The organism is candidate division KSB1 bacterium (genome assembly GCA_024655945.1).
In the GTDB taxonomy this organism is placed as follows: Bacteria; Zhuqueibacterota; Zhuqueibacteria; order JANLFK01; family Oleimicrobiaceae; genus Oleimicrobium.
The window spans coordinates 245712-301994 of sequence record JANLFK010000004.1; the positions used below are offsets into that span (position 1 = coordinate 245712).

General features: G+C 61.4%; 66 protein-coding genes (1 of these 66 cut by a window edge). 54 read left to right on the top strand and 12 right to left on the bottom strand.

The annotated features are described in order from the left end of the window. The 54 genes from rplP to NUW13_07825 all read left to right on the top strand — a co-directional run. Positions 1–206, top strand: the 3' portion of a protein-coding gene (rplP, locus tag NUW13_07560; GenBank protein MCR4438880.1) for a 50S ribosomal protein L16. 214 nt of this gene lie to the left of the window's left edge; 206 of the gene's 420 nt are visible here — the last part of the coding sequence; its start codon lies off the left edge, out of view; the stop codon is at positions 204–206. Positions 207–209: 3 nt separating this feature from the next. Beyond that, the gene (gene rpmC, locus NUW13_07565) at positions 210–419 is read left to right on the top strand and encodes a 50S ribosomal protein L29 (GenBank protein MCR4438881.1); all 210 of its coding nucleotides are present in this window, start codon (positions 210–212) and stop codon (positions 417–419) included. Between the two features lie 19 nt (positions 420–438). After that, the gene (gene rpsQ / locus NUW13_07570; protein MCR4438882.1) at positions 439–726 is read left to right on the top strand and encodes a 30S ribosomal protein S17; all 288 of its coding nucleotides are present in this window, start codon (positions 439–441) and stop codon (positions 724–726) included. A 40-nt stretch (positions 727–766) separates the two neighbouring features. Further along, on the top strand, positions 767–1135 hold the full coding sequence (rplN, locus tag NUW13_07575) for a 50S ribosomal protein L14 (GenBank protein ID MCR4438883.1): 369 nt from the start codon (positions 767–769) through the stop codon (positions 1133–1135). A 39-nt stretch (positions 1136–1174) separates the two neighbouring features. After that, entirely contained in the window at positions 1175–1510 is a 336-nt protein-coding gene (gene rplX, locus NUW13_07580) for a 50S ribosomal protein L24 (protein MCR4438884.1), read from the top strand. Positions 1511–1536: 26 nt separating this feature from the next. Next, positions 1537–2097 (top strand): 50S ribosomal protein L5, encoded by a 561-nt coding sequence (rplE, locus tag NUW13_07585; protein ID MCR4438885.1) that lies wholly within the window; start codon positions 1537–1539, stop codon positions 2095–2097. A 27-nt stretch (positions 2098–2124) separates the two neighbouring features. Next, positions 2125–2310: a type Z 30S ribosomal protein S14 gene (locus tag NUW13_07590; protein ID MCR4438886.1), complete on the top strand. Its 186-nt coding sequence runs from the start codon at positions 2125–2127 to the stop codon at positions 2308–2310. A 32-nt stretch (positions 2311–2342) separates the two neighbouring features. Next, positions 2343–2741 (top strand): 30S ribosomal protein S8, encoded by a 399-nt coding sequence (rpsH, locus tag NUW13_07595; protein MCR4438887.1) that lies wholly within the window; start codon positions 2343–2345, stop codon positions 2739–2741. 25 nt (positions 2742–2766) lie between these two features. Then, positions 2767–3306 (top strand): 50S ribosomal protein L6, encoded by a 540-nt coding sequence (gene rplF, locus NUW13_07600; protein ID MCR4438888.1) that lies wholly within the window; start codon positions 2767–2769, stop codon positions 3304–3306. Positions 3307–3352: 46 nt separating this feature from the next. Further along, a complete protein-coding gene (gene rplR / locus NUW13_07605; protein MCR4438889.1) occupies positions 3353–3724 on the top strand; it encodes a 50S ribosomal protein L18 in 372 nt (123 codons plus the stop codon). Positions 3725–3779: 55 nt separating this feature from the next. Then, positions 3780–4313 carry a 30S ribosomal protein S5 gene (gene rpsE / locus NUW13_07610; protein MCR4438890.1) on the top strand — a complete coding sequence of 178 codons (534 nt, stop codon included), beginning with the start codon at positions 3780–3782 and terminating at the stop codon, positions 4311–4313. 17 nt (positions 4314–4330) lie between these two features. Continuing rightward, positions 4331–4522 (top strand): 50S ribosomal protein L30, encoded by a 192-nt coding sequence (rpmD, locus tag NUW13_07615; GenBank protein MCR4438891.1) that lies wholly within the window; start codon positions 4331–4333, stop codon positions 4520–4522. A 58-nt stretch (positions 4523–4580) separates the two neighbouring features. Then, positions 4581–5021: a 50S ribosomal protein L15 gene (gene rplO, locus NUW13_07620; GenBank protein MCR4438892.1), complete on the top strand. Its 441-nt coding sequence runs from the start codon at positions 4581–4583 to the stop codon at positions 5019–5021. Continuing rightward, entirely contained in the window at positions 5018–6391 is a 1374-nt protein-coding gene (gene secY / locus NUW13_07625; GenBank protein ID MCR4438893.1) for a preprotein translocase subunit SecY, read from the top strand. Before rplO ends, secY begins: the two co-directional genes overlap by 4 nt. Positions 6392–6423: 32 nt before the next feature. After that, a complete protein-coding gene (locus NUW13_07630; protein ID MCR4438894.1) occupies positions 6424–7092 on the top strand; it encodes an adenylate kinase in 669 nt (222 codons plus the stop codon). Between the two features lie 23 nt (positions 7093–7115). After that, positions 7116–7838: a type I methionyl aminopeptidase gene (gene map / locus NUW13_07635; GenBank protein MCR4438895.1), complete on the top strand. Its 723-nt coding sequence runs from the start codon at positions 7116–7118 to the stop codon at positions 7836–7838. Positions 7839–7845: 7 nt separating this feature from the next. Further along, positions 7846–8064 (top strand): translation initiation factor IF-1, encoded by a 219-nt coding sequence (gene infA, locus NUW13_07640; GenBank protein MCR4438896.1) that lies wholly within the window; start codon positions 7846–7848, stop codon positions 8062–8064. A 108-nt stretch (positions 8065–8172) separates the two neighbouring features. Then, positions 8173–8286, top strand: coding sequence for a 50S ribosomal protein L36 (gene rpmJ, locus NUW13_07645; GenBank protein ID MCR4438897.1), 114 nt, complete (start codon positions 8173–8175; stop codon positions 8284–8286). A gap of 32 nt (positions 8287–8318) precedes the next feature. After that, positions 8319–8687, top strand: a complete 369-nt coding sequence (rpsM, locus tag NUW13_07650; GenBank protein ID MCR4438898.1) for a 30S ribosomal protein S13 — start codon at positions 8319–8321, stop codon at positions 8685–8687. Between the two features lie 46 nt (positions 8688–8733). Further along, a complete protein-coding gene (rpsK, locus tag NUW13_07655; GenBank protein ID MCR4438899.1) occupies positions 8734–9111 on the top strand; it encodes a 30S ribosomal protein S11 in 378 nt (125 codons plus the stop codon). Between the two features lie 55 nt (positions 9112–9166). Then, complete coding sequence (rpsD, locus tag NUW13_07660) at positions 9167–9796, top strand: 30S ribosomal protein S4 (protein ID MCR4438900.1); 630 nt, start codon at positions 9167–9169, stop codon at positions 9794–9796. Positions 9797–9854: 58 nt separating this feature from the next. After that, positions 9855–10841 (top strand): DNA-directed RNA polymerase subunit alpha, encoded by a 987-nt coding sequence (locus NUW13_07665; GenBank protein ID MCR4438901.1) that lies wholly within the window; start codon positions 9855–9857, stop codon positions 10839–10841. Positions 10842–10871: 30 nt separating this feature from the next. Next, on the top strand, positions 10872–11348 hold the full coding sequence (gene rplQ / locus NUW13_07670; protein MCR4438902.1) for a 50S ribosomal protein L17: 477 nt from the start codon (positions 10872–10874) through the stop codon (positions 11346–11348). 143 nt (positions 11349–11491) lie between these two features. Continuing rightward, positions 11492–13159: a urocanate hydratase gene (hutU, locus tag NUW13_07675; protein MCR4438903.1), complete on the top strand. Its 1668-nt coding sequence runs from the start codon at positions 11492–11494 to the stop codon at positions 13157–13159. Between the two features lie 2 nt (positions 13160–13161). Further along, positions 13162–14454 (top strand): imidazolonepropionase, encoded by a 1293-nt coding sequence (gene hutI / locus NUW13_07680; protein MCR4438904.1) that lies wholly within the window; start codon positions 13162–13164, stop codon positions 14452–14454. Then, positions 14451–15611, top strand: a complete 1161-nt coding sequence (locus NUW13_07685) for a DNRLRE domain-containing protein (protein ID MCR4438905.1) — start codon at positions 14451–14453, stop codon at positions 15609–15611. Before hutI ends, NUW13_07685 begins: the two co-directional genes overlap by 4 nt. A gap of 31 nt (positions 15612–15642) precedes the next feature. Next, positions 15643–16854: a hypothetical protein gene (locus NUW13_07690; protein MCR4438906.1), complete on the top strand. Its 1212-nt coding sequence runs from the start codon at positions 15643–15645 to the stop codon at positions 16852–16854. 122 nt (positions 16855–16976) lie between these two features. Beyond that, complete coding sequence (locus tag NUW13_07695) at positions 16977–18269, top strand: tetratricopeptide repeat protein (protein MCR4438907.1); 1293 nt, start codon at positions 16977–16979, stop codon at positions 18267–18269. 69 nt (positions 18270–18338) lie between these two features. Beyond that, entirely contained in the window at positions 18339–19646 is a 1308-nt protein-coding gene (locus NUW13_07700; protein ID MCR4438908.1) for a serine hydroxymethyltransferase, read from the top strand. Between the two features lie 15 nt (positions 19647–19661). Further along, positions 19662–20114, top strand: coding sequence for a transcriptional regulator NrdR (gene nrdR / locus NUW13_07705; GenBank protein MCR4438909.1), 453 nt, complete (start codon positions 19662–19664; stop codon positions 20112–20114). A gap of 128 nt (positions 20115–20242) precedes the next feature. Next, the gene (gene rsxC / locus NUW13_07710) at positions 20243–21583 is read left to right on the top strand and encodes an electron transport complex subunit RsxC (protein ID MCR4438910.1); all 1341 of its coding nucleotides are present in this window, start codon (positions 20243–20245) and stop codon (positions 21581–21583) included. A gap of 51 nt (positions 21584–21634) precedes the next feature. Next, positions 21635–22693 (top strand): RnfABCDGE type electron transport complex subunit D, encoded by a 1059-nt coding sequence (locus NUW13_07715; protein ID MCR4438911.1) that lies wholly within the window; start codon positions 21635–21637, stop codon positions 22691–22693. Continuing rightward, a complete protein-coding gene (locus NUW13_07720; protein ID MCR4438912.1) occupies positions 22690–23325 on the top strand; it encodes an RnfABCDGE type electron transport complex subunit G in 636 nt (211 codons plus the stop codon). Before NUW13_07715 ends, NUW13_07720 begins: the two co-directional genes overlap by 4 nt. Before the next feature lie 21 nt (positions 23326–23346). After that, positions 23347–23946, top strand: a complete 600-nt coding sequence (locus tag NUW13_07725) for an electron transport complex subunit E (protein ID MCR4438913.1) — start codon at positions 23347–23349, stop codon at positions 23944–23946. 34 nt (positions 23947–23980) lie between these two features. Continuing rightward, positions 23981–24610, top strand: coding sequence for an electron transport complex subunit RsxA (rsxA, locus tag NUW13_07730; protein MCR4438914.1), 630 nt, complete (start codon positions 23981–23983; stop codon positions 24608–24610). A gap of 148 nt (positions 24611–24758) precedes the next feature. Beyond that, positions 24759–25481, top strand: coding sequence for a twin-arginine translocase subunit TatC (tatC, locus tag NUW13_07735; protein MCR4438915.1), 723 nt, complete (start codon positions 24759–24761; stop codon positions 25479–25481). 65 nt (positions 25482–25546) lie between these two features. Next, complete coding sequence (gene nadA, locus NUW13_07740) at positions 25547–26614, top strand: quinolinate synthase NadA (protein MCR4438916.1); 1068 nt, start codon at positions 25547–25549, stop codon at positions 26612–26614. A 55-nt stretch (positions 26615–26669) separates the two neighbouring features. Next, complete coding sequence (locus NUW13_07745; GenBank protein MCR4438917.1) at positions 26670–27485, top strand: PHP domain-containing protein; 816 nt, start codon at positions 26670–26672, stop codon at positions 27483–27485. A gap of 74 nt (positions 27486–27559) precedes the next feature. After that, positions 27560–29371, top strand: a complete 1812-nt coding sequence (locus tag NUW13_07750) for an ASKHA domain-containing protein (protein MCR4438918.1) — start codon at positions 27560–27562, stop codon at positions 29369–29371. Positions 29372–29414: 43 nt separating this feature from the next. Further along, entirely contained in the window at positions 29415–30602 is a 1188-nt protein-coding gene (locus tag NUW13_07755; GenBank protein ID MCR4438919.1) for a Xaa-Pro peptidase family protein, read from the top strand. A gap of 36 nt (positions 30603–30638) precedes the next feature. Next, a complete protein-coding gene (locus NUW13_07760; protein MCR4438920.1) occupies positions 30639–31538 on the top strand; it encodes an ROK family protein in 900 nt (299 codons plus the stop codon). Beyond that, positions 31535–32152 carry an MBL fold metallo-hydrolase gene (locus NUW13_07765; GenBank protein ID MCR4438921.1) on the top strand — a complete coding sequence of 206 codons (618 nt, stop codon included), beginning with the start codon at positions 31535–31537 and terminating at the stop codon, positions 32150–32152. Before NUW13_07760 ends, NUW13_07765 begins: the two co-directional genes overlap by 4 nt. A gap of 239 nt (positions 32153–32391) precedes the next feature. Continuing rightward, positions 32392–32658 (top strand): 4Fe-4S dicluster domain-containing protein, encoded by a 267-nt coding sequence (locus NUW13_07770; GenBank protein ID MCR4438922.1) that lies wholly within the window; start codon positions 32392–32394, stop codon positions 32656–32658. Then, positions 32651–33700: a 3-methyl-2-oxobutanoate dehydrogenase subunit VorB gene (locus NUW13_07775; GenBank protein ID MCR4438923.1), complete on the top strand. Its 1050-nt coding sequence runs from the start codon at positions 32651–32653 to the stop codon at positions 33698–33700. Before NUW13_07770 ends, NUW13_07775 begins: the two co-directional genes overlap by 8 nt. 2 nt (positions 33701–33702) lie before the next feature. After that, positions 33703–35145, top strand: a complete 1443-nt coding sequence (locus tag NUW13_07780) for a 2-oxoacid:acceptor oxidoreductase family protein (protein ID MCR4438924.1) — start codon at positions 33703–33705, stop codon at positions 35143–35145. Between the two features lie 136 nt (positions 35146–35281). Further along, positions 35282–37891 (top strand): TIGR03960 family B12-binding radical SAM protein, encoded by a 2610-nt coding sequence (locus tag NUW13_07785; protein ID MCR4438925.1) that lies wholly within the window; start codon positions 35282–35284, stop codon positions 37889–37891. Between the two features lie 51 nt (positions 37892–37942). After that, positions 37943–39463 (top strand): Rne/Rng family ribonuclease, encoded by a 1521-nt coding sequence (locus NUW13_07790; protein ID MCR4438926.1) that lies wholly within the window; start codon positions 37943–37945, stop codon positions 39461–39463. A 70-nt stretch (positions 39464–39533) separates the two neighbouring features. Next, positions 39534–39848: a 50S ribosomal protein L21 gene (gene rplU / locus NUW13_07795; GenBank protein MCR4438927.1), complete on the top strand. Its 315-nt coding sequence runs from the start codon at positions 39534–39536 to the stop codon at positions 39846–39848. A gap of 30 nt (positions 39849–39878) precedes the next feature. Next, a complete protein-coding gene (gene rpmA / locus NUW13_07800) occupies positions 39879–40130 on the top strand; it encodes a 50S ribosomal protein L27 (GenBank protein MCR4438928.1) in 252 nt (83 codons plus the stop codon). A 99-nt stretch (positions 40131–40229) separates the two neighbouring features. Beyond that, entirely contained in the window at positions 40230–40892 is a 663-nt protein-coding gene (locus tag NUW13_07805) for an MBL fold metallo-hydrolase (protein ID MCR4438929.1), read from the top strand. After that, complete coding sequence (locus NUW13_07810) at positions 40889–41731, top strand: fumarate hydratase (GenBank protein MCR4438930.1); 843 nt, start codon at positions 40889–40891, stop codon at positions 41729–41731. Before NUW13_07805 ends, NUW13_07810 begins: the two co-directional genes overlap by 4 nt. 41 nt (positions 41732–41772) lie before the next feature. Further along, positions 41773–42330 (top strand): Fe-S-containing hydro-lyase, encoded by a 558-nt coding sequence (locus NUW13_07815; protein ID MCR4438931.1) that lies wholly within the window; start codon positions 41773–41775, stop codon positions 42328–42330. Between the two features lie 102 nt (positions 42331–42432). Next, positions 42433–43005 (top strand): winged helix-turn-helix domain-containing protein, encoded by a 573-nt coding sequence (locus NUW13_07820; GenBank protein MCR4438932.1) that lies wholly within the window; start codon positions 42433–42435, stop codon positions 43003–43005. A gap of 92 nt (positions 43006–43097) precedes the next feature. Further along, positions 43098–44480, top strand: a complete 1383-nt coding sequence (locus tag NUW13_07825) for an AAA family ATPase (GenBank protein ID MCR4438933.1) — start codon at positions 43098–43100, stop codon at positions 44478–44480. Positions 44481–44590: 110 nt separating this feature from the next. Here the strand turns inward: NUW13_07825 and NUW13_07830 are convergent, their stop codons facing one another. The 12 genes from NUW13_07830 to NUW13_07885 all read right to left on the bottom strand — a co-directional run bounded on the left by NUW13_07830 (position 44591) and on the right by NUW13_07885 (position 55981). Next, positions 44591–45466 carry a metallophosphoesterase family protein gene (locus tag NUW13_07830; protein ID MCR4438934.1) on the bottom strand — a complete coding sequence of 292 codons (876 nt, stop codon included), beginning with the start codon at positions 45464–45466 and terminating at the stop codon, positions 44591–44593. A gap of 16 nt (positions 45467–45482) precedes the next feature. After that, on the bottom strand, positions 45483–45839 hold the full coding sequence (locus NUW13_07835; protein MCR4438935.1) for a sulfite exporter TauE/SafE family protein: 357 nt from the start codon (positions 45837–45839) through the stop codon (positions 45483–45485). Between the two features lie 16 nt (positions 45840–45855). Then, entirely contained in the window at positions 45856–48288 is a 2433-nt protein-coding gene (locus tag NUW13_07840; protein MCR4438936.1) for an AAA family ATPase, read from the bottom strand. Positions 48289–48412: 124 nt separating this feature from the next. Further along, complete coding sequence (locus NUW13_07845) at positions 48413–49669, bottom strand: hypothetical protein (GenBank protein MCR4438937.1); 1257 nt, start codon at positions 49667–49669, stop codon at positions 48413–48415. Positions 49670–49796: 127 nt separating this feature from the next. Continuing rightward, on the bottom strand, positions 49797–50321 hold the full coding sequence (locus NUW13_07850) for an adenine phosphoribosyltransferase (protein ID MCR4438938.1): 525 nt from the start codon (positions 50319–50321) through the stop codon (positions 49797–49799). A gap of 151 nt (positions 50322–50472) precedes the next feature. Then, entirely contained in the window at positions 50473–50748 is a 276-nt protein-coding gene (locus NUW13_07855) for an acylphosphatase (GenBank protein ID MCR4438939.1), read from the bottom strand. Then, positions 50745–51221 (bottom strand): TIGR00725 family protein, encoded by a 477-nt coding sequence (locus NUW13_07860; protein MCR4438940.1) that lies wholly within the window; start codon positions 51219–51221, stop codon positions 50745–50747. The genes NUW13_07855 and NUW13_07860 overlap by 4 nt, the downstream gene beginning before the upstream one ends. An 8-nt stretch (positions 51222–51229) precedes the next feature. Further along, a complete protein-coding gene (gene asnS, locus NUW13_07865) occupies positions 51230–52525 on the bottom strand; it encodes an asparagine--tRNA ligase (protein MCR4438941.1) in 1296 nt (431 codons plus the stop codon). A 36-nt stretch (positions 52526–52561) separates the two neighbouring features. Next, a complete protein-coding gene (locus tag NUW13_07870) occupies positions 52562–53398 on the bottom strand; it encodes a universal stress protein (protein ID MCR4438942.1) in 837 nt (278 codons plus the stop codon). A 25-nt stretch (positions 53399–53423) separates the two neighbouring features. Next, the gene (locus NUW13_07875; protein ID MCR4438943.1) at positions 53424–54455 is read right to left on the bottom strand and encodes an NAD(P)H-dependent glycerol-3-phosphate dehydrogenase; all 1032 of its coding nucleotides are present in this window, start codon (positions 54453–54455) and stop codon (positions 53424–53426) included. Between the two features lie 6 nt (positions 54456–54461). Then, on the bottom strand, positions 54462–55475 hold the full coding sequence (purM, locus tag NUW13_07880; GenBank protein MCR4438944.1) for a phosphoribosylformylglycinamidine cyclo-ligase: 1014 nt from the start codon (positions 55473–55475) through the stop codon (positions 54462–54464). After that, on the bottom strand, positions 55472–55981 hold the full coding sequence (locus NUW13_07885; GenBank protein MCR4438945.1) for a DUF4416 family protein: 510 nt from the start codon (positions 55979–55981) through the stop codon (positions 55472–55474). Before NUW13_07885 ends, purM begins: the two co-directional genes overlap by 4 nt. Positions 55982–56283 lie beyond the last annotated feature (302 nt).

The window sequence follows — 56283 nt, forward strand, 5'->3', positions numbered from 1 at the left end:
AACCGGTGACCAAGAAGCCGGCCGAGACCCGCATGGGCAAGGGTAAGGGTGCCCCCGAATACTGGGTAGCTGTCGTCAAGCCGGGCCGCGTCCTCTTTGAGCTGGAAGGGGTTTCTGAGGAGCTGGCGCGCGAGGCGTTGCGCTTGGCCGCGCATAAGCTCCCCATTCGCACAAAGTTCGTTGCCAGAGCCGAGTACGGAGCATAGGCCATGAAGATGGAGGAGATCAAGCAGCTGCCCGTCGAGGAGCTGAAGCTGCGCCTGGAGGAGGCGGTGGATGAGTTGCACAACCTCCGTTTTCAGCACGCGACGCATCAGCTGGACAATCCTTTGAAGATCCGCCTGCTGCGCAAAGACATCGCGCGCCTGAAGACGGTGCTGCGCGAATATGAACTGGGCATCAGGAAGGCGAAGCAATAGCCTTGTCATGGGAAGGACCATGGAAAATACACAATCAGCAGGATCCAAGGTGGCACAGCGAGGTAGACGCAAGACCAAGGTCGGGGTCGTCGTTTCCGACAAGATGAACAAGAGCCGCGTGGTGGCAGTTACCCGGCGCGTGAAGCACCCGCAGTACGAAAAATATGTGAGGCGCACCTCTACCTTCATGTGCCACGACGAGGGCAACGAAAGCCACGTGGGCGACAAGGTGTTGATCATGGAAACTCGTCCCCTTAGCCGTCGCAAGCGCTGGCGGCTGGTGGAGATCATCGAGAAGGCGAAGTAGTGGGAACTGCAGAGATGCTGAGTACAGGAAAGCGTGAGCAATGATCCAGACCTACACACGACTCAATGTTGCCGACAACACCGGCGCCAAGCGCGTCATGTGCATCAGAATTTTGGGAGGTAGCAAGCGTCGCTATGCGACGGTGGGGGACGTGATTGTCGTTACCGTCAAGTCGGCGCTGCCCGGCGGGAGCGTGAAGAAGGGTGACTTGAGCAAGGCGGTCATCGTGCGCACCAAGAAGGAGACCCGCCGGCCGGATGGTTCCTACATCCGCTTCGACGAGAACGCGGCCGTGCTCATCAACGACGCGGGCGAGCCGAAAGGGACGCGTATCTTTGGGCCGGTGGCCCGCGAGCTGCGCGAGAAGCAGTTTCTCAAGATCGTATCCTTAGCGTCCGAAGTGCTGTGAAGAGGCAGCACCGACGGAGAAGCAGAGGCAAGGCAGGAGATGAACGTACGAAAAGATGACATGGTGGTGGTAATCTCCGGCGACGACCGCGGCAAGCGGGGCCGGGTGTTGAAAGTGTTCCCGGAAAAGAACCGCGTCATCGTCGAGGGAGTCAACTTCATCAAGCGCCACACCAGACCGTCGCAGCAGAACCCCCAGGGTGGCATAGTCGAGAAGGAGGCCCCCATTCATGCCTCCAATGTCATGGTTATTTGCCCCAAGTGCAACGAGACGACAAAGGTGGGCGTGAAGGTCATTAGCGACAGCCGCACCGGCCGGGCAACCCGCGTGCGCTACTGCAACAGCTGCGGCGAGATGTTGGTGAAAGGCTTATAGTCTGGGAAAGGCGGACACAAGGCCCTATGGACTACAAACCACGACTTTTGGAACAGTATCGCGCTGAGATCGTGCCCTACTTGATGAAGCGCTTCGGCTACAAGAATGTCATGCAGGTGCCACGCCTGGAGAAGATTGTCCTCAACATGGGTGTGGGCGATGCATTGGCAAATCGCAAGCTGCTGGACATGGCCATGGATGAGATGGCGGTCATTGCCGGACAGCGGCCGGCCATCAGTAGGGCGCGCAAGGCGATTTCTAACTTCAGGCTGCGCGCTGGCAACCCCATCGGCTGCCATGTGACCCTGCGAGGTTGGCGCATGTATGAGTTCCTCGATCGCTTGATCAGCATTGCCTTGCCGCGGGTGCGTGACTTCCGCGGACTGTCGGACCGCTCGTTTGATGGGCGGGGCAACTACTCCTTAGGCATCAAGGAACAGATCATTTTCCCGGAGATAAACTACGACAAGGTAGAGAAAATCCGGGGCATGGATGTGACCATTGTGACCACAGCAAAGACTGACGAGGAAGCTTACGAGCTTCTGGCGGCATTTGGCATGCCATTTATGCGCAGAGAGGGCGCGTGACCGGAGACTAAACGCGGAGAGTAGAGCTTGGCCAGGACATCGTGCATCGCGAAGATGAAGAAGCCACAGAAGTTTGCCGTACGCCACCGCAATCGCTGCAGCCGCTGTGGACGGCCGCGCGGGCATTTGCGGAAGTTTGGCTTGTGTCGCATCTGCTTCCGGGAGCTTGCGGGGCAAGGCATGATCCCGGGTGTGGTCAAGTCCAGCTGGTGACCAGCGGCATCTTCGGCAAGAGGAGATGATAGATGTCAATGACCGATCCCATCGCTGATTATTTGACCAGGATCCGCAATGCGCTGCGTGCCGGTCACAAGAAGGTGGATATTCCTGCTTCGCGTTTGAAGACCGATATCACCCGCATTCTGCAGGAACAGCACTACATCCACAGCTTCGTGTTGGTGGAGGACGGCAAGCAGGGCATGTTGAGGATCTACTTGCGCTACGACGAGAACGAGGAGCCGGTGATCTCAGGCCTGGAGCGGGTTAGCAAACCAGGACAGCGGAAGTATGTGGGTGTGGACGAGATCCCGCGGGTCCTTAACAATTTGGGTGTCGCTATTCTGTCAACGCCGAAAGGGGTGATGACTGGTCAGCAGGCACGCAAGGCTGGCGTCGGTGGCGAGGTGCTTTGCTACGTGTGGTGATGAGTGCTCAGTGTAGGAGACTGCTGTGTCACGAGTAGGAAAAGTTCCCATTGTGGTGCCCGGGGGCGTCGCGGTGACTGTTGCCGATAAGCGGGTCTCGGCCAAAGGACCGAAGGGCGAGCTGTCACTGGATTTGCCCTCGCCTTTGACCTGCACGGTGCAAGATGGGCAGGTGGTGGTGGCTGCGGATCCAAGTGCACCGCAGGCCAAGTCGCTTCATGGGCTGTTCCGCACCCTGATTGCCAACATGATCCTGGGCGTGACCGAGGGGTTCCAGAAGCGCTTGGAGGTGGTGGGGGTGGGTTACCGCGCGGAGGTGGTGAACAACCGCCTGAAGTTGCAGCTGGGCTATTCCCACCCCATCGTTTTTGTTCCGCCGGCAGGGATCACCTTCGAGACGCCGACTCCGACTAATATTGTCGTCAAAGGGATCGACAAGGCGTTGGTGGGGCAGGTGGCTGCCAAGGTGCGCTCCTTCAAGCCACCGGAACCCTACAAGGGTAAGGGAATTCGCTACGAAGGGGAGCAGGTGCGGAAGAAGGAAGGCAAGAGCGCCGGACGATGACGGTGAGCTGGCAGACAGCGAACAGCAGAAGAAACGCAAGTGAGCGATGAAGAACTCGACTTTCAAAGTAGAGGCGCGGGCACGCAAGAAAAAGCGCATTCGTAAGCGGGTGCATGGTACCGGTGAACGGCCGCGCTTGGTAGTCTTTCGCAGTAACCGACACATCTACGCGCAGTTGGTGGATGACACCACCCACCGCGTGCTGACGGGTGTGTCCAGCCTGACAGAGGCTCTTCGACCGGCGGTGAAGGAGGCCAAGAGCAAGGTTGAGGTCGCCAAAGTGGTCGGCAAGGGCATCGCCGAGAAGGCCAAGGAGCTCAAGATTAGCAAGGTAGTCTTTGACCGAGGCGGGTACTTGTACCACGGCCGGGTGAAGGCGCTGGCCGACGGCGCGCGCGAGGGCGGACTACAGTTCTGAGGCCGGACAGAGTCGGCGCACGTGATGGCGAAATCGCAAACAGCAGGAGCAGAGCTTGGAGCGTATCAACCCAAGTGAATTGGAACTGAAAGAACAGGTAGTGCACGTCAACCGCGTGGCCAAAGTGGTCAAGGGTGGACGGCGCTTTAGCTTCAACGCCATCGTCGTCGTGGGCGATGGCAAAGGACACGTGGGCGTGGGACTGGGCAAGGCCAATGAGGTGACCGACGCCATTTCCAAAGGATCAGAGGCGGCCAAGAAGAACATCATGCGCGTGCCATTGGTGGGAAGCACCATCCCGCATCTGGTCAGTGGCAAGTACGGCGCCGGTAAGGTGCTCCTTCGCCCGGCCTCGCCTGGAACCGGGGTCATTGCTGGCGGTGCGGTGCGCGCCATCATGGAGGCGGCAGGCGTGCGGGACGTGTTGACCAAGTCGCTGGGCTCCGCCAACCCGCATAATGTGGTCAAAGCAACTGTGGTTGCCCTCAGCAAATTGGTGGATGCCCGGACAATGGCCAAGAAGCGAGACATGAGCCTCCGCCAGCTCTTCGGGCTGGAGGAAACCCCGGCCAAGGCAGAAAACGACTGATCGAGACGGATGCAGCGATGGCAAAGAAGACGCGAAAACTTCGGGTGACCTTGGTGCGCAGCACCATTGGCCGCCACTGGCGGCAGAAACTGACGGTGCGGGCCCTCGGTCTGCGCAAGCTCCACCAGAGCGTGGAGCACGCCGACACACCGCAGATCAGGGGGATGATTGCCAAGGTCGGCCACTTAGTGAATGTGGAAGAGCTGTAGCGGCACGCCTGAATACGCCGCTGAGCAAGTGTGTGCGACAAGCAAGCCTTGAGGAACGATGAATCTATCGCAGCTGAAACCACCTGCAGGGTCAAAAAAGCAGCGCAAACGCCTGGGCAGAGGCGATGCCTCTGGACACGGCGGCACCTCGACGCGGGGCCACAAGGGACAGCATTCCCGCTCTGGCGCCAAGCATCGGGCCTGGTTCGAGGGCGGGCAGATGCCCTTACAACGGCGAGTGCCCAAGCGGGGTTTCACTAGCCCCTTCAAGAAAGAATACCAGGTCGTCAACGTCTGCGACCTGGAACGCCTGGAGTCGGTGACAAGCGTCGACCCCGCCGTGCTTCGCGAGAAGGGGCTCATCAGGAAGAAAGGGCTCCCTGTCAAGATACTTGGTTCGGGGCAGCTGAGTCGTGCTCTGCAGGTATCGGCGCACGCGTTCAGCAAGTCCGCCAAGGAGAAGATTGAGAGCGCAGGCGGGAAGGTGACGGTGCTATGATCAGGGAATTCCAGAGCGCCTTCAAGATCCCAGAGCTGAAGCGGAAGATTCTCTTTACGCTCGGCATTCTGGTTGTCTATCGTGTTGGCGGCCACGTGCCCATCCCCATGGTCAGCGGACCGGCACTGACTGCCTATATCGACTCGGCAATGGGCGGCGGTGGCCTCCTCGGGCTCTACGACCTCTTCGCCGGGGGCGCCCTGAAGCGAGCCACCGTCTTCGCGCTGGGCATCATGCCCTACATCTCCGCCTCGATCATCTTGCAACTGCTCGGGGCGGTGGTGCCCTATTTCCAGAAGTTGCAAAAGGAAGGCGAGGCGGGACGCAAGAAAATCGCCCAGTACACGCGATACGGCACGGTGCTCATCTCCGCCTTCCAGGCTTACGGCGTGTCGGTTTTTCTGCGCTCGATTCCGCCCGTGGAGACTGTCACCAAGACGGGCGAGCGTATCCTGTTGCGGGTTGTGTCGGCCGATACCACCGGGCAGATCATTCTCTTTACGTTCCTGACGATGTTAACCCTGGCAGCGGGGACGGTGCTGATCATGTGGCTGGGGGAACAGATCACCGAGCGCGGCATCGGCAACGGCATTTCTCTGATCATTTTCATCGGCATCATTGCCAGGTTCCCGAACTCCATCTTCAACGAGCTGCAGCAGGCGCTCACCGGGAATCGTGGTCTGCTGACAGAGATCCTGCTGATCGCAGTCTTTGTGGGCACGGTGGCGGCGACGGTGGTCCTCACGCAGGGCACCCGCAAGATCCCCGTGCAGTACGCCAAGCGCATCATCGGCCGGAAGATCTACGGTGGGCAGAGCACCCATTTGCCGCTGCGAGTCAACACGGCGGGGGTGATGCCCATTATTTTCGCTCAGTCGATTCTCTTTGTGCCGCAGACGATCCAGACCTTTCTGCCCAAGAGCGGGTTCGTCGAGTCGTTGAACAACATGTTTTCCGCCACCTCGGTGGTCTACTGGCTGATCTACGGGATCTTGATTGTCTTCTTCACGTACTTCTACACGGCGATTGCCTTCAACCCCGTCGACGTGGCGGACAATATGAAGAAGTACGGGGGCTTCATCCCCGGTGTGCGCCCGGGCGCAAAGACAAGCGAGTTCATCGACCACATTCTGACGCGCATCATGCTCCCTGGGTCGATAGCCCTGGCGATTGTGGCCATTTTCCCGTACTTCCTGACCAAGGTGTCCAACGTCTCCTACGATTTTGCTTCGTTCTACGGCGGCACGTCGTTGTTGATCGTGGTGGGTGTGGTGTTGGACACCTTGCAGCAGGTCGAGTCGCACCTGCTGATGCGGCATTACGACGGATTCTTGAAGACCGGCAAGATTAGAGGGCGCAGGCGGATGTAGTGCGCCGCCTGGTCAGGGAACGGACCCAGCCCATGCGCCTGATCATACTCGGAGCGCCCGGCACCGGCAAGGGGACGCAGGCCAGTCTGCTGGCCAACCATCTGCGGGTGGCGCATATCTCCACTGGCGACATGCTCCGCGAGGCGGTGGCGCAACGCACCCCACTCGGGCAAAAGGTGGAAGGAATCATGGCGGAGGGCAAGCTGGTGCCGGACCGCCTCATGATTGCGGTGGTCTCCGAGCGGTTGCGGGCGGCGGATTGTCAGAGCGGGTTCATTCTCGATGGCTTCCCCAGGACCCTGGCGCAGGCTAAGGCGCTTGACCGGCTGCTGGAGAGGCAGGGGAAGGCCATCGACTTGGTGTTGATGCTGGAGGTGCCGGACGCCGAGATCGTGCGGCGGCTGAGTAGCAGGCGGGTCTGTGCGGCGTGTGGGGCTGTCTACAACCTCGCCACCGACGAGGCAGCACGTACGGGCATTTGCCCTGCGTGTGGCGGGCAGCTCGTCCAGCGTCCGGATGATAGAGAAGAGACCGTGCGCGAGCGGCTGCGCGTCTACGCGCGGCAGACACTACCCCTACGGCGTTACTATGAGCAGCAGGGGAAGTTGCGCGTCATCCCGGGCGATAGATCGATTCCTGAGGTGCAGCAGGTTGTGCAGGAGGCGGTGCAGCGACTAAGTACCACGACAACAGCCCGCTGAAGGGGCAGCGTGAAATCGAGCTGATGCGCGCCAGTTGCCGTCTCGTCGCCGAGGCACTGGCGCTGGCCGAGTCGCTGATCAGGCCGGGACTGAACACAGAGGTACTTGACCGAGAGGTCGCAAGCTTTCTTAGGGCACGCGGCGCGCGCGCAGCGTTCAAGAACTACATGGGTTTCCCGGCGCACATCTGCGTGTCGGTGGATGAGGAAGTCGTGCACGGCCTGCCCGGATGCAGAGTGCTGCGCGAAGGGGACATCGTTGGGGTCGATATCGGCGTGGAGATGGCGGGGTACTACGGAGATGGGTGCAAGACGTTCCCGGTAGGGCAGATCTCCCCGGAGAAGGAGCGCCTGCTTGCGGCAACGAAACAGGCCCTTTACGCGGGCATCGCCCAGGCACGCGTGGGCAATCGATTGTCCGACATCTCGCACGCCATTCAGACGACGGTGGAAAACGAAGGCTTCTCCGTCGTGAGGGCCTTGGTGGGGCATGGCATTGGTCGCAGCCTGCACGAGCCTCCGCAGGTGCCGAATTTCGGCGCACCGCATCGTGGCGTGCGGCTGCGCGCCGGGATGGTGTTGGCCATCGAGCCGATGGTGAACATGGGCTCGCACGAGGTCCTCACCTTGGCCGATGGCTGGACGGTGGTGACCAAAGACCGGCTGCCTTCCGCCCATTTTGAGCACACGGTGGCCATCACTGACGGGGAGCCGGTGATCCTTACCGAGGATGTGACGGTAGCATAGGAGGCCCATGGCTAAGGAACAACCGATACGAGCTGACGGCACGATTATCGAAACGTTGCCCAACGCCGCGTTCCGCGTGGAGCTGGAGAACGGCCACAAAGTGCTCGCCCACATCTCGGGCAAGATGCGCATGCATTTTATCCGCATTCTGCCGGGCGACAAGGTGACCGTGGAGCTGTCTCCCTACGACTTGACGCGCGGGCGCATCACGTATCGGTACAAGTAGCTTGCCTCTGTGCAAGCAACAGCGCTGCGCTGTGCGTAGCCGTCTGGCAGAGGTGGGAGGCCAGAAACTTCCCATCAGTGAAGAAGATTGTGCCGATTGGGAGTAGGTATGAAAGTACGGTCGTCGGTGAAGAAGATTTGCGAGAGCTGCAAGATCGTCAAACGCAAGGGCGTGGTGATGGTCATTTGCAAGAACCCGCGCCACAAGCAGCGGCAGGGTTAGCAGCCATTTGACTTTTCTTCAAGGAGGCGGTTTTGGCACGCATTGCTGGTATCGATTTGCCAAAAGAGAAGCGCATCGAGGTGGCGTTGACCTACATCTACGGCATCGGCCTCACCTCGTCGCGGAAGATCCTGGCGAAAGCGGGTGTAAACCCTGACATCCGCGTCAAGGACCTTTCGGCCGATGATGCGGCGAAGATTCGCAACATCATCGCTGCGGAGTACAAGGTGGAGGGTGCGCTCCGTGCGGAAGAGACGATGAACATCAAGCGGCTGATGGATATCGGCTGCTATCGCGGGCTTCGTCATCGCCGCAACCTGCCGGTGCGCGGTCAACGCACGCACACCAACGCGCGTACGCGGCGTGGCAGGCGCCGCATTGTGAGCGTGAAGAAGAAATAGCTGGCACGGACACTCATTTGCGAGGTGGAGGTAGAGTTTGAGCGCAATGCGAAGACGCGCGCGCAAGCGCGAGCGAGTCGAGGCCAACGGGGTGGCACATATCAAGGCCACCTTCAACAACACTATCGTCACGCTGACCGATAGCTATGGCAATGTGATTTCATGGGCGTCTGCCGGTAGGATTGGGTTCAAGGGCTCGCGCAAGAGCACCCCCTTTGCGGCGCAATTGGCTGCCGAGGCGGCCGCCAAGGAGGCCTTGGAACTGGGTCTGCGTCGTGTGGAGGTGATGCTCAAGGGCCCAGGCGCGGGCCGCGAGGCGGCAGTGCGATCGCTGCAGGCGGCCGGTCTGCAGGTGGTGGCGATCAAGGACGTCACCCCCATCCCGCATAATGGCTGCCGCCCGCCCAAGCGGCGCAGGGTGTGAGCAACCGATAGGCAGCGTCCCAACAGAGAACGCGAGTTCTGGAGGCAGTTTCCTTATGGCAAGATATACTGGACCGGACTGCAAACTGTGCCGTCGCGAAGGGCAGAAGCTGTTTCTCAAGGGCGTCAAGTGCGACGCCGCCAAGTGTCCGTTCGAAAAGCGCGGCTATGCCCCTGGCCAACATGGGCGCACCAGGAGGTTCAGGCAGTCCCAATACGGCTTGCAACTGCGCGAGAAGCAGAAGGTGCGGCGCATCTACGGAGTGCTGGAGGCGCAGTTCCGCAACTACTTCGAGAAGGCGGTGCGACAGCCAGGCATCACTGGCGAGAATCTGCTTCGCTTGCTGGAGACCCGGCTGGACAATGTCGTCTACCGGCTCGGACTCGCTCCGTCGCGCAAGGCCGCGCGCCAGTTGGTGCGACACCGGCACTTCCTGGTGAACAATCGCATCGTCGATATTCCGTCGTACCGCTTGAAGCCAGGCGATGAGGTGAAAGTGAGGGCCAAGAGCCGCCAGCTGGAAGTCTTCCACGCCTCGATGCGCCGCATGCGCGAGGGGCGGCAGTTGCCGTGGCTGGCGTTGGACAAGGCAAACATGTCCGGGACGCTCCTGGAAGTCCCCAGCCGCGCCGATATTCCGCTGCCCGTGAACGAAAGCCTCGTTGTGGAGCTCTACTCCAAGTAGCGGCCCACGTTTGGAGGCTGGCCATGTGGCACAAGACACATTTGTGGAGTGAACATACATGAGCTTACCAAACTTTCAAATGCCGGAGACCATCGAACTCGATGAGTTGGTCTACAGCAACACCCACGGCCGGTTCATCGTGCAGCCCCTGGAGAAGGGCTTTGGCGTGACCATAGGCAATGCGCTGCGCCGGGTGCTGCTCTCGTCGCTCCCCGGGGCGGCCATCACCATGGTGCGCATCGACAAGGTGCAGCACGAGTTCTCGACGATCCCCGGCGTCAAGGAGGATGTCGCCGAGATCGTCATGAACCTCAAAGAGGTGCGCCTCAAGCTCATCAACCGCAAGCCGGACAAGGTGGTCCTCCACCTAAAAGGGCCGCGGGAGTTCAAGGCGGGCGACATCCAGGTCAATCCGGGCGAATTCGAAGTCCTGAACCCCGAACACCACATTGCCACGCTCAACGAGAAGGCCGACTTTAAGATGGAGCTCCGCATAGGGCGAGGCCGTGGCTATGTCCCCGCGGAGGAAAACCGGCTGCCTGACATGCCCATCGGGTCGATTCCGATCGATGCCATTTACACGCCCATCAAGAACGTGCGCTACACGGTGGAGAATACCCGCGTGGGGCAGCGTACCGACTATGAGCGGTTGATCTTGGAGATCGATACTGACGGAAGCATCACCCCAGACGATGCTCTGACCTACGCCGGGCAGATTCTTCAGGACCACATTCGGCTGTTCATCAACTTCGAAGTGGAGCCTGAGGAAGAAGAGCCCGTGGAAGTGGACGAAGAGGCGGTGCGCATTCGGAGGCTCCTGAAGATGAGCGTCGAGGAGCTGGAACTGTCGGTACGCGCCTCCAACTGCTTACGGGCGGCCGACATTCAGACCATCGCGGACTTGGTGCGGCGGGATGAGCAAGAGATGCTGCGCTTCCGCAACTTCGGCCGCAAGTCACTCCAGGAGCTCAACAGGATCCTTGAGTCCAGGGGCCTGCACTTCGGGATGGATGTGGACAAATATCTGCAGGAAGAAGCAAAGTAGCCAAGATCACGACAGCTAAGGCGAGAGTCGATGCGACACAACAAGAAAGTGAAGAAACTGGGCCGAACGGCCAGCCATCGCCGTGCGTTACTGACTAATCTGGTGACTGCGCTCTTTGAACATCTGAGCATCAAGACGACCTTGGCCAAGGCGAAGGAAGCGCGCCGGCTCGCGGACCGCCTCATCAACATCGCCAAACGCAACGACTTGCACTCCAGGCGGCTTGTACTGACAACCGTGCGCGACAAGGCGGTCGTGCGCAAGCTCTTTTCCGACATTGCCCCGCGCTATGCGGACCGCAAAGGAGGTTACACGCGCGTGGTGAGCCTCGGGCATCGCTACGGGGATGGGGCAGAGCTGGCTATCTTAGAGCTGGTCGGCTACGAAGGGGTGCAAAAGGCGCGCATCGAGGCACAACGCGAGAAACGCGAGGCCAAGAAGAAGGAGAAGGAGAAAGAAAAGGCTGCGGAGAAAGCGCCGGTTGCCCAAGCCGAGAAAGAGGACTGACGGGGCAAAGCACCTTGGCCTTGGCGAGCAAGCTATGGAGCAGGTCGCACAGTGCAGTTGGGCGCAGCAGGCAACCCCGGGGTTGCCTTTTGCTTTTCTGGCCAGTGCGGCCCTGAGCGATGTCATTGGCAAGAGGTGAGGCCATGACTGACCAACAGAGAGGAACCATCAGAGCACCGCGAGGCCCGGTGCTGACCTGCAAAGGGTGGCATCAGGAAGCTGCGCTGCGCATGTTGATGAACAACCTCGAGCAGGGGGCAGACCCGGCGCACCTCATCATCTACGGCGGCAGCGGCAAGGCGGCGCGCAACTGGGAAGCCTACGATGCCATCGTCGCCTGCCTGAAAGGCCTGGAGAACGACGAGACCCTCCTCATTCAGTCGGGCAAGCCGGTGGGCATCTTCAGGACGCATACCTATGCGCCCCGCGTGCTCATTGCTAATTCCCTCATCGTGCCTCAGTGGGATAACGATGCCTATTTTGACGAGCTGGATGCCAAAGGCCTGATCATGTACGGCCAGATGACCGCTGGGAGTTGGATCTTCATCGGCCAACAAGGGATCCTGCAGGGTACCTACGAGACCTTTGCCGCGGCGGCTAAGAAGCACTTTGGCGGCTCCTTGCGCGGCAAGTTCTTGCTGACTGGCGGCCTCGGCAACATGGGAGGGGCCCAGGCGCTGGCCGCCAAGATGAACGGCGCCGCGTTCTTGGGGGTGGAATTCCGGAGGGAGGTCATCGAACGGGTGATTCGCGAGGGCCTTTGCGACCGCCTGTGCGAAAGCCTCGATGAGGCCCTGGACCTGGTGCTGGCGGCCAAGGCGCGGGGCGAAGCCCTGTCGGTGGGTCTCCTGGGCAACACCGCCGAAACGCACCCGGAGATTCTGCGCCGAGGTATCATTCCGGATGTTGTCACCGATCAGACCTCGGCGCACGAGCCCAAGAAGTACTGGCCCAAGGGACTCTCGCGCCAGCAGGCCGAGCGGCTGCTGAGCGAAGACCCGCGCACCTACGTGGAACTGGCGAAGGAGTCAATGGCCGAGCACGTCAGAGCCATGTTAGGGTTCAAGAGGGAGAGGGCGGTCGTGTTCGATTACGGGAACGGAATTCGCCAATATGCGTACGAGAAGGGAGTGACCGACGCCTTCGACATTAAGGGGTTTGTTCTGGAGTACATCCGGCCCCTCTTTTGCGAGGGACGCGGTCCGTTTCGCTGGGCAGCTCTTTCCGGCGAGCCCGAGGACATATTCAAGATCGACCAGGTGATTCTCTCGGAATTTTCCCACGACGGCGTGCTGACCAATTGGATCACTTTGGCGCAGAAGCACTTGGACTTCGGCAAGCTGCCGGGGCTGCCAGCCAGGGTATGCTGGTTGGGATATGGCGATCGAGCCAGGCTCGGGGTGCGCATCAACGAGATGGTAGGGCGGGGTGAGCTCAAGGCGCCGGTCGTCATCGGGCGCGACCACTTGGACTGCGGCTCGGTGGCTTCGCCTTTGCGCGAGACAGAAGGAATGCGCGACGGTTCTGACGCAGTGGCCGACTGGCCAATTCTCAACGCGTTGCTCAATGCGGTTTCTGGCGCAAGCTGGGTGGCGGTGCACGACGGTGGCGGAGTGGGGCACGGCAAGGCCATTCATGCCGGCCAGGTCATTGTGGCCGACGGCACGCCCGAGATGGCGGTGCGCCTGGAGCGCGCCCTGACCAATGACCCAGGGATCGGCATCGCCCGCCACGTGGACGCCGGGTATCCCGAGGCGATTGCCACTGCGCGCGCCAAAGGGGTTAAGATCCCCATGCTGCCCAAGGGGTAGGCGTGCGCGTTGACCTCCTCATCGTCCATGCGGCGCAGGTGGTGACCCCTCTGGCGGAGGGTGATGGGCAGAGCCGCTTGCAGGTGGTGAACGACGGTGCCGTTGCCATCGCCGGCGAGAAGGTCGTGGCCGTGGGCTCTTCAGGCGAGGTCCTCGCTACGGTGGCCCGCCAGGAAGGGACCGAGGTCATCGAGGCGCGGGGCAAGACGGTGACCCCAGGGCTGGTGGATGCCCACACCCACCTCGTGTTTGCCGGCAGCAGGGTGGAGGAGTTCGAATGGCGCACGCAGGGGAGGAGCTACGAGCAGATAGCTGCCGCCGGAGGAGGCATTCGCGCCAGCGTGCGCCAGTTGCGGCGTGCGACCATGGAGGAGTTGATCGAGGCCGCACTGCCGAGGCTGGACCGCTTCCTGGCCAACGGCGTAACTACCGTGGAGGCGAAAAGCGGCTACGGACTGAGCCTCGTGGACGAGCTCAAGTCACTTCGGGTCATCGCCGAGCTGGCTCGGCTCCATCCGGTGGAGCTTGTGCCCACGCTCCTGGCAGCTCATGAGGTGCCCGACGAGTACCGGGATCGGCGTAACGATTATCTTGACTTGTCCGTCGAGCACATCATCCCGCAGGTGGCGGAGCAGGAGCTTGCCGAGTTCTGCGATGTCTTTTGCGAACGTGGGGTCTTCTCCGTGGAGGAAGCGCGCCGCGTGCTGCTGGCTGGCAAAGCCCATGGCCGCAAGCCGAAGATCCACGCGGAGCAGTTCAGCAGGTCTGGCGGGGCGCAGCTCGCGGCAGAGGTGGGTGCCACTTCCGCGGACCACTTGGACTATGTCGACGAAGCGGACGTCACCGCATTGCGAAAGGCGGGGGTCGTGCCGGTGCTCTTGCCTGGCGCGGTCTTTTTCCTCGGCAAGAGCCGCTTTGCGCCGGCGCGGATGATGCTGGCAGCAGGGCTGCCGGTTGCCCTGGCGACTGACTTCAACCCCGGAACGTGCATGAGCGAGTCGTTGCCCTTGATGATGACCTTGGCCTGCACTCAAATGCAGATGACGCCGGCGGAGGTGTTGATTGCCACCACGCTCAACGCCGCCCGCGCCATCGATCGCGCTTCCACACTGGGACAGCTGCGGGCCGGCGCGCAGGCCGATTGCGTCATTTGGGATGTGCCGGACTATCGCTGCATCCCGTACCACTTTGGCGTGGAGTTAGCTCAGACGGTGATCAAGCGCGGAAGCGTCGTCTATGAGCGCGCCAAAGGGACCGCGGTCGGCGCCATCAAAACTGACGAGGAACACGCATGAGATACTCCTGGGCGGCACCGGGTCTTGTCCTTCTGGCCCTGACGGTCGGCTGTAGCAAGAATGAGAAGCTGCCTTACGGCCTTGGCCTTGTGGATCGCATCGATACCGGGAGCGTCAAGGTGGTGGAGATTGCGCCTCCCGTGGCCGAGGCCAGCTACGAACGGGGCCGGGTGACCACGGGCAAGAGCCCCTATCTCCTCGCTGGCGAAGCAGATGGCTACCGCGCTGCCATCGTCATCAGGTTCAGCGCGCTTCCGGATAGCTCGGTGGTCGACGGCGCCACGCTCTGGTTGTCGCCAGCCTCTTACCGTGGTATACCCGCGCCGCTGGCCCTCAGTGCCCAACAGGTCACTGCCGCGTGGAGCGAAGATTCGGTCACGTGGGCAAACTTCACCGGCGACGGGGGTCCCCAGGTGGGCTGGGCAAGCATGCTGGCTGGCGATTCAGTACGCGTCGGCATTCCCATTGAGCCTTGGCTGGTCGGAGGCTGGATCGATAGCTCGCTGGCCAACTATGGCTTATACATCACCGTCAGCGGCCCGGCTCTCCAGGAGTTCCACTCCTCGCAGGCAACCGACACCACCCGCTACCCGAGACTCGAGATTAGCTACATGCGCAAAGGGGGTGCCGACACCGCCCTGCTCAAGCCAAGTGCAGACGCGTTTCTGGTCACCTATGCCGGCTCGCTTCCCCCTGGCAGGTTGCTGATTGCCAACGCCACAGGCTGGCGGGTGCTGGTCAAGTTTGCTCTGGATTCCATACCGTCCGATGCGACCATCAACCGCGCGCGGCTGGAATTGTGGATAGACCAAAGCCTGACGAAGCTCCGCGACACAGGCATGGCCATCGCCGGGCGCCCAATTGTGAGTGAGCCGTGGAACCCGCCGGACCTGGCGGTGGACACCACGATGAGCGTGCCCGTCGCTGTCATTGTCAAGGCAAGCGAGAAGCTCACCTTCTCGGTCTCCAGCGAGATTGCCGATTTCACGGCTATCGTGCAGGCCTGGACCTCAGGCAGGCTACCCAACCGCGGCCTGATGCTCTACTCCACGGGGGAAGGCCTGGATGCTTCCGAGGCGGTGTTGTTCTCTTCCGGCGCAGGCGAGGGTACGATGCCGCGCTTGCTGGTGGAGTACACCGTCCCGCCGCGGCCGTGAGAGACGGGCTCAATCAACCCAGGAGGAAATCGTGAGTCACCTTCGCCGCCATCGCATGTGGTTGCCCGCCGTGGGCGCTACACTCATCCTGGCCTCTCAGTTCTGTGGGGCCGGTTCACTCTACAGCTCCAAGGGGATTGGCTTGTGGCGCATCTACCCCAGCGGTCAAGGAGCGGGCATGGGTGGGGTTGGTATTGCCCTCATGGACAATCTCACCATCAACCTGTGCAATCCGGCGGCGCGCTACCCTGCCGGCGTCACACGGGTGGCCACCGACGTGAGGTTCGACTTTTCTACAACTACTTCCGCAAGCGGCAGTGCCGGGGGGCACTATGGACAGGCGGGCGGCTTTGCCATGCTGATTCCTCTTGGCAAGCGGGCAACGTTTTCCGCAGCGCTGGGGCCGGTGAGCGATGTGCGCTATGCGGCGGCGCATGAGGACACCTTGCCCGGCTATCAGTTCTCCCGTCAGGTGACCGGCGAAGGGGGATTGAACCAGGGCGAGTTCTCCTTCTTTCTCATGCCCGTGCGGTATCTCTACGTGGGCGCCTCTGCCCATCTCTACTTCGGCGGCATTCGGGAGACGTGGGAAACGAGCTTTTCGTCCACGGACTTTGTCAGCAGCAAAGACCGCTTTTCCACTCACCTCGAAGGATTTGGCGGCACGTTCGGCGTTGTCCTGCGCCCGGCAGCGCGCTGGAATATCGGCGCCGTCGTCTCGCCGCCTGCAGAGCTGAAGGTTGCCACGGACATCAAGCACGCCTTCCGGGGCAGCGATTCGACCCTCGACAAGGAAACGCGCCTTCCCCTGAGGTGGGGCATAGGTGTCACCTATCAGTGGCCTTTTGGCCTCACGGTGGGCGGCGACTACTACCGGCAGCAGTGGAAAGACGTGGTCCCCATTTGGGAAGCGCGCTACGCCTACGCCAACAGCGCATACCTCATGATTGGCTCGGAGTTTGTGCCCAGCCGCAGGCTCACTGACCCGTACCTCAAGAAGGTCGCGTATCGCGCCGGTTTTCGCTACGGCCGCCTGCCGCTGCTCACGGGCGATGGGAGGCAACTCCGGGAATACGTCTTCACCATTGGCTGCGGGTTGCCGTTTTTCTCTTTTCTCGGGCGAGTGGACGTGGCCTACGAGTGGGCCTTCAGAGGCTCGTTACCTCAGGATCCGGTCGAAGAGAGGATGCACCGCCTCCTCATCAGTGTTGCCGGTGCCGAGCGCTGGTTCCAGCGACAATAGAGCGATGCTATCCGAGCGCGTGGTTGACACCAAATATTGCTTGCTTTTGTTGCCGATTTTTCGCAAATTCCACACCTGAGTTGGGGAGAAAAGGGAAGATTTAGTTGGAGGAGGACTTGGCAGTGAAGAGAACACCCCTTGTGCGCAGCATTGGGGCCGCGGTTGCTTCGGCAGCCCTCGTCGGTTGGGTATGCAGCCTGGCGCTCTGGTTCGGATGCGCGGCTACTGGTCCGAAAGTCTCGCCGGAAGAGGAGGCGGCCCGCCGCAAGGCCATCCAAGATTCGATCCGAGCCGCACAGCGCCTGGAAATCCTCAAGAAGTGGAGCCTGGGCTACGAACACTACAAGAACAAGAGCTACCGCGACGCCATCCCCCATCTGTGGAAGGTCATCGAGCTTGACACCGCTCAGCACGAGATGAAAGAGGTGTACACCGTGCTCGGCGATGCCTACATTAAGCTCAATGTTCCGGACAGCGCTCTGCTCGTCTATGAGCAGGGCGTGCGCGTATTTCCCCAAAATGCCCACCTCCACCGCAGCCTCGGCTATCTCTACGCGGTCATTGGCAGGGTTCCCGAGGCGATCCGGCAATACGAAGAGGCCTTGGAGATTGAACCTGATGCCATCAACGACCGCAGGGCGTTGGCCGCTCTGTACGTGAAGGGCGAGAACGTCGAAGGCGCCATTCTGCAGTTGGAAAAGGTCCTGCAGCAAGATCCCAGTGACAAGCAGAGCCAGGAAACCTTGAGCTCGCTCTACCGCGCCAGCGGCGACGAGATGGGTTATGTGCAGGCCTTGGAGAAGGCGCATCAGCTAGATCCGGAGAACACGGAGACCATGCTCAAGCTGGGGAAGGCCTATTACGACCGCAACGAGAACCAGAAAGCGGTGGCCATTTTCCAGAAGCTCTTGCAGAAGACCCCCGATGACACCTACGTGATGGAGCTGCAAGCGGGGGCGTTGCAGAACATGAAGAAGTTCAAAGAGGCCATCGCGGTGTACGACAAGATCCTCGCCTTGCGGCCAGACAACAAGCGCGCCTACTGTGAACAGGCCTCCTGCTACAAGGAGCTGGGCCAATTCACCAAGGCACGGACCTTGGCGCGCAGGGCGTCATCGCTGGATCCCAACTATGGTTACGCCTACTTCGTGGTGGGCGAGATCTACGAGGCTGCGGTGGACGCGTGCATGACCCAGCGCGGTGAACGGAGCCCCAAGTTCGACGACAAGCTCGTCTACTGGTTCGCCTACGAAGAATATCGTAAGGCGCTCCAGGATTTGGAGATGCGCGACTATGCCCAGCGGCGCATGGACTACCTGAAGAACCTCATCCCAACCGAGGACGACATCTTTTTCCACAAAGAGGAGTGGACGAAGAAGCGCACGCGCATCGACTGCTATCAGTGGATCTACTAAGGGGAGCGGAACGGCCAGCCGAACGGGCGGTCGTGGGAGCGGGCGCGGTGCATTTGGCAGAGTGAAACCGTGGAAGAGCTACGGCAAACCGACCCTGAGGTCTACCAGGCCATCGTCGATGAGGTGGCCAGGCAGAACGACAAGCTGGAGCTCATTGCCTCCGAGAACTTTGTCAGCCTGGCGGTCCTGCAAGCGATGGGCCAGGTGATGACCAACAAATACGCCGAGGGTTATCCCGGCAAGCGCTACTACGGCGGCTGCGAGCACGTGGACGTGGTAGAGGAGCTGGCCAGGGAGCGCGTGAAGAAGCTGTTTGGCGCCGAACATGCCAACGTGCAGCCGCACTCAGGCTCGCAGGCTAACATGGCCGCCTACTTTTCCTTTGTCAACCCGGGCGACACGGTAATGGGCATGAATCTGGCGCATGGCGGCCACCTGACGCACGGCAGCCCGGTGAACTTTTCCGGTCGTTTCTTGCGGGTGGTCTTCTACGGTGTGGACCGGAACGGCTACATCGACATGGCAGAGGTGGAAGCGGTTGCCCGCCGCGAACGCCCCAAGCTGATCATCACCGGGGCAAGTGCCTACTCGCGCGCCATCGATTATGCCGCTTTCCGCCGGATTGCCGACAGCGTCGGCGCCAAGCTCATCGCCGATATCGCTCACCCGGCGGGCCTTATCGCCGCGGGGCTGCTGCCCAGCCCCCTGCCGCATTGCCACGTGGTCACCTCCACCACGCACAAGACCCTGCGTGGGCCGCGCGGGGGGCTTATCCTCATCGGCAAGGACCAGGAGAACGACATGGGGCTCACCACCCCCAAGGGCCGGTTGAAGATGATCTCCGAGATTGTCGACTCTAATGTCTTCCCCGGCTTTCAGGGTGGGCCCTTGATGCACGTCATTGCCGCCAAGGCAGTGGCGTTCAAGGAGGCTTTGGAACCGGAGTTCAAGACCTACTCTGCCCAGGTCATCGCCAATGCCAAGGCATTGGCAAATGCCCTGATGGAACGCGGCTACCACATCGTCTCCGGCGGCACGGATAGCCATCTCATGCTGGTTGACCTGCGCAACAAGGGGCTCACCGGCCGGGACGCGGAGAAGGCGTTGGAGCAGGCTGGCATTACCGTCAACAAGAACATGGTCCCCTTCGACGAGCAGAGCCCATTTGTCACCAGTGGGATCAGATTGGGGTCGCCAGCCCTGACCACGCGAGGGATGAAGGAGTCGGAGATGGTGGACATCGCCGAGCTCATCGATCGGGTGTTGTCACACATGGGCGACGAGAAGGTTTATGGCCAGGTGAAGGGTGCGGTGCGCGAACTGTGCGCGCGCTTCCCTCTGTATACCTTCGTGGAGGCGCACGTGCCGTCGCGGTAGCTAGGCGAGGGCGGTATGAAGTGCCCGTTCTGTGGTCATCCTGATACGCACGTCATCGACTCCCGCACGCGTGGTGATGGACAGTTTGTGCGCCGCCGCCGCGAATGTCTGGCCTGCGGCAAGCGCTTCACCACCAAGGAGTATCTTGATGCGGGGCCACTCCTGGTCATCAAGGCAGACGGACGTCGCGAGCCATTTGACCGGGAGAAGGTGCTGCGCGGCGTCCAACTCGCCTGCACCAAGCGGCCGATCTCGGCACAGGCAATGGAAGAGTTGGTGGCTGGTGTTGAGGCCGAACTCCGCGAGTTGGGGGTCGAGGAGGTGGAGTCCAAACTCATCGGCGAGAAGGTCACTGCGCGCCTCAAAGAGCTGGATGACGTAGCTTACGTGCGCTTTGCCTCGGTCTATCGCAAGTTCCAGACCAAGGAAGGGTTCTTGGAAGAGCTGCGGCGGCTGAAAGGGGAGTAACCCTCGCAGTCGCCATTGTCATAGGACAAATTCACATGCGCTGCACAGGAGGGCTGGCCACGCCACGATGAGGGACGTGGTCATGCCCTTCCGTATGTGTATCCATTCTGACGGAGTCGATATTGCGGATGCTACGGAAGCGGGCTTTTTCTGGAGGTGTGCATCCTCCTCAAAGCAAGATCACCGCCCACCTTCCCATCGAAGAGGTACCCCTGCCACCGCAGGTGGTCATCCCCCTCCAGCAGCACTTAGGTGCTCCTGCTGAACCGCTTTGCAAGGCTGGTGACACGGTCAAGATCGGCGATAAGATCGGCGAGGCCAAAGGGTTTGTGTCCGTCCCTTGTCACGCCTCCGTCTCCGGCACGGTGAAGGCGGTGGAGCCACGCCTCCACCCCTTGGGAGGCAGGGTTCTGTCCGTGGTCATTGACAGCGACGGTAAGGGAGAAGTTGCTTCCTCCGTCATGCCTGATCCTGACTACATGCAGCGCTCCGCTGAGGAGCTGCGCGCGCGTGTGCGCGAAGCAGGCCTTGCCGGCATGGGCGGCGCCGCCTTTCCGACGCACGTCAAGCTTTCACCGCCGCCGACCAAGCCGATCGATACGCTGCTCATCAACGGTGCCGAGTGTGAGCCCTACCTGACCGCAGACCATCGCCTCATGCTCGAACAGCCGCGTGAGATTCTGGCCGGGGTGCAGGTCATCCAGAAGATCTTGGGGTGCAAACGGGTGGTCATTGCTATCGAGGACAATAAGCCGGACGCCATTGCCACCATGCGCAAGGCGGTCGCCGACACGGGGGAACGCTACGAAGTGATGTCGTTCCAGGCGAAGTACCCGCAGGGGGCAGAAAAGCAACTGATCAAGGCTGCTACCGGCCGGGAGGTGCCTCGCGGCGGCCTGCCCATGGACGTGGGGTGTCTGGTGCACAACGTAGGCACGGCAAAGGCCATCTACGAGGCGGTGGCTCTGCGCAAGCCTTTGGTCGAGCGGGTGGTGACGGTCACCGGCCCAGGCGTCAGGACACCGAAGAACTTGCGCGTGCCTTTGGGGACATCTTTCGCGCACCTCTTTGCGCATTGCGGCGGGCTGACTGAAGATGCCGGGAAGATCATTATGGGCGGGCCGCTGATGGGTATCGCCCAGTTCAGCGACGAAGTGCCGGTGATCAAAGGGACCTCGGGCATCGTGGTCCTCACCCAGACGGAAAGCAGGCTGTCCGATCCTTTGGTGTGCATAGGCTGCGCGCGCTGCGTGGATGCCTGCCCCATGAAGCTTGTCCCAACCCACATCCAGACACTGGTGAGACACGAGCGCTTTGCAGCCGCCAAAGAGTATGGCTTGTTAGATTGCATTGAGTGTGGATGCTGTGCCTTTGTCTGTCCTGCAAAAATCCCCTTTGTGCACCTAATGAAATACGGCAAGCTGAAGGTGTACCAGCTCGAGAGGGCGGCCGGGCCCAAGAGTGCCTGAGCGCTAAGTGTACGGAGCTGACCATAGAGGGCAACCTGAGGCGGACGGAGAATGGAGAAGGAGCGTCTTGTTTCGGCATCGCCGCACTTGAGCGACGCTGAATCGATACCGAAAATCATGTACGGCGTGGTGCTGTCGTTGCTGCCGGCGGCAGTGGGCGCGGTCTATTTCTTTGGGCTCAAGGCCTTGTGGATCATGCTCATTGCCTCGGCGGCGGCAATGGCCAGCGAGGCGGCAGTGCAAGCCATTCTGCGCAAGAGGATTACCGTGGCTGATGGGAGCGCCCTGGTGACAGGCATCCTGCTTGCCTTCAACGTGCCGGCTTCCGTCCCCCTCTGGCTGCCGGCCGTGGGAGCAGTCTTTGGCATTGTGGTGGGCAAACATGCCTTCGGCGGTTTGGGGTACAACCCCATGAACCCCGCCTTGCTTGGCCGTGCCTTCATGTTGGCCTCCTGGCCCACGTCCATGACGGTGTTCACTGTGGCCCCCAGGGGCGGTTCCCTGTGTGGCATTGACCCAGCCACCATCAGCGCCTTGCAGATTGACGCGGTCACTCAGGCAACTCCGCTGAAGTTGCTCAAGGTGGCGCGCGGCGTGCTGGCCAACCCCTCGGCCGCCGATGCTTCTTCGTACGCCAGTTACGCCAAGGCTGTGGGAGCGCTCTACGACTCCTACGGGAACCTCTTCTGGGGCAAAGTCGGGGGCTGCATAGGAGAGACCTCCACCTTCTTGCTGCTCGTTGGAGCGCTATTCCTGTTGTACAAGCGCTACATCGGCTGGAAGATCCCGTTCAGCTTCTTGGGCACTGTCGCCCTACTGTCCTGGGCTTTTGCGGGCACAGATGGTCTTCTTTCGGGAAAACCGCTCTTTCACCTCTTGTCAGGTGGGGTGATGCTCGGTGCCTTCTACATGGCTACCGATATGGTGACCTCGCCGGTGACTTTTCGTGGGAGGCTGCTCTTCGGTGTTGGTTGTGGGGTGATAACCATGGTCATTAGGCTCATTGGCGGGTATCCGGAAGGAGTGTGCTACTCAATTTTGCTCATGAACCTCACGGTTCCCCTTTTGGACCGCTACACGAGGCCAAGGATCTTGGGAGAGAAGAAGTGAAGGAGATTGGCAAGTTCAGCGGCACGTTGCTGCTGGTCACGGTGGTGGCTGCAGGTGCCCTTTCGGCAGTGAACAGTGTTACCAAGCCGCGCATCGAGCGGCAGCAGCAGCTGAAGACCTTGGAAGCCTTGGGCGTCGCCCTGCCCGGTGCGCCCGCCGACGCCATCGAACCGGTGCGGCGCGACGGGCGCATCCTCTACTACGTCGGCTACGAGGCACCCGGGTCGAAGCGGGGGGTCGGCTACGGGGTCACCGCAAGGGGCAAAGGGTACGCCGGTGATGTCGAGACGCTGGTGGGGGTGGATACGTCGTTCACCATCGTGGGCATTCGGGTGCTGGCGCAGCGCGAAACGCCGGGCCTGGGGACCAAAATTGTCGAAACGCGGCCTGGTGAGACAGTGCCCTATTTTCAGGCCCAGTTCGTTGGGCGCACTGCGGCGCAGTGCAAGGTGGACAAAGACGGCGGGCCCATCGTCAGTATCACCGGTGCGACAATCTCCTCGCGCGCCGTCGCCAACGCGGTCGCCGCCGCGATCGATTCCCTGCGACTGTGGCTGAGCAGTGCCGAGGGGAGCGAGGCTGCTCCTCCAGCAGGCTCCACCAAATCACTTTCGCCTCTGATGACCCAGTAGGAGAACGAGGGAAGAGAAGGGATGTCCGCACGACGAGAGCTGGTTAAGGGGATTTATGAGCAGAACCCGGTGTTCCGGCAGGTGCTGGGACTTTGCCCCACCCTTGCTGTGTCTACGTCTATCGAAAATGCAATCGGCATGGGGGCGGCCGCCACGTTCGTGCTCTGCTGCTCGAACGTGATTATCTCCCTGATTCGCAGGGGGGTGCCGCCCAAGATTCGTATCCCCATCTACATCGTGGTGATTGCCACTTTTGTGACCATCGTCGATATGGTCATGGCCGCGTTCACGCCTGCGCTGTACAAGGCGCTGGGCATTTTCGTGCCACTCATCGTGGTCAACTGCATCATTTTGGGGCGCGCAGAGGCGTTCGCCGGCAAGAACTCCGTGGGCTTGTCCCTGCTGGACGGAATTGGCATGGGACTGGGCTTCACCTTTGGCCTCTTGTCACTGGCCATCATCCGCGAACTGTTGGGGGCGGGCACAATCATGGGACACCCGCTCTTCGGCGAGCGCTTTGAGCCGGTGCTCCTGATGATCATGGCGCCGGGAGGTTTTCTCACCGTCGGGTACCTGCTGGGTTTGTTCAACTGGATCGATCGCAAGCGGGCAAGGTCCTGAAGGCCGCACGAACCGAAGCAAGAGAAGGTCACCTATGGACGTTCGGAGCCTACTGATTATCGCTGTCGGCGCAATCTTCATCAACAACTTCGTGCTGATGCGCTTCCTCGGCATCTGTCCCTACATCGGCGTGTCCAAGTCCTTGGATTCGGCCGTGGGCATGGGGAGCGCGGTGATATTCGTGATGACCCTGGCGTCGGTGGTCACTTTCCTGGTGGAGAAGTACATCCTGCTCCCTGATGCCAGCGTCTTCAGGCTGATTTTTGCCGGTCACCAAGCGCCGGACCTCCGCTTCTTGAGGACCATTGCCTACATCCTCACCATAGCCAGTCTCGTGCAGTTCGTAGAGATGGTGATCCAGAAGAGCAGTCCGGCTCTGTACAAGTCCCTTGGCATCTATCTTCCCCTCATTACTACCAATTGCGCCGTACTGGGCGTGGCCCTGCTGAATCAGGTGGAGCACTTTGACTTCATCCAGAGCGCGGTGAATGGGTTCTCTGCGGGGGTAGGCTTTACGCTGGCATTGGTGCTCATGTCCAGCATTCGGGAGAAGTTGGAACTGGCGGATGTGCCGGAGGCGTTGCGGGGCGTGCCCATTGCCTTCATCATGGCCGGGCTGATGTCCATCGCCTTTCTCGGCTTTTCGGGGCTCACGCTGAAATAGCGGTATCCTCCAGCGCATCCCAGGCGCTCACTGTAAAGCAAGCCCCTCTCCGCTCCTTGCCCGAACGAGGGGCTTGTTTATCTTGTCGAGCGAGGCGCTTGGAAATCCGATTGGTGAGATGGTGACCAAGGCCAAAAGAGAACGCAAGGTGCGGGACGAGAAGCGCATGCCATTCCTGGACCACCTCGAGGAGTTGCGGTGGCGGCTCATCAAGTGTCTTGTTGCCGTCGCCGTGGCCAGCCTTCTCTGCTATGCGGTGGCCGGCAAGTTGATGAGCTTCCTGACCAGGCCTTACCCAAAGCAACTGGTGTTTCTCTCTCCGGCCGAAGGTTTCATGGTCACGCTCAAGGTCTCGCTGTTCGGCGGACTGGTGCTGGCTCTGCCGGTGGTCTTCTACCAGCTCTGGCAGTTTGTTGCCCCGGGGCTGCTGGAGAAGGAGCGCCGGTACGTGCCTGTGGTAGTGATTGTCTCCACGGTGTCGTTTGTCGTGGGGGCCGTGTTTGCCTACTGGGTGATGAACCCCTTGGCGCTACGTTTCTTCTTAGGCTTCGAAAGCTCCACGCTGGTGGCCACCATCCGCGTGAGCGAGTACTTGGGCTTTGTCACCAACATGATGTTGGTCTTCGGCGTCGTCTTTGAGATGCCCCTGTTGAGCTTCTTTCTGGCGCGGATCGGTGTGCTGACTCCGCGCCTCTTGCGCTCGAAGCGGCCTTACAGCGTGGTGGCCATTCTCACCGTTGCCGCCATTCTGACGCCGCCGGATGTCTTGACCCAGATTCTGCTGGTGGCGCCAATGCTGGTGCTCTACGAAATCAGCATCTGGGTGGCAGCAGTGGCAGCGCGGCGCAGGCAGCAGAGCTTAGCTTCTTGAGCACAGGGCAAGCCAGCGTTCGGCCCAGTACCAGGCGCATTCAGGTCGAGGGGAGGTGTCGTGTTATGGATATTATGCCCGATCGCTACAAGAGCTTGGACGACCCAGAGCTCACCTCGCGCATCAGGAAGCTGAAACAGGACTACGGCCAGGCGCTGCTCGCCCTGGCGCACTACTACCAGCGGGATGAGATTGTGGCGCTCGCCGACTTTGTCGGAGACTCTTATGCCCTGGCCAAGAGGGCTTCCCAGCAGAGCGCGGCGCGCTACATCGTGTTTTGTGGCGTGCACTTTATGGCGGAGAGCGCGCGCATTGTGTGCGACCCGGGGCAGCGCGTCTTCCTGCCGGATCATCTGGCCGGCTGTCCGTTGGCCGACATGGCCGAGGTGGAGGATGTGGAAGAGGCGTGGGCGGAGATCGGCAAGCATTGCGACCTCCGCCAGGTAGTGCCGGTGACCTACATCAACTCAAAGGCAGAACTGAAGGCCTTTTGTGGCCGCAATGGGGGGACGGTCTGCACCTCGGCAAACGCCGGAGGGGCCATCGACTGGGCGCTCCGCCGGGGCCGCAAAGTCTTTTTCTTTCCGGACCAACATCTCGGCAGGAACGTGGGGCTGGCCAAAGGTATAGCTGCTGACCAGATGGTCGTGTGGGACCCGACCAAGGAGCATGGCGGCCTTGATGCAGCGGCACTCGAGGCGGCAGTGCTCATCCTGTGGAACGGGCACTGCCATGTGCACACCTTGTTCAGTCCAGAGCAAGTAATGGCGGCCAGGCAAAAATACCCCAAGGCGCTGGTCGTCGTACATCCCGAGTGCAAACCTGAGGTGGTGGCTGCCTCCGATGCTGCCGGCTCGACCTCCTTCATCATCAAGTACGTGGCGGAGGCGCCGCCCGGCAGCACGATTGTCGTGGGCACCGAGATCCACCTCGTGAAGCGGCTGGCTGCGCAATACACCGACCGTACGGTGGTCCCCCTGGGCCATTCTCTCTGCCCGAACATGTACCGCATCAACCTGCGCAACTTGTGCTGGACCATAGAAGAGTTGGGGAGCGTAAACGAGATTCTGGTGCCAGAGCCGGTGCGCACTGAGGCCAGAATCGCGCTGGAAAGGATGTTGCAGATTGGCTGAGAGGATGTGCGCGCCGCGGTGCCCACCGAGGGCTGCAGGGCAGGTTGACCTGCATTTGCACTCGACGTTTTCGGACGGCTTGTACACGCCGCGCGGTCTTGTGGAGCTGGCTGCGGCTGTCGGGCTTGAGGCGATCAGCGTCACGGACCACGACACGGTGGAGGGATGCCAAGAGGCCGCTGCAGCCGGGGGGGAGTTGCACGTGGAGGTGATCCCCGGCGTGGAACTCAGCACCGTGGAAAGGGGCATGGAGCTCCACGTGCTGGGCTACTTCTTTGACCCGACCGACCCGCAAATGAATCAACATCTGCGGCTCTTTCGCGAGGAGCGCGTGAAGCGGGCGGGCAAGATGGTAGAGCTTTTGCGCGGGATGGGCTGCCCGGTGTCGTTGGACGACGTGATGCGGCGGAGCGCCAAGGGCAGCGTCGGCCGCCCCCACGTCGCTCAGGCCATGGTGGAGTGCGGGTTTGTGACCTCGGTGGGCGAGGCCTTCTCGCTGTACTTAGGGGGAGACCGTCCGGCCTATGTGCCCAAATACAAGATGGCCACCTCTGAGGCGCTTGCCCTGATCAGCGCTGCCGGCGGAGTCTCATTTTTGGCTCATCCGGGGTGGAATGTGCCGGATAGTCTCATCCTCACCCTGGCCAAGCATGGGTTGCACGGGGTGGAAACTGTGCACCCACGGCATGCTCCCGGCGATGTCTATCACTATCGTGTCCTGGTAAGCACCCACGGCCTTCTGGAAACAGGCGGTTCTGACTATCACGGCGCCCCGCACGAAGCGCCGCTTGGCACCTACGTGGTGCCCCGTTCTGCGCTGGAGAGGATGCGCGAATTCGCGTTCTCCGCGGTGCGTAACGGCGGGGCGTAGCCCAACGAAGAGGCGAGAACTTGCCCAGTGAGTTGTCGGCAAAAGGCTCAAGTTCCGTTTGCGAAGTGACCTGCGTGGATGGCCCATCTACGCTGTCCGGCATGTTTCCGCCAGGCACGAACCTGTTGCGCGCCCTGGTGGAGATGGGGAGCGAGATCGAAGCGCCGTGTGGAGGCACGGGAACCTGCGGCAAGTGCCGCGTGCGGGTGAGCGGTGCAGTGAGCGACCCCACCCAGGAGGAGCGGGCCTTGCTCGACCCGGATGAACTGCGCGCCGGTATGCGCTTGGCCTGCCAGACCAGCATTTACGGCTCTTGCCGGGTTGCGCCGCCCGATACACACGCCTTGACCGCCCCCACTATTCTCACGGAAGGACGGCGCCAAGAGGTGGCCCTGCAGCCCAACGTCCGTGAATTTGGAGTAACCGTACCCCCGCCGGCACTGGATCGCAACCCTGCGGATTTCGAGGAGTTGCTGGGCGCAATGGGCTTTGCCGCCGATGACCTGTCGATGCCGCTGCCAGTGCTGCGTGGGTTGTCCAGCACCTTGCGAGAGGCAGGTTTCTTCGTGCGCGCCCGCCTGGTCGGTGAGGAGATAATCGACCTCTTGCCGGCCACTGAGCGCAGACCCTTGCTCGGCCTGGCGGTGGACATCGGCACCACCACGGTGGCGGGGAAACTCTTCGATCTGCGCACGGGCCATGTGTTAGCAGTGGGCTCGAGGCTCAATGCCCAGCGCGTATTCGGCGAGGACGTCATCAGCCGCATCCAGTACGCCAGCAAGTCGGCGAGCGATTTGCGGGCCTTGCAGGAGCGTGTCATCGCCGTCATCAACGAAATTGTGGTCGAGGTGTGCACCGGGAGGGCGGAGCCGCGCGATATCGCTGAAGTCGTGTGCGCGGGCAACACGGTGATGACACATCTGGCTGCCGGCATCTCTCCACAGTGGCTGGCCCAGTACCCGTACGTCCCTGTGTTCCTGTCACCGCTGAGTTGTCGAGCGAGCGAGATAGGCATTGCCATTCATGAGCTTGGCAGGGTCTTCTTCTTGCCGGGCATTGGGCGCTTCGTCGGTGGCGATACCGTCGGGGTGATCTTGGCGGCGGGACTGGATATGAGCCAGTCCCTCAGGCTTGCCGTGGACGTAGGTACCAACGGCGAGATTGTATTGGGCTCGCGCGACCGGCTCGTAGCCTGCTCCACGGCTGCCGGTCCTGCCTTCGAGGGAGCACACATCGCCCACGGCATGCGCGCCGCAAACGGGGCCATCGACCGCGTTGGTCTGGTGGACGGCGAGATCCGTTGCCACGTCCTGGGCGAAGGCGAGCCGACAGGGATATGCGGGTCTGGGTTGATCGACGCGGTGGCGGTCCTCTTGCGCGCCGGGATTGTGGAACCCAGCGGTCGCCTGGTGGGCGCCGACGAATGCTCAGCCGAATTGCCAGCGACGTTGCGCGGGCGCCTCGAAATGCGAGGCGGAGAACACGCCTTCCTCCTTGCCGGTCAAGTCGCACTGACCCAACGCGACATCCGTGAGGTGCAACTGGCCAAAGGGGCGATTGCCGCAGGTGCGCGTATCCTCATGCGGCAGTTGGGCATTGGGCCACAGCGGCTCGAAGAAGTGCTGCTGGCCGGTGCCTTTGGCAATTTCCTGCGCAGAGACAGCGCCATCCGCCTCGGTTTGCTGCCTCCAGTCCCGCGCCAGCGGGTCAGCTTCATTGGCAACGCCGCCTGCGCAGGAGCAGAGATGGCCCTGCTTTCCACTGTACAGCGGCGGCGAGCCGAGGAAATCGCCCGCCGCGTGGAGTACGTGGAGATCTCGGCATTCCCCGAGTTTCAGGACATCTTCGCCGAAGAGATGATGTTTCCGGCCGGGGAGCCGTCGTGAAGCCCAGGCGTTTGGCACAACGCCTGTCGCGAAAGGGAAAGCCATGGCTCTTGTCCAAGAGAAGATTGCGCAAGCGATAGCCATCCTCCAGGAGCAAGGGGTGGACATGTGGCTGATCTTCGTCCGGGAGAGCGGCACGATGCCCGATCCGTGCCTTGAACTGGTGGTCGGCACCAGCTGTACCTGGCAGTCGGCGTTCATCATTACCACGCGCGGGGATACCCTCGCGCTGGTCGGCAGCCTGGACGTGGCCAATCAGAAGGAGCACGGCTATTATCGGGAGGTCATCGGTTACCAGGAATCCATACGCCCCCACCTGCTGCAGGTGTTGGACAGACTGGCGCCGCGCTCCATTGCCATCAACTTCTCCGAGTCCGATAACATGGCAGATGGCCTGACGCACGGTATGTACCTCCTTCTGCAGAAATACCTCGAAGGGACGCCATACCGGGACAGGCTTCTCTCTTCGGAGCGCATTGTGGCGGCGCTGCGTGGCCGCAAGTCGGCTACCGAGCAGGAGGCAATCGGGCAGGCGGTGGAGCTCACCCTCAGGATGTTCGACGCGGTGGGTGCGCGGCTGCGTCCAGGACTGAGCGAGAAGGAGGTGGCGCAGCTCCTGCTGGATGAAGTGGCCGCACATGGCGTGGAGCTGGCATGGGACCCGGAGATGTGCCCGTCGGTCTTTACCGGGCCGGAATCGGCCGGTGCACACGCTGGCCCTACCGAGCGACGCATCGCCCCCGGTCACCTGATGAACATCGATTTCGGGATCAAGTGCAATGGCTATTGCTCGGACTTGCAGCGGACCTGGTACTTTCTCCGTCCGGGCGAGCGACAGGCGCCCGAGGTGGTCCGCCGCGGCTTCGCGGCAGTGCGCGATGCTATCCAGTTGGCCAGCCAAGCGCTCACGCCGGGGGCAGAATGCTGGACGGTGGACGATGTGGCTCGCCGGCACATCGTGGCCTGTGGCTTCGAGGAGTACCCACATGCGCTTGGGCATCAGATCGGGCGCAAGGCGCACGATGGCGCAGGCATCCTCTGTCCCCGCTGGGAGCGCTACGGCAACAGGCCCTACGAGCTGGTGGAAGAAGGCCAGGTCTACACACTCGAACCACGGGTCACCGTGCCCGACCACGGTGTGGCGACCATTGAGGAAGTCGTCGTGGTACACAAAGATGGATGCACCTTTCTTTCTGCGCCGCAACAGGAGCTCTATCTGGTGCCAGCATAGTGCTGGCGGATGACCGCCATGCGCCGGGAGGGACTAATGGCATTTGCGGTTGGCGTTGACCTTGGCGGCACGAAAATGAGCGCTGGAGTGGTCGACCACCAGGGCCAGCTCGTTGGCGGAATGGTGCACAGGCCCACCGGGGCGAATCGACCTGCCGGGCAGATTGTTAGCGACCTCGCCGGCTTGGCCGAAGAGGCTGTGCAAGCTGCGGGCCTGGCTCTGGAGGAGTTGGCCGGCATAGGCATTGGTGCACCGGGGCCACTGGACCTGGCGCAGGGGGTGGTACTGACGCCGCCGAACATGCCAAGCCTGCACCACTTTCCCCTTGTGGAAGAGGTACAGCGTCGCCTGCGCAAACCCGTTCGGCTGAACAACGACGGCAACTGCTTCGCGCTGGGCGAAGCTCTGCACGGGGCAGGCCAGGGCGCTGGCATTGTCTGTGGCGTGACCTTGGGCACCGGTTTCGGGGGTGGGATCGTGATCGGGGGCAAAGTTTTCAATGGAGCTACGGGCACAGCCGCAGAGCTCTGGCTCTGCCATTACAAGGATGCGCGCTTCGAGGAGTATGGCTCCTCGCGTGGCGTGGCCGCAGCGTATCGGCGCATCACCGGCACCGAGGTGGCGCCGGCAGAGGTCTTTGCGCGGGCGCAGCAAGGCGAGGCTGCCGCCCTGCGGGCTTGGGAGGAGTACGGCGCCGATCTTGGCAGCATGCTCTCCTATGTGGTGAACACGCTGGATCCGGACGTAGTCATTGTCGGCGGATCGGTGAGCGAAGGCTGGGATTTCTTCCATCGCCGTCTCGATGAAGAATTGCGGCGGCACATCAACCCCATGCCGGCGCAGCACGTGGCGGTGCGCAGAGCCGCCCTGGGCAGCGTGGCCGGCATCGTCGGGGCCGCGGCGCTCGTGTGGCAAGACCAGGAGGTGGTGGGGTGATCGTGGAGACGTTCGTGGTCAGTCTCTTTGCCACCAACTGCTACCTCGTTGGCTGTCCAGAGACGAAGAAAGCCGCCCTCATCGACCCGGGTGACGAAGCGGCGCTTCTGCTTGCGGCGGCAGAGCGCCTTGGTCTCACCCTGGAGGTCATTCTGCTGACCCACGGTCACATCGACCATGTGGGGGCAGTAGCAGAGGTGCTCGAGCGAACGAGCTGCAAGGTCTGCGCGCACCGAGATGAGGTGGAGGTGCTGCGAACTCTTGGGCTACAGGCCAGGCTTTTTGGCCTTTCCTTGCCGGATGACGTCAAGGTGGATGTCTGGCTCTCGGAAGGTGATGAGGTCAGACTTGGCAGCCTGGCATTCCGCGTGCTGCACACCCCGGGCCACACGCCGGGCAGCATCTGCTTTTACCACGACGGCGTCGTTTTCTCGGGCGACACCCTGTTTCGGGAATCTGTGGGCCGCACCGATCTCCCCGGCGGGTCGCATCGTAGCCTCCTTGCCTCGATACGCAGCAAGCTGCTGGCCTTGCCAGACGAGGTGCAGGTCTACCCAGGCCATGGCGAGCCCACGACAATTGGCGACGAGCGACGCCTCAACCCCTTCCTGTAGCGGGCCGAGGGCGCGCAGGAAAAAGCGCTTGTTTCTTCACCGCGAATTTGCTATAATTAGGGCGGTTCAAGATCGGTTGCCTCTGGCGGAAGGAGTGAATGGTAGAATCCCGGAAAGTCGGAGATCTGATACACGCAGTGGCGCACCATACTGCGCAGAAGCCCAGGGAGCCCGAGCCTTCGCCCGGCTCCCTTTTCGTTGCAGAACGGCGAACGTGAAACGGAGGCGTGAGGGAGACGATGACAGAGACGCAGGTGGGATTGGCAAAGGCGAAGGTCGTTTTCCGCGAGGATGAATGCAAGGGGTGCGGACTGTGCATTGCTGCATGTCCAGTGAAGGTCCTGTTTGCGCAGGCGAAGCTCAATCGCATGGGCTATCACCCTGCTGGGTACAAAGGGGAGGGCTGCACAGGGTGCGGCATCTGCTTCTACGCCTGTCCAGAGCCGGGGGCGATGGCTGTCTACAAGAAGGGCTACGTGGGGGAGGAGGTAGAGGCCAATGGCTAAGCAGCTCATCAAGGGAAACGAGGCGGTGGTGAAAGGGGCCATCCTGGCCGGGTGTCGCTACTTTTTCGGCTACCCCATCACGCCTGCCTCCGAGATCGCTGAAGCCGCTGCCTACTACATGCCTCTGGTGGGGGGGACCTTCATCCAGGCCGAGAGCGAGGTGGCTTCGATCAACATGGTCTACGGCGCCGCCTCGGGGGGACAGCGCGTGATGACCGCCTCTTCCAGCCCGGGCATCAGTCTCAAGCAGGAGGGGCTGTCGTACGCTGCCGGCGCGGAGCTGCCGCTGGTGGTGGTCAACGTGAATCGCGGCGGGCCTGGCTTGGGGAATATCGCCCCTGAGCAGAGCGACTACAATCAGATGGTGAAGGGCGGAGGCCACGGCAACTACAAGCTCATCGTCCTGGCGCCCAATTCTGCCCAGGAGATGTGTGATCTGGCCATGTTGGCCTTTGAGCTTGCCGACAAATACCGCAATCCGGCGGCGCTGCTGGTGGACGGCTTCATCGGCCAAATGATGGAGCCTGTGGAATTCCCACCGCCGGTCACCGAGTTGCCGGCAAAGGAGTGGGCACTGCACGTGGACGACGATGACCAGTATCGCTTGATCACTTCCATCGAATTGGAGCCGGAAATTCTGGAGCGCCACAACCAGAAGTTGCAGGCCAAGTATGCCGAGATCGAGCGCCAGGAGGTGCGCTACGAGGCCTACCATGTGGACGACGCCCGCCTGGTGGTGGTCGCCTACGGCATCGTTTCCCGAGTGGTACAATCGGCGGTGGATCTTCTTCGAGGGCAAGGGGAGAAGGTGGGCATGCTTCGACCAATCACCCTGTGGCCTTTTCCAAAGGCGGCCCTGGCCGAGCTTGCCGAACGCGTCGACCGTTTGTTGGTGACGGAGCTTTCCAATGGCCAAATGGTCGACGATGTGCGCCTGGCGGTCGTGGGCAGGTGTCCGGTGGAATTCTACTCCCGCATGGGCGGCGTGGTGCCGACCACCGAAGAGGTCCAACAAGTTATCTCGAAATACATTGAGGGCTGATCATGGCGGAGAAAGTACTGCGAAAGGCTGACTCGTTCTATGCGGTCTATGAGCGGAAACCGGGGGCCGACAAGACGACCACCCACTACTGCCCAGGATGTGGCCATGGCATTTTGCACAAGTTGCTCGCAGAGGCTTTGGATGATTTCAATCTCCGCGATCGTGCAATCATGATAAGCCCAGTGGGCTGCAGTGTGTTTGCCTACTACTACTTCCGCACTGGCAACATCCAATGCGCCCATGGGCGTGCCCCCGCCGTGGCGACCGGCATCAAACGTGTGTATCCGCACAGCATCGTGATTAGCTACCAGGGGGATGGCGACTTGGCGGCTATTGGCACTGCCGAGATCATCCATGCGGCCAATCGCGGCGAGCAGATTTCGGTCTTTTTCGTGAACAACGCCATCTACGGAATGACCGGCGGCCAGATGGCTCCCACGACTCTCATTGGGCAAAAGACCACCACCTCGCCCTACGGACGCAAGGCGAGCAATGAGGGGTTCCCCTTGCGGGTCTGCGAACTGCTCTCCACCCTGGAGGCCCCTGTCTACATCGAGCGGGTGGCGTTGACTGATGCCAAGCACATCGCGCAGGCACGACGGGCCGTGCGCAAGGCACTGCAGGTGCAGGCGGAAGGAAAAGGCTTCTCCCTCGTCGAGGTCCTGTCTGCCTGCCCCTCCGGGTGGAAGATGGCACCGACGCAGGCGATCCGCTGGATCCAAGAGCAGATGATGAACTACTTCCCATTGGGCGTGTATAGAGACAAGACGGGCGAAGCAGAGGCGACGCCTTTGGGGCCCCGCCAGTTCGTGCGCGAGGACCTGGCCAAGCTGCTGGAGATTCCAGCTGGGCCGTCTGTCGCAGCGGAGGCCGTGGTCCTTCCTGCCGAGCGCTACCGCAACCCCCGACTCAAGGTGGCTGGGTTCGGTGGCCAGGGGATTCTGCTCCTCGGGCTGGTCCTTGCTGAAGTGGGAATGCGCGCCGGCTACAATGTGTCTTGGATCCCCTCCTACGGCCCGGAGATGCGAGGCGGTACCGCCAACTGCCACGTCAACCTTTCCACGGCGCGCATTGGCTCGCCGGTGGTTTCGGTGCCCACGGTGCTCATTGCCATGAACCTGCCGTCATTGGACAGATTCGAGCCCGAAGTGCAGGCGGGTGGGCTGGTCATCTACGATAGCTCGCTGATTGACCGCACCGTGCAGCGGAGCGACGTCGAAGTGTTGCCCCTGCCGGCAACCAAGATGGCCGATGAGTTGGGTAACACGCGCGTGGCGAATATGGTGGCGCTGGGTGCCTACATCGGTTTCACCGGCATCTTGAGCAAGGAGCAGGTGCTCGCCACCTTGCCCGAGGCGATCAAGAGAAAAGAGCTTCTGGCAATCAATGAGAAGGCGGTAGCAGCTGGGTTCCAGTACGCCCAGGGCTTTAGAAAGCGCAACTAAACGGAGCAACAGATTTCCAGGTGCCACATCGGGCCCAGCGCTGAGGGTTCACGGATGGGGGAGTGCACGAGCATCGCAATCTATCCCCGTCGGCCGATCGTGACGGGGATTTTCGCTATTTCGTGATTGAGAGCATATGGCGGTTGTCCCTCGAGACATACTGCAACAGCGCATTCTGCCGCGGGTGAGCAAGCCGGGACGCTACTTGGGCAACGAAGTGAACGTTGTCCACAAGCCGTTCGACGAGGTAGATCTGCGGGTGGTCCTGGCCTTCCCGGATGTGTACGAGATGGGCATGTCCTACCTCGGCTTCGACATCCTGTACCACCTGCTCAATCGCGAGCCGTGGATAGTGGCAGAGCGGGTGTATGCGCCGTGGGTGGACATGGAGGATGCCCTGCGTCGCCATGCCATTCCACTCTTCTCTCTGGAGTCGAAGCGCAGCCTTGCCGATTTCGATATCATCGGCTTTACCCTGCAGTACGAGCTGCACTACCCGACGGTGCTGAACATGCTCGATCTTGCGGGCATCCCGTTGCGGGCCATGGAAAGGCAGGCTCTGACGCCCCTCGTGCTCGGCGGCGGGCCGTGCGCGTTCAACCCGGAGCCGCTGGCGGAATTCGTGGACGCCTTTCTGATTGGCGACGGCGAGGAGGCAATCTTGGAAATAGCCAGGGTGGTGCTGGCGGCCAAGAGGGAAGGCTTGGACCGCGAACAGGCCCTGTTCTGCTTGGCAGGCGTGCCAGGGGTCTATGTTCCGCGTTTCTACGGGCCCACAGCCAATGGGCAAGGCCGACAGCAGAGCATCCGCCCGTTGCGCAAGGATGTGCCCGAGAAGGTGCGGGCACGCGTCGTGGAGCGCCTGAAGCCTGAGCACTACCCCACGGCGCCTTTGGTGCCGCTGATCGGCATTGCTCACGACCGCCTGACCATCGAGGTGATGCGCGGTTGCACGCGCGGGTGCCGCTTCTGCAACGCGGGATTCATCTACCGGCCGGTGCGGGAGCGCAGCGTGGAGGACATTCTCCACCAAGCCAAGGAAGGGATCGCCCGTTCGGGCTTCGACGAAGTGTCGCTGCTCTCGTTGTCCACCTCGGACTATAGCCAGCTGCGGCCACTTCTGGAAAGGCTCTCGGCAGCTTTCAAGGAGAAGATGGTCAGCATCTCCTTTCCGTCACTGCGGCCGGAGTCCTTCACCAAGGAGATGGCGCAGTTTGCCAGCGGCGTGCGCAGGTCTGGACTGACGCTGGCCCCGGAGGCAGGAACGGCCAGATTGCGAGCCGTGATCAACAAGACGAACACAAACGAGGATCTGCTGCGCGCTGCTGAATTGGCTTTTAGCGAGGGGTGGACGGTCATCAAGCTTTACTTCATGGTGGGCCAGCCCACGGAGACCGACGAGGACCTGCAGGGCATCGCTGCGCTTATCAACGAGGTGGCCAGAATTGCGCGCCGCTATGGCCAGGGCAATAGGGTCAATGTGTCGGTGTCGCCCTTTGTGCCCAAGCCACACACGCCCTTCCAATGGGAGGAGCAAAGCGACCGGGCGACCATGAACGACAAGATCCATCGCGTCTGTGACCTGGTGCGAGCAAAGAACGTGCACATCAGCTGGCGCGATCCCAACGTCGCTTTCGTGGAAGGGATCCTGGCAGGCGGTGACCGTCGGCTGGGCGCGGCCATCGAACAGGCGTGGCGCAACGGGGCGCGCCTGGAAGGGTGGTCAGAGCTGTTCGAGGTGAAGCGCTGGGAGGATGCCTTCGCCCGCACGGGCATCGACCCTGCCTGGTACCTGGGGCCGCGCCCGCTGGACGGGCCTCTGCCCTGGGACCACATCGATAAAGGGGTGAGCAAGCGCTTTCTGGTCGCCGAGCGCTTGAGGGCAGCAAATGCCACCGAGACCAGCGACTGCCGGCTCGATCGCTGTCACGCCTGCGGCCTGATGGAGCACGTGGCGTGCAAGGAGCTCATGGCCCGCGAACAAGTGCCAGGCCCCACGGCTCCCACCCCGGCAACGAGCCTGTACGGCAGGGGTAGAAAGAGGGCCGCGCCAGCCCCGGCGCCGGGAGTGCCCCGCCTGATGCGCATGCGTTACCGCAAGCGCGGCCTGGCACGCTTCCTTTCGCATTTGGATGTGGTGCGGGTGTTCGAGAGGGCATTCGCCCGCGCCGGCATCCAGCTGGCCTATTCGCAAGGCTTCAATCCACGGCCCAAGATCGCCTATGGGCCAGCCTTAGCCGTGGGGCACGAGAGCGAGGCAGAGTATCTGGATTTCCAGTGCCTGGCAGCTCCTCACCCAAACCTTGCCATGCTCCTGGGGGCCCAGCTGCCCGAAGGGTTGGAAGTCATGGAGATCAGACCCTTGTACGGCAAGGGGAGCTCCCTCACCGCACTCATCACCCTGGCCGAGTACGAAGTGACTTTCCTGGATGGCCCTCCCAGGCAGGACCTGGCGCAGAGGGCGGCAGCGCTCTTGGCGGAACCGGCGATTCGCGTGCAGCGGCAAAAGGCGGAAGGTACGGTCGAAGTCGACATAAGACCTTTCCTCCGTCGCATCGAGGTGCGCAAGGATGGCCAGGAGCTCTTCCTGCAGTTGGGCCTGGACAATGGCAAGACGGCGCGCGTGGAGGAAGTGCTGGCAGCCTTGCTGCAGTGCTCTGACCAGGCGCTGCCGCCGATGTCCGTCGTGCGCACCAGGCTGGCGGTCAATTTTGGGGAGGTGAGTCGCACTCCCCTGGAAGTGTAGCGTGCGAAGTGCGCAAGTATTGCATCTTTCCTTGCAACTCAGGATAGGAACATGAAGAAGGACATTGTCATAAACGTCGCCACTAGCGAAACCCGCATCGCGATCCTCGAAGACGGCCGGCTGGTGGAGCTTTTCATCGAGCGCCCGGAAAACGAGCGCATGGTGGGGGATATCTACATCGGGCGGGTCGTCAACGTCGTGAAAGGGATGGACGCTGCCTTTGTGGATATCGGTCTGCCCCAAGACGCCTTTCTCCACTTCTCCGACGTGGGAGAGACCATCCGCGCGTACGATTCGGTCATCGAGGTCAGGCAGAGGGGCAGGGAGCGGCGTCGCTCCTACCGCGGCCCGACCATTCGCGAGGGACAGGAGCTGCTGGTGCAGGTGACCAAAGAGCCCATCGGCAGCAAAGGCGCGCGCGTCACCACCGAGCTCTCCTTGCCGGGCAGGTTTTTAGTGCTCGTCCCCGACGACCCCATGATCGGCGTGTCGCGCAAGATTGCCAATGTGCGCGAGCGCAATCGCCTGAAAAAGGTTGCCAAGCGCATCTGTCCGGAAGGCTTCGGCCTCATTGTGCGCACGGTTGCCGAGGGCAAGAGCGAGGAGGTGCTGCGCAACGACCTGGAGAACCTGCTGTCCTCGTGGGAGAAACTGAACCAGAAGGCAAAACGTACCAGCCCGCCGGCCCTGGTGCATAAGGATGTGGGCATGGCCTCTAGCGTCATTCGTGACCTGTTCACCAGCGACATCAACAGCCTGGTCATCGACTCCAAGAAGCTGTACAAGGAGATTGTGGCCTACCTTCGGGATGTCGCCCCCACGCTGGTGAATCGTGTCCAGCTGTACACCAAGAGCGAACCGGTCTTTGATGCCTACAACATAGAATCCGAGATCGAGAAGAGCATCGCCCGCAAGGTGTGGCTGAAGAGCGGCGGCTACATCATCATCGACCACACCGAGGCGATGGTGGTCATCGACGTTAACAGCGGCAAGTTCTTGGGCAAACGGGACCATGAGCAGAACATCCTCAAAATCAACCTCGAGGCGGCCAGGGAGATCGCCCGGCAGCTGCGCCTCCGTGACCTTGGTGGTCTCATTGTCATCGATTTCATCGACATGACTGACGAGAAGCACAAGCAGCGGCTGTACCAGGAGTTTTTGCAGGAGTTGAAGAAGGACCGGGCGCAGGTGAACGTGGCGCCCATCAGCGAGTTCGGGCTGGTGGAGATGACCCGCGAGCGCATCCGTCCCAGTCTGCTCTATGCGTTGAGCGAGCCTTGTCCGACCTGTGAAGGGACCGGGCGGGTCACCTCCAAGACCACCGTGGCCACTCGCATCGAGCGCTGGCTGAAGCGCTTCCGCTCGCAGAGCCGTCTCCGCCGCCTGGATCTGCGCGTCCACCCCGAGATGGCCGACTTTCTGGAGAGCGGCCTCGTGAGCAAGATTAGGCAGCTAATGTGGCGCTTCCGGGTGCACATTGCCGTGGTGCCGGAGCCCAAGCTGCCCATGAACGAGTTCCGGGTTATCTCCAAGAAGACCAACGCGGACATCACCGACACATTTAAAGCTTGACAAAGAGGCGGTGATTTGCTATATTTAGCCCGCTTTTTGCCACAGCCAAGAACGACGGAGGTCGCATTTCATGTACGCAATTGTGGACATAGCAGGCAAGCAGTTCCGGGTGGAGCAAGGTGCCGAAATCATCGCCCCGAAGGTTGATGCCGAGGTAGGCGCCACCCTGGACTTTGGTCAGGTCTACCTTCTGGCCGACCAGGGGCAGGTGCGCGTGGGCACACCGACTATCGAAGGGGCAACCGTGCAGGCGACAGTGGTTGCACACGGTCGTGGTCCCAAGATCATCGTCTTCAAGAAGAAGCGCCGCAAAGGCTACAAGGTCAAGAAGGGGCATCGGCAGCACTACACCCGGCTGAAGATTGAGAAGATCCTTGCCGCGTGAGCGGCTGTTGACCGTGAGGAGGTTGAGAGCATGGCACACAAGAAAGGTGTTGGCAGTTCCAGAAACGGCCGCGACAGCAATCCCCAGATGCTGGGCGTCAAGCGCTTCGATGGCCAGTTGGTGACTGCCGGAAGCATTTTGGTCCGCCAGCGCGGCACGCACATCCATCCGGGGGCCAATGTGGGCATTGGCAAAGACAACACCCTTTTTGCGCTGGTAGACGGCAGAGTCAAGTTCGAGCGTCGCGGCAGAGACAGGAAAGTGGTCAGCGTGTACGCTTGAACGATGCAGGGCAGAGGAGTGAAGGTGGGTTCCTGAGGATGTGGGCCCACCTTTTTGTTTGCTCAAGATTGCAGTCGCAAAGAGAGGAGGGACCTGACCATGAACATTACCTGGCTCGGGCATGATGCCTTCCTGTTCGAGACGGCCAAAGGGGTCAAAGTCCTCAGCGACCCTTATGTGGCTGGCTCCTACGACGGAGCAGTCGGCTACAAGCCGATCACTGAGGTGGTGGACGTGGTCTTTGTGAGCCATGCCAGCCACCCTGACCACGCGGGGCACAAGAACCTCCCCGGGGCGCCAGAAGTGGTACTGGGCGCTGGCCGCCATGAGGCGAAAGGGATCACCTTCAAGGGGGTGGCCACCTTTCACGACAAGTCCGGCGGCAAAGAGCGCGGCCACAATACCGTGTTCGTGATGGAGGCAGATGAGCTGCGTATCTGCCACTGCGGTGACCTTGGCCACACGCTCGCGCCTGCGCAAGTGCAGGAGATCGGCGCCGTGGACATCCTCTTTGTGCCAGTCGGGGGATTTTTCACCATAGACCATCGCGAAGCATGGGAGGTGGTCGAGGCACTCAAGCCGAAGATCGTGGTGCCCATGCACTACAAGACCGATGTGCTGGGCTTCCCCTTGGACAAAGTCGATGAGTTCCTGAAAGGCAAACGGAACGTGGAGCGCATCAAGGGCAGCAGCTTCGAGGTCAGCAAAGAGACCCTGCCCAAGGAGAGGAAGATCGTGGTCATCGAGGAGCATCTGCTATGAGAGACGTGCACGTCAACGACATTGTGAAGACGGTAGCGGAGCTCTGCATCGCCGCCAATTATCAGCTGGATGAGGATGTTATCGAGAGCTTCAAGCGCTTTCGGGAGAAGGAAGAGTCGCCTACCGCCCGGGCGATTTTGGACCAGCTCATCGAAAATGCCGCCATTGCCCGCGAAGGCCAGTTTCCCATGTGCCAGGATACCGGCTTCGCCGTCCTCTTCGTGGAGATCGGTCAAGACGTGCACGTTGTCGGCGGCGACCTTTGGGCAGCGCTCAACGAAGGTGTGCGCAAGGGGTACGGAGAGGGCTATCTGCGCAAGTCCATAGTCGGCGATCCGCTGCGTCGGGTGAACACCAAGGACAACACCCCGCCGGTGGTGTGGACGGAAATTGTGCCGGGTGACAAGATTACCATCACCGTTGCCCCCAAAGGGGGAGGCAGCGAGAACATGAGTGAGGTGCGCATGCTCCGCCCGGCCGATGGCCTGGAGGGGGTGAAGAACTTTGTCGTGGACCGGGTGAGTCGCTCTGGAGGCAACCCCTGTCCGCCGGTGATCGTCGGCGTGGGCATTGGTGGCACCTTCGAAAAGTGCGCATGGTTGGCCAAGAAGGCGTTGCTGCGGCCCATTGGCCAGCGCCACCCGGACCCTTTTTATGCCGAAATGGAGGTTGAGCTCTTAGAGCGCATCAACAGGTTAGGCATCGGACCGCAAGGGCTTGGCGGCCGGACCACTGCGCTTGATGTGCATGTGGAAGTGTACCCGTGCCACATCGCTTCGCTGCCGGCCGCGGTGAACACGCAATGCCATGCCGCCCGGCACAAGACGGCGGTCATCTGAGCGCCTGCAACGTACACCATGAACGCGTGAGGGAGTCAACCATGGCAGATGCAATCAGGATCACCACGCCGCTGACCGACGAGCAAGTGGAAAAGCTGCGCGTGGGCGACAGTGTGTTGATTACCGGTGTCATCTACACGGGGCGAGACGCGGCGCACAAGCGTTTGGTCGACCTGCTGGCCGAGGGCAAACCGCTGCCCATCGACGTGAAGGGGCAGCTCATCTACTACGTGGGGCCATCACCGGCCAGGCCGGGCATGCCGATTGGTTCGGCGGGGCCCACCACCAGCTATCGCATGGACCCCTACGCGCCAACGCTGATCCGACAGGGACTGAAGGGCATGATCGGCAAGGGGGAGATGGGGCCGGAGGTGGCCGAGGCACTGCGCACGCACAAGGCAGTCTATTTTGCCGCAGTCGGGGGTGCAGCCGCCCTGATCGCCAAGTCGATCCTCAAGTCGGAAGTCGTTGCCTACGAGGACCTGGGCGCCGAGGCCATCCAGCGGTTGGAGGTGCGTGACTTTCCCGCCATCGTGGCCCAGGACTGCCACGGTGGCAACATCTACAAAGAGGGGCGGGCGAAGTACGAGGTGAAGTGACCTGCAGAGTCAGCTGGTTTTGGGCAAGACTACATAACATACGGGACAGTCCGGAGGCAGCGGTAGTGGGGTCAGTTGTCCGAGCCAACAGAGGTAGGGTTCATGGAGCAGAACGAGGTCTCGATTGCTTTTGAGATCGTCCTCGAGGAACTCGACAGCGCAATTGCCGCGATCAATCGAGAAGGCGCGCGCGCCTTTGAGGGCGGCAGGTACGATGCCGCCAGGGAACTGATGGAGAAGGGGTCGCAAATGACGGCTCTTCGCTCTAAGGTCAGCGAACTGCAACGAGAATGGCTTGCTATCTCTTCCGCCGTCAAGGCTTCCAGGCGAGCCCGGAGGAGCCGAAAAGTGGCTGAGAGACTGAAGCGTGGCCTGAGAACGCCTGAAAGTGAGTTTCGCCTGCCGATTCTCGAGAGCTTGGTAGAGCTTGGGGGCTCTGCCTCAATGGCGGAAGTTCTCGACAGAGTGGAGTCGAAAATCGCCCACCGCTTGAAGGCTTACGATCACCAGCCGCTTCCCTCTGATCCCGGGCAGATCCGCTGGCGCAATACCGCCCGGTGGGCCCGTAACTCTATAGTGAGGGAAGGCCTCCTCGCTTCCGACTCGCCAAGGGGAATGTGGGAGATCACTAGTGCGGGCAGAAGATGGCTGGCTGCGTCAGCTGAGCGGCTATGAGCGAGGGCGTCGTGCCGCCAGCTCTAGTGTTAGAGCGTTGCGCGTCGAGGTTGTAGGAAGGGGTGCCGTCACAATTGTGCACGGGGTGGCTTATGCCAAAACTTAGCGAGATCAGACTGGAGCGACATGAGTTCATTAAGCTCAATAGCATCCCCTGGTTCGCAGAGGACGCCAACCATCCGGGGCTAGCGGCAGGAGGGACGTACCTTCTCAGCGGCCCACCAGGGGGCGGCAAGACCACGTTAGCTCTGCAGATAGCTACCGACTTCGCTAGCACGGGGCACAAGGTCCTATATCTCGCGCTTGAACAGTCCCCGTCCGATATCAAGCACAAGATCGAGAGTCAGATATTCGCTCACCGCCGCGGAAACGACCCCGAGGCAGTTAGGTCAACCAGTTGGCTGGATGGTCTCGAGAAAACGCGAGAGCACATTAAGAGACACCAATTGCTAGAACAGGCTGAGAAGAGGGTTGGAGAAAACCTCGCCATCGATGCGTCAGTGAGTGGGATGGAGGGACTTCCGGACTTCCTTGCCCGCCACGTCTTGGGTCAGAAGGCACCTTATGCGGGAGTCGACCTTGTGGTAGTTGACTCCCTTCAGGGGTTAGGGACGGCCCCTACCTCGTCAAAGCCCTATCAACGTCTCTTCGAGTTCAATCGCTGGGCTAAGGAACATGGGTTTACCGTCCTTCTCATCGGTCACATCACGAAGGGCGGGGCTATCGCGGGGCCCCGGAGCCTTGAGCACAACGTCGACTGCGTGCTCTACCTGCGCAAAGCAATGAGGCTGCGCCCCCTCTTCGTCCCAAAGAACCGTTTTGGGCCAGAGCGGCATGAGCCACTTACTTTGGTCATGACCAACGACGGCTGCCTGGAGAAGTCTAAGCACGTCACGGCCAAAGCAAGTCAAGCCTTCGGTTTCCTGCCGGGCAGTCCAGGAGACCTTATCGAGGTACAGGCCCTGGTGAAGCTACCCAAATACGGCGATCGCCCCGGAATCAAGGCTCCCTATCTACCTCGTCAGAAATTGACCCAACTTGTGGGCATTGTCAGCGCTATGCACGACATTGACATCTCGGACCTTACCTTCGAAATCAATTGTGCCCTGCCTGGTGGCAGACCATACCACGTGACTCTCGACCTGCCTCTGGCTATGAGCATGCTGTCCTCGTATTTCCAGAGAGAAATACCTCTTGGCACCTTGTTTGTCGGTGAGCTGGACCTGTTCCAGAAGATCCGCCCCGTCTCCCCGGCGTTTTGCCAAGCGCTCAGCCGCACGCTCGTTCCGGGCGAACAATCCCCACTGGCCCACTGTGTGGAGCGCTTGTTCATCGCTGCCGAGAACGCACAGGAGGTAGGTCAATCTCTGGCTCAAAATGGGGTAGTCATCAATGTGACAGGTGTGGGTACCCTTGACGAAGTTATTCGGACCATTTGGCCAGACGTCGTTGAATCAACTGGAGAGGCTGAATAGATCTCCGCAGCTTCGCCCCCACACCATTCTGGCAGTGCACTCCTGCAAGGAGGACTCCCCGCAGCGGGAAGCGCTTTGCAAACCCCAATCGCAAGAGTCCTGAGGCAGCCTTACAGTCTCATCGCCCTCTCCCCCCGCCGCAACGTGAGCAGCACCATCTCCGGTGGACAGTTGAAGCGCGCAAAGACCGAGCCGGAGCCCACGCCCGTGCTGGTGAAGCCCAGCATGCCATCGTAGCGCCAGAAGCCGCGATGCAAGGCCATGGGGGCGCGCATGTTCTTGACCAAGGAACCGATCCCCGGGAGCAGCACTTGCCCGCCGTGCGTGTGGCCGCACAGGTAGAGAGCCACCCCCGCCCTGGCCGCCTCGGCATAGGCCTCCGGGGAATGGGCAAGGAGGATGGTGAACTCGCCGGACGGCACAGACTTCATGGCCACGGCCACATCGTGCGCCCGGTAGAGATGTGGGTCATCGACACCGCCGAGCCAGAGGCGCTCCCCCTGGCGGACGACCGCATGTGCGCGGTTGTCGAGGACGTGCACGCCAAGAGCGGCCAGTTCGGCGATGAGTTGGGCGCTGTCGTGGTTGCCGCGCACCGCGAAAATCCCCTCGTGGGCGTTGATGGCCTGAACGATGGGTCTCAAGAGCTCTAGCGCAGGCCGGTGGTCTCCGAGGATGCGTCGGCGGAAGTCGCCCGCAAGGCAAGCCACGTCCACCTCCAAGCCGCCCAGCCTCTCCAGCACCACCTGCGGCAGGTCCGGATCCTGGTCAATGTGGAGATCGGACATGAGGAGCAAGCGGAAGCCGGCGAAAGGAACCGGCAGAGAGGGAAAAGCCAGCTCCTCGTGCCGGAGGCGCACGTCCAGCGCGTTTCTTCGGCCCTGCTCCTGCAGCCGCAACAGCGGGAGAATCACCCTGCCTGGGTGCAAGGATGCCTTCAGGTCTTCAAGCCAAAGTGCTAACCTGCCAGGCCGGCCGCTTGCCAACGTTCTTCGCTCCCGGCTACTTGGACAGAAGCAGGCGGATGGCCGTGTAGACCAGGAAGATGCCCAGCCCCTTCTTGGCGTACACCGCCGGCAGGTTGGCGATGAGTGTGGCCCCGATCACCGCGCCGACTATGCCGCCAATGCCAGCCGGAAGGGCGATGTGGGAATCGACGTTGTGGAGGGTAAAGTGCCGCAGCGCACCTGCTATGGAGATGGGGATGATGACGGCCAAAGAAGTGCCGATGGCCACGTGCGTCTCTACCTTCATGAAAAGGACCATCACCGGCACCATGAGCACCCCGCCCCCGATGCCAAAAGCACCCCCAAGAATCCCCGCGGTCATTCCTAAGAGCGCAAAGTAAAGGTTCTGCATACCGGTCTCTTGCTCCTCAGTTCTGTTCCTGTTCGATCGGCACAGAGGCAAACTGGCGAAGTCCCTCTGCCAATTCTCGCAAGCGGGCGTCCACGCGCGCATTGACCGTCCCCTCGGGGAAGCGACCGTCGGGGCCGCGCTCGCCTGCCGGAACGCCCGTCAGAATGGTGATGCCTTGGTCGGCGGTGTCCACCGGATAGATGTGGAACATGCCTTTCTTCACGGCCTCCACCACTTCCTTGTGCAACGCCAGGTCATCAACGTTCCGCCGCGGGATGATGACCCCTTGCTGCCCGGTGAGGCCTCGCACCTCACACACGCGGTAAAAGCCCTCGATCTTCTCGTTGACTCCGCCGATGGGTTGAATCTCGCCCTTCTGGTTCACGGAGCCTGTCACGGCGATGTCCTGGCGCAAGGGCAGATCAGCCAGGCTGGAGAGCAGGGCGTAGATCTCGGTGGAAGAGGCGCTGTCGCCATCCACCCCGCTGTAATTCTGTTCAAAGCAGATGCTGGCGCTCATGCTTAGAGGCTTGTCCTGGGCGAATTTGCCGCGCAGGTAGCCGGCCAAGATCAGCACGCCCTTGTTGTGCGTGGGGCCGCTCAGCTCTGCCTCCCGCTCGATGTTGATGATGCCGGCGCGTCCCATGGCCGTCTGCGCGGTGATACGGCAGGGGTGACCGAACGCATAGTCCCCCAGGTCGATGACCGACAAGCCGTTGACCTGGCCGACCTTGCTGCCCTCGGTGTCGATCATCAACGTGCCTTCCGCAATCAGCTCGCGGATCTTGTCCTCGATGAGGCTCACTCGCTCCACCTTCTCTTCCAAGGCCTTGTCCACGTGCTTGGCGGTGACGATGGTGGCTTTTTCCTGGGCAGCCCAGTAGTGCGCCTCGCGCACCAGGTCGGCGATGTAGTTGAAACGGGTGGAGAGCTTGTTCTGGCGGCCAGCTAAGCGCACGCCGTATTCGACCACTGCCGCCACGGCCGAGCGGTCGAAATGTAGCAGCTTCTCGTCACTGCAGATTTTGCGGATGAATGAGGCGTACTGGAGCACGTTCGGCTCGCCACGCGGCATGACGCTGTCAAAGTCCGCCTTCACCTTGAAGATTTTCTTAAAGTCGTCGTCCTGATAAAAGAGCACCTGATAAATCCACGGGTCGCCGATCATGATCACTTTGACGTCGGTCTGGATGGGCTCCGGTTTCAGTGCCGTGGAGGCGAACATGAAGAACGGCTCGAAGCTCTGGATCTCCACTTGTCGGTTGCGCAGGGTGCGCTTCAGGGTCTGCCAGACGCCTGGTTCTACCAGGGCATCCAAGGCGTTGATCACTAAGAAGCCGCCATTGGCGCGCAGAAAAGAGCCGGCTTTGATCCTGGTAAAGTCGGCGCGCCACATGCCGCGGCTGTCCACCGCCCGTTCGATGGTGCCGAAAAGGTTCTGGTAGGTAGGTGAATTCTCAAAGATGACCGGTGCCCCCTTGGTCTCGGCATTATCGACGATGAGGTTGACCTGGTAGTCCAGAAAAGGGTCAACGCCGCCGGAGGAGCCGCGCTCGCCTTCACCGTCCGCCCTGCGGAAGAGGTCCAGTCGCTCCAGGATGCTCTCTTGCACCTCATCCAGGTAGCGATGCACCTTCCTATCTTTGTATTTCTCCTTCAGGTCGGCTATTGCCGGCGCTACCAGGTCATGGGCAAAATGGGCGTCCAGTTCGCTCAGCTTCCGCCGCAGGGCAGCCTGGCTCTTGCGCAGTTCCTTGAGCACATTGGGCAGCTCTTTGAGCAGCTCGGGATAAGCTTTCTTGAGACGTGCGGCGTCGGCTGCTGGCAGACGATTTTGGGCCACCAACAGGTCCAGCTGCTCCATTGGCACAGGTGAGCCCTCGATAATCGGCACTAAGTCGGGCTTGGTCATCGGCCCCACCTGCACCTGAATGACGGCAAAGCCCTCCTTGCGTGCCCGCGCTTCGAAGGCCTCGACCACTTTGCGCTCCTGCTCACCGTACGAGTCCAGCAGGCGCTGGCGGCGTTGGGCGTATTGGTCGCTCTCGAAAAGTTGCGGGATCTGCCTGCGCAGCGCGGCGATCGTCTCCGCCATCTCCTTGCGGAAGGCCCTGCCCTTTCCTGCCGGCAGGCTAATGGCCATGGGGGCATCAGGATTCTTGAAATTGTTCACGTACAGCTTGTCGTCGGGAATTGCTTGGCCACGGCGGCTTGCCAGCAGGCGGCGCACCGTGGTGGTGCGGCCTGTGCCCGCCTGGCCAGTCACGAAGATATTGTAACCCACGCTGCTGATGTCCAACCCCATGCGCAGGGCCTGCACTGCGCGATCTTGTCCCAGAATCTTCTCTGCTATGGAAACCTCTGCAGTTGAGGAAAACGGCAGGGTTGCTGGATCACAGTGCCAGCGGAGGCGCTCGACCGGCACCTCCTCAAACTGCGGCTTCTTCATTGCTTCCTCCAACAGAGGCAGGAACGGCTCCAGGCGCAGGAGCCTCTCCCCACGATGTAGCGGTTCGCCGCCGGAGACAGCCCGGCGCGGCGAACGCGGCTGCGCGATCTTCTTGTCGCACCTATCATTGGACTTTTACCTGAGCGGCGAGGACTACTTTGACCGTGCGTTCCTTGACCGACCAGCCTTCCGCTTGTTCCTCGAACACGTTGCGCCCCGTGTAGGTGCTCAGGCCAAAGTCCACCGAGAGGTCAAAACTTACCCGGGACGACTGTATCCCTGCGCCGGCCGAGAAAGCTAGCCCGGCGATGGCATCCCCACGATGGCTGGATGGTTCAGTGGCGAATTCACGCTCCAGGCGCGGGTCGGTGTGAAAGCCGAGGCGCACGGGGAGAACCACCTCTCTGATAGGGAACAGGTACTCTACTCCCACATGGAGGCTATTGGCATCCGGCAGAGGCAGGCCAGGAGCCGTGATGGCCGAATCCAATGACGCCTTCGACCAGCCTGCCCAATGGAAGTCGAAGGCCAGACAAAGCCGTTGCGCCGGTCGCACGGCCGCGCCGATGGTGAGGAACATGGGCACCTTCAGGTTGAGGTCGGCGCTGGTGGTGTCGACGCCGCCTGCCACCAGAGTCGGGCGTACGAGGGTCAGCGTGTGCGAAAGCGACAGCTTCAGCCCGAGGTCCAAGAAGCGGCTCACATTGGCTTTGCACCCCACGTCCAGGGAAAAGCCAGACAACTTGTTCTCGCGTCGCCAGCTCCCTTGCTCTTGCTCCACGCCCTCCTCGGCGGCGCGATCTGACCATTCCACCCGCTGTCGCCCAGACAGGAAGTTGACGGTGACGCCGGCCGCCAACCGGCTGTTCAGCTCGGCACCAAGAGCTGCCGAGAGCGCATAGAGCCCGCCGGTACTGGTCTGCTCTATGTCGCGATAGTTCTTGATGGGAAACTCATGCCCAATGATCCGCCTGAACAAGGTGGAACGCCCAAAGTCCAACATGCTGCGCACCGCCAGCGAGCCGGTGATGCGGCGACGCATGGTGCTAAGAGGGACCACGATACCCACATACTCAGGGACGAGATTGGAGCCGAGGGACCCTTCCAGCGACACATCGGCAGGGAGGGGTGTACTTGGGTCCACAGAGAGGCCGCCGAAGGTGAAGCGTCCGGCCACCAGGGCGCGTGAACCAGAGATACGGGCGAGAGCCGCGGGGTTAACGGCCGTGGCCATGCCGTCGTTGACGACCGCGACGCCCGCGCCCCCCATGGCGAGTGCCCGCGCCCCGTTTCCCACGGCAACAGGGGCGAAGTAGCTGAAATCGTACTGCTGGCAAAAGCAAGTCCCGACCAGCGCCGTCGCGACCAAGGCAGTGCCCATGCCCCAACCTCTCCAGAACCCAGCCCTTGTCCGCCTTTCCCTGCGATCCGACATGTGCCTCTCCCTCAAACTCCTCCCTTCGATGAATCCTTGGCTCAGTAAGCTCATTCCTCTGAAAACGCGCTTCTTACTCGGATGCGCAGCTGATGACCGCGTGCACCTTCTGTCCTTTCAGTTTCTCCCTCCCGTGAAGGAAGGCAAGCTCGATGAGAAAGGAGACGCCGACCACCACCCCGCCGAGCCGCTCCACAAGCCGCACCGCCGCAGCAGTTGTACCGCCGGTGGCCAACAGGTCGTCTATGACCAACACCCGCTGCCCGGGGCTAATGGCGTCCTCGTGGACTTCCACGGCGTCAGTGCCGTACTCGAGGGCATACTCTTCGCGCACCACTTTGGCCGGGAGCTTACCAGGTTTGCGGGCAGGGATCACCCCCACACCCAACTTGTAGGCGGCGGCGGCGGCGAAGAGGAAGCCGCGCGCTTCGACGCCCAAAATCAGGTCGATGTGCTCCTCCGCAAAAGGGGCGAGCATTGCGTCCACCGCTTGGCGGAAGGCGTCGCCATGCTTGATGAGCGTGGTGATGTCCTTGAAGCCGATGCCTTTCTTCGGGAAATCAGGTACAGTTCTGATGAGCGCTGCCAGGTCTTGCATCGACTGCTCCTCCTTGTGCTCCGGGGCTTGTCTGAGTGACGTTTGTCCGTTGCGATGCGACATTTCGAGGTTCTGACCGGCCGATGGAACTCCAGTCCCGAGCCTCCGGTGTCGTCCGCCGCCATCCCTGTCTTCGCCGGAGAGGCTCCTCTCAAAAGGCTACCTCAAAGGAGTCGAATTCTCCGCTGTACTCTGCCCAGTGTATGTCAACGTCGCGCACGCTGGATAGGCGCGATCCCACCTTTAGCGCCTTAATGTACTCTTCCACCATGCCGCGCTCTCCCTCCACCTCACTTAATACCGAGCCGTCCCACTGGTTCTTGACGTACCCCTTGAGCCCCAACGCCTTGGCGTGTCGGTACGCGTAGTAGCGGAACCCCACCCCCTGCACCATGCCACGCACTACGATCGTTGCCCGGACTTTCATCTCCTCTGCGCCCTGCTGCTCGCCAATTGGAAGGCCATCTGCACCGCCTCCGCGGCGCTGTGCGCCTGGTGGATGCCTGGATCTATCGTCCACGTTTGCACCCCAACGACAGGTACCCCAAGCTTCAGGCAGAAGGCAATCTCTGAGAGCGTGCCATAGCCGCCGTCTACGGCGATGGCCGCATCCGCGGACTTGACGATGAGCACATTGCGGGCCTCACCGAGGCCAGTAGCTATGGCAATCTGCACGAAGGGATTCGCCTCGCCGGCGTCATCCCCAGGCAGGATGCCCACGGTGAGGCCACCATGCTCTTGGGCCCCTCGGCAGGCCGCCTCCATGACTCCACTCCGTCCGCCACAGATGAGAACACCCCCTTGCTCTGCGATGAGGCGCCCGACCTCATAGGCGAGCTGGCTAATCTCCTGGCTGCAAACGGCACCGCCGAGCACTGCAACGACTGGTCTACGCTCCACTGAGGCACTCATGGATAGATGCGGTACATGGTGCGCGGGAACGGGATCGTCTCGCGAATGTGGGACAGACCGCACAGCCAGGCCACCGTCCGCTCGATGCCGATCCCGAACCCGGAGTGAGGGACGCTGCCATAGCGGCGCAAATCGAGGTACCACTCGTACGGCTCCCTAGGCAGGTTGTGCGCGCGGATCTTCTGTTGCAGCGTCTCCAAGTCGTCCTCACGCTGTCCGCCACCGATGATCTCGCCATAGCCTTCGGGCGCCAACACATCGACGCACAGCACTCGCCCAGGGTGTTCCGGGTCGTCTTTCATGTAAAAGGCCTTCACCGCCGCAGGGTACCGATGCACCATCACCGGCCTGTCGAATTGCTGGGAGAGCACCGTTTCGTCGGTGCCGCCCAGGTCGTCCCCACGCGTGAAGCCCGTGCCCGCTTCTTCCAGGAGGTCGGCAGCCTCATCGTAGCTAATGCGCGGGAATGGGGGGCGCACGCGCTCCAGCGGCGCCACGTCGCGTTCGATGACCGCCAGTTCCGCACGACGGTTGTTGAGCACCGCCTGCACGATGTGGACAATCAGCCCTTCGGCCAATGCCATAATATCGTCGAGGTCGGCGTAGGCCACTTCCGGCTCCAGCATCCAGAACTCGGTGAGGTGGCGGCGCGTCTTGGATTTCTCTGCGCGGAAGGTGGGGCCGAAGCAGTAGACTTTGCCAAATGCCATTGCCCCTGCCTCCACGTAGAGCTGGCCGCTCTGCGTCAGGTAGGCCTTGCCGCCAAAGTAGTCGCTCTCAAAGAGAGTAGTGGTCCCTTCCACCGAGGCTGGCGTGAAAATCGGAGCGTCCAGAAGCACGAAACCCTGTTCATCGAAGAACTGGCGAGCAGCCCTGATGATTTCGTGGCGGATGCGGAGAATGGCATGCTGCTTTCGCGAACGCAGCCAAAGGTGGCGATGGTCCATGAGGAAGGTGGTGCCATGCTCCTTAGGCGTGATGGGGTACTCCTGGGCGATGTGGACGATGGTCATGTCCTGCGCCAAGAGCTCGTAGCCGCCCGGAGCACGTCTATCCTCTCGAACTATGCCGGTGACTTTGAGCGAGCTCTCCTGCGTGAGCTTCTCGGTGGCAGCAAAAACTTGCTCCGAGACGTCCGCCAGGGAGAAGACGCTTTGGATAATTCCGGTGCCGTCACGGACCAGGAGAAAGCGCAACTTGCCACTGGAACGCATGTTGTAAAGCCACCCCCACACCTCCACTGTCTGCCCCACATGCCTGGCGATGTCCGCGATGTACACTCGTTGCGCCATGCGATGTCTGTTCCTCCTGTTTCCAGTCCGTTGGTGCTACTTCACCATGAGTACCGGGACGGGGCTTTTGCGCATAATCTGCACGGTGGTGCTGCCGAGAATGGCTTCGCGGATGCGCGAGTGGCCGTAGGCGCCCATCACGATGAGGTCATATTTGCCCTTGGCGGCCAAGTCGATCACCGCCGCATCAGGGCGCCCGGAGAGCCACGCAGAGTCCACTTCGGCTCGATAGGCCTGCAGGTAGTGCACCCCCTCTGCGCAGATGCGGGTGGACAGCTCCCGATCGTCTGACACGTGCACCACGGTGATCTTGGCACCGAGGTACTCGGCGAAAAAGCCTGCCAGTTGCAGTGCCCGGTTTGCGTGTTCGCTGCCGTCGTAGGCAGCCAGCATCCTCTGCACGTTCCGGAAGCGCTGCTGCACAATCATGATCGGCTTGCTGACATGGCGGGTCACTGCCTCCAAGGTGGCTCCCAGCATGGTCGTCGCCCAGCGCGCATATTCCCCCCGGTTGCCCATGATGATGAGGTCCACCAAGTTGGCGCGCTCGCAGATAATTTCAACCGGCGAGCCCCCCAAGGTTTCCGCTTCGTGGGGAATGCCCTCGCTTTCTAAGGCGCGCGCGCACTTGTCCAGCACCGCTTGCGCCTTCTTTTCCAGAAGCTTCCGCGATTCCTCCTGGTAGCCGGGGGCAGGCAGTACCGGCACAAAGCCATCGGCCCCCACCGACAGCACCCATTCGAAGACGCGCACGTCGACCACCGAAAGGAGGCGCACGCGCGCTCCAAAACGCCGCGCCAGGTCGATGCCGTGTTTGACGACCGAGTTGGTGTACTCGGAACCGTCTACAGGAAGAAGTATCCGCTTGACCATCGTCGAACCCTCTGCTTCGTGAGACTTATCCCCATGCCTCCATTTTTGCATCTCTGGTCATGAGGTCCTCCAGTGCCGCCCGCGGGTCCTTGCCCTCGAAGAGGATGCGGTAGACCTCCCTGGTGATGGGCATCTCCACATTGTGCAGGCGGCTCAATTCATAGGCCGAGCGCGTAGTCCTGACTCCTTCGGCGACCATCACCATCTCGCTGAGAACTTGTTGCAGCGCCTTGCCCTTGCCGATCTGCTCGCCCAAATAGCGGTTGCGGCTGTGTTTGCTCATGCAGGTGACAATCAAGTCGCCCATGCCGGTGAGGCCGGCGAAGGTGAGCGGATTTGCCCCCATCTTCACGCCCAAGCGCACAATCTCCACCAGGCCGCGGGGTTGTAACGCTGCCTTCGTGTTGTCGCCGAACCCTGCCCCGTCACAGATGCCAGCGGCAATGGCGATGACGTTTTTCAGCGCCCCACCCAGCTCGACGCCGATGACGTCGGTGCTCGTGTAGACGCGGAAGGTCTTGTTCATGAATGCCCGCTGCGCCAGGCGGGCGCTCTCCTCACACGGGCAGGCGCAGACAACCGCCGTGGAAATACCTCTGCTCACCTCTTCGGCATGACTCGGGCCGGACAAGGCGACCACGCGGCGTGGCTCCAGCTCGGGCATTTCTGCCAGCAGCACCTCGGTCATACGCATCAGAGACTCGTTTTCGATGCCCTTGGTGGCGCTAACCACCAGCGCCTGGCTCACGGCCGGCAGAGGCCGAAGGCGGCGCGCCACCTCACGCATCGTGTGCGAAGGGACGGCAACGACCACCAGCTCTGCTCCTGTCGCCGCCTCCTCCAGGTCGGCGGTGATGAGAATCTCCTCAGGAATAGGGACGCCTGGCAACAGTTGCCGGTTCTCGCGGGTCCTGGCCAGCTCTTCAGCTACCTCCGGGCGGAACTCCCACAGGCACACCTCGTGCCCATTGCCGTGCAGGAGGATCGCCAGAGCGGTGCCCCACCCGCCGGCGCCGATCACCGCGACCTTCAGACACTGTGCGGTGGAGGCATTCACGGCTCCTTAGGCGACCTCCCCAATGTGAAAACTCGCCAATCCCAGCTCGGTTGCCGCATCAACGCAGGCCTGTGCTGCCTGAGGCGCGACAATCAACACCTCGCCGATGCCCAGATTGAACACGCGCCGCATCTCCTCCTCGGCCACATTTCCCAAGCGTTGGATGAGGCGGAAGATCGGCGGTACCTCCCATGCTTGCCAGTCCATGCGCAAAGAGCGCCCCGCCGGCAGGAGACGCCGCGTGTTGCCTACAATTCCGCCACCGGTGATATGGGCAATGCCGCGGAGACCCTCTACGGCGCGCACCCGCTGCACTAAGGGCTGATAAGAACGGTGCACGCGCAGCAGTTCTTCGCCTAAGGTTGTGCCCAGTTCATCCACATGGTCGGTCAACCCCATTCTGGCGACATCTAAGAGCACTTTGCGCGCCAACGAGTAGCCGTTCGTGTGCAGGCCATTGGAAGCTATGCCAATGAGGAGGTCACCGACTTGAATTCCTCTCCCATCGACAATCGCATCCTTCTCGACGACGCCGACGATGGCCCCGGCCAGATCGAAGTCGTCGGGTTGGTAGAATCCCGGCATTTCTGCAGTCTCGCCGCCGATGAGGGCGCAGCCGGCCTGCCGACAGGCACGCGCCATGCCGGCGACGACCTGCTCCACCACCTCGGACCGCAGCTTTCCGGTGGCCAAATAGTCTAGAAAGAACAGCGGATCGGCGCCACTGGTCATGACGTCATTGACGCAGTGATTGACCAGCTCCTCGCCGACCGTGTCATAGACGCCGAGCGCACAGGCGATCTTTAGCTTTGTCCCTACGCCGTCGATGCTGGACACCAGTACAGGTCTGCGAAAGCGCGTTGCATCCAGCTCGTAGAAGCCGCCGAACAAGCCAATTTCTCTCAGCACTGCGGATGAGAAGGTGGATTTGGCGAGCGCTTTGATGCGCTCCACGCTCTCATCGCCAGTGGCGATGCTCACGCCGGCCCCCTCATAAGTCAGCCCCGAATGCTCGTTCACCTCTTTTCCTCAGTCTTGCAGGCGTTCAAGTACCAGGCGCGAACTCTGCTCAAAAAGTCAAGGACCAGCGGCAGCCGATAGTCGGGATACGTCCACTCCAGCGGCTGAAACCGGCCGTGCCGGTAGCGCAGATGGAGGTCGCCATAGATGCCCTGCCCCAAATAGATGCGGTGATCATAGTTCTTGGTCGTCGCCACCACAACCTTGGCGCCGTCCAGATAGCCAGGGTCGAGGTTGAGGTTACGCCGGCCTGCCGTAGCGCTCCTCTGCTCGAGCACGTTGGTCCGAAGCTTTATGTCGGCCAAACGGTCCGGTTGGATGAGCGATGAGAAGCTGACAATGAACTTGAAGAGCTCCTGCCCCATCTCTTCGGCATAGTAGTCGGAAAAGGAGAAGGGGTAGTGCTCGGATTGCAAGGTAATTTCCCCGAACTCGTTCTGCAGTAGCCGCTGCGCCTCTTCGATCATTTCCTGGGAATTGTACGTCACGGCGCAGAACAGGCACACGGGCCGGGGGGATCTCGGAGTACCCATGCACATACTACGGGCTAATTCACCGCATTGCGGCGCTCTTGCCAGGGCCTCTGGCAACGCGTCGGAATATGAGAAATATCTGCCTAAATGTCAAGGGGAAAATGCTCCGCAGCCCTGGGAAGTGCAACGCTGGACAACGCTCAGTGTTCTCCAAGCGAGCTCAATGTATTCCGCGAGGCAGACTTCGGTCTGGAACTCTTCTCCAGAAACCTCCGTCCGGGTTCCCCCTGCGGCGAATCGAGTTGCCGGTCCCAGTTCTTCCCCGGGAACCCGAC

Excerpts from the sequence above, each read along its gene's own strand:
- NUW13_07785 (MCR4438925.1), top strand. The coding sequence starts at position 35,282 with ATGGCGGTTGTCCCTCGAGACATACTGCAACAGCGCATTCTGCCGCGG.
- rplQ (MCR4438902.1), top strand. The coding sequence starts at position 10,872 with ATGCGACACAACAAGAAAGTGAAGAAACTGGGCCGAACGGCCAGCCAT.
- nrdR (MCR4438909.1), top strand. The coding sequence starts at position 19,662 with ATGAAGTGCCCGTTCTGTGGTCATCCTGATACGCACGTCATCGACTCC.
- rpmD (MCR4438891.1), top strand. The coding sequence starts at position 4,331 with ATGGCAAAGAAGACGCGAAAACTTCGGGTGACCTTGGTGCGCAGCACC.
- NUW13_07825 (MCR4438933.1), top strand. The coding sequence starts at position 43,098 with ATGCCAAAACTTAGCGAGATCAGACTGGAGCGACATGAGTTCATTAAG.
- rpmC (MCR4438881.1), top strand. The coding sequence starts at position 210 with ATGAAGATGGAGGAGATCAAGCAGCTGCCCGTCGAGGAGCTGAAGCTG.
- rpsQ (MCR4438882.1), top strand. The coding sequence starts at position 439 with ATGGAAAATACACAATCAGCAGGATCCAAGGTGGCACAGCGAGGTAGA.
- map (MCR4438895.1), top strand. The coding sequence starts at position 7,116 with ATGCGCGCCAGTTGCCGTCTCGTCGCCGAGGCACTGGCGCTGGCCGAG.
- rpsD (MCR4438900.1), top strand. The coding sequence starts at position 9,167 with ATGGCAAGATATACTGGACCGGACTGCAAACTGTGCCGTCGCGAAGGG.
- infA (MCR4438896.1), top strand. The coding sequence starts at position 7,846 with ATGGCTAAGGAACAACCGATACGAGCTGACGGCACGATTATCGAAACG.
- NUW13_07775 (MCR4438923.1), top strand. The coding sequence starts at position 32,651 with ATGGCTAAGCAGCTCATCAAGGGAAACGAGGCGGTGGTGAAAGGGGCC.
- NUW13_07790 (MCR4438926.1), top strand. The coding sequence starts at position 37,943 with ATGAAGAAGGACATTGTCATAAACGTCGCCACTAGCGAAACCCGCATC.
- rplX (MCR4438884.1), top strand. The coding sequence starts at position 1,175 with ATGAACGTACGAAAAGATGACATGGTGGTGGTAATCTCCGGCGACGAC.
- NUW13_07685 (MCR4438905.1), top strand. The coding sequence starts at position 14,451 with ATGAGATACTCCTGGGCGGCACCGGGTCTTGTCCTTCTGGCCCTGACG.
- NUW13_07840 (MCR4438936.1), bottom strand. The coding sequence starts at position 48,288 with ATGAAGAAGCCGCAGTTTGAGGAGGTGCCGGTCGAGCGCCTCCGCTGG.
- NUW13_07810 (MCR4438930.1), top strand. The coding sequence starts at position 40,889 with ATGAGAGACGTGCACGTCAACGACATTGTGAAGACGGTAGCGGAGCTC.
- NUW13_07630 (MCR4438894.1), top strand. The coding sequence starts at position 6,424 with ATGCGCCTGATCATACTCGGAGCGCCCGGCACCGGCAAGGGGACGCAG.
- NUW13_07725 (MCR4438913.1), top strand. The coding sequence starts at position 23,347 with ATGTCCGCACGACGAGAGCTGGTTAAGGGGATTTATGAGCAGAACCCG.
- rplN (MCR4438883.1), top strand. The coding sequence starts at position 767 with ATGATCCAGACCTACACACGACTCAATGTTGCCGACAACACCGGCGCC.
- NUW13_07760 (MCR4438920.1), top strand. The coding sequence starts at position 30,639 with ATGGCATTTGCGGTTGGCGTTGACCTTGGCGGCACGAAAATGAGCGCT.
- NUW13_07755 (MCR4438919.1), top strand. The coding sequence starts at position 29,415 with ATGGCTCTTGTCCAAGAGAAGATTGCGCAAGCGATAGCCATCCTCCAG.
- NUW13_07770 (MCR4438922.1), top strand. The coding sequence starts at position 32,392 with ATGACAGAGACGCAGGTGGGATTGGCAAAGGCGAAGGTCGTTTTCCGC.
- NUW13_07665 (MCR4438901.1), top strand. The coding sequence starts at position 9,855 with ATGAGCTTACCAAACTTTCAAATGCCGGAGACCATCGAACTCGATGAG.
- rpsH (MCR4438887.1), top strand. The coding sequence starts at position 2,343 with ATGTCAATGACCGATCCCATCGCTGATTATTTGACCAGGATCCGCAAT.
- NUW13_07780 (MCR4438924.1), top strand. The coding sequence starts at position 33,703 with ATGGCGGAGAAAGTACTGCGAAAGGCTGACTCGTTCTATGCGGTCTAT.
- NUW13_07805 (MCR4438929.1), top strand. The coding sequence starts at position 40,230 with ATGAACATTACCTGGCTCGGGCATGATGCCTTCCTGTTCGAGACGGCC.
- NUW13_07815 (MCR4438931.1), top strand. The coding sequence starts at position 41,773 with ATGGCAGATGCAATCAGGATCACCACGCCGCTGACCGACGAGCAAGTG.
- rsxA (MCR4438914.1), top strand. The coding sequence starts at position 23,981 with ATGGACGTTCGGAGCCTACTGATTATCGCTGTCGGCGCAATCTTCATC.
- NUW13_07835 (MCR4438935.1), bottom strand. The coding sequence starts at position 45,839 with ATGCAGAACCTTTACTTTGCGCTCTTAGGAATGACCGCGGGGATTCTT.
- nadA (MCR4438916.1), top strand. The coding sequence starts at position 25,547 with ATGGATATTATGCCCGATCGCTACAAGAGCTTGGACGACCCAGAGCTC.
- NUW13_07820 (MCR4438932.1), top strand. The coding sequence starts at position 42,433 with ATGGAGCAGAACGAGGTCTCGATTGCTTTTGAGATCGTCCTCGAGGAA.
- NUW13_07850 (MCR4438938.1), bottom strand. The coding sequence starts at position 50,321 with ATGCAAGACCTGGCAGCGCTCATCAGAACTGTACCTGATTTCCCGAAG.
- rpmJ (MCR4438897.1), top strand. The coding sequence starts at position 8,173 with ATGAAAGTACGGTCGTCGGTGAAGAAGATTTGCGAGAGCTGCAAGATC.
- asnS (MCR4438941.1), bottom strand. The coding sequence starts at position 52,525 with ATGGCGCAACGAGTGTACATCGCGGACATCGCCAGGCATGTGGGGCAG.
- NUW13_07855 (MCR4438939.1), bottom strand. The coding sequence starts at position 50,748 with ATGAAAGTCCGGGCAACGATCGTAGTGCGTGGCATGGTGCAGGGGGTG.
- rplE (MCR4438885.1), top strand. The coding sequence starts at position 1,537 with ATGGACTACAAACCACGACTTTTGGAACAGTATCGCGCTGAGATCGTG.
- rsxC (MCR4438910.1), top strand. The coding sequence starts at position 20,243 with ATGCTACGGAAGCGGGCTTTTTCTGGAGGTGTGCATCCTCCTCAAAGC.
- rplR (MCR4438889.1), top strand. The coding sequence starts at position 3,353 with ATGAAGAACTCGACTTTCAAAGTAGAGGCGCGGGCACGCAAGAAAAAG.
- rplO (MCR4438892.1), top strand. The coding sequence starts at position 4,581 with ATGAATCTATCGCAGCTGAAACCACCTGCAGGGTCAAAAAAGCAGCGC.
- rplU (MCR4438927.1), top strand. The coding sequence starts at position 39,534 with ATGTACGCAATTGTGGACATAGCAGGCAAGCAGTTCCGGGTGGAGCAA.
- rpmA (MCR4438928.1), top strand. The coding sequence starts at position 39,879 with ATGGCACACAAGAAAGGTGTTGGCAGTTCCAGAAACGGCCGCGACAGC.
- NUW13_07870 (MCR4438942.1), bottom strand. The coding sequence starts at position 53,398 with ATGGTCAAGCGGATACTTCTTCCTGTAGACGGTTCCGAGTACACCAAC.
- rpsK (MCR4438899.1), top strand. The coding sequence starts at position 8,734 with ATGCGAAGACGCGCGCGCAAGCGCGAGCGAGTCGAGGCCAACGGGGTG.
- secY (MCR4438893.1), top strand. The coding sequence starts at position 5,018 with ATGATCAGGGAATTCCAGAGCGCCTTCAAGATCCCAGAGCTGAAGCGG.
- NUW13_07845 (MCR4438937.1), bottom strand. The coding sequence starts at position 49,669 with ATGGGCACTGCCTTGGTCGCGACGGCGCTGGTCGGGACTTGCTTTTGC.
- NUW13_07715 (MCR4438911.1), top strand. The coding sequence starts at position 21,635 with ATGGAGAAGGAGCGTCTTGTTTCGGCATCGCCGCACTTGAGCGACGCT.
- hutU (MCR4438903.1), top strand. The coding sequence starts at position 11,492 with ATGACTGACCAACAGAGAGGAACCATCAGAGCACCGCGAGGCCCGGTG.